Source organism: Salimicrobium album, from assembly GCF_900107115.1.
Lineage (GTDB): Bacteria > Bacillota > Bacilli > Bacillales > Halobacillaceae > Salimicrobium > Salimicrobium album.
Genome location: NZ_FNOS01000004.1, coordinates 171,134 through 228,804, shown reverse-complemented (window position 1 = coordinate 228,804; position 57,671 = coordinate 171,134). Strand labels below are relative to the sequence as shown.

General features: G+C 50.6%; 57 protein-coding genes, 1 tRNA gene and 1 other RNA gene (2 of these 59 running past the window's edge). 11 read left to right on the top strand and 48 right to left on the bottom strand.

Annotated features, from left to right (window positions below):
* Positions 1–93, bottom strand: the 5' portion of a protein-coding gene (gene ilvD, locus BLU03_RS09105) for a dihydroxy-acid dehydratase (protein ID WP_093107325.1). Its footprint begins 1,602 nt before the window's first position; 93 of the gene's 1,695 nt are visible here — the first part of the coding sequence; it begins with the start codon at positions 91–93; its stop codon lies beyond the left edge, outside the window.
* Positions 94–297: 204 nt separating this feature from the next.
* On the opposite strand from ilvD, the gene murB reads away from it, so the two are divergent.
* Entirely contained in the window at positions 298–1,212 is a 915-nt protein-coding gene (gene murB, locus BLU03_RS09100; RefSeq protein WP_093107323.1) for a UDP-N-acetylmuramate dehydrogenase, read from the top strand.
* 188 nt (positions 1,213–1,400) lie between these two features.
* Here murB and ssrA read toward each other — a convergent pair.
* Positions 1,401–1,763, bottom strand: a transfer-messenger RNA (tmRNA) gene (gene ssrA, locus BLU03_RS09095).
* A gap of 46 nt (positions 1,764–1,809) precedes the next feature.
* Positions 1,810–2,280, bottom strand: a complete 471-nt coding sequence (gene smpB, locus BLU03_RS09090) for an SsrA-binding protein SmpB (RefSeq protein ID WP_008587166.1) — start codon at positions 2,278–2,280, stop codon at positions 1,810–1,812.
* Positions 2,281–2,405: 125 nt separating this feature from the next.
* Between smpB and BLU03_RS09085 the strand changes: the two genes are divergently transcribed.
* On the top strand, positions 2,406–3,242 hold the full coding sequence (locus BLU03_RS09085) for a GNAT family N-acetyltransferase (RefSeq protein WP_008587164.1): 837 nt from the start codon (positions 2,406–2,408) through the stop codon (positions 3,240–3,242).
* Positions 3,243–3,373: 131 nt separating this feature from the next.
* On the opposite strand, the gene rnr is transcribed toward BLU03_RS09085, so the two are convergent.
* The 3 genes from rnr to secG form a co-directional block, all read right to left on the bottom strand.
* Positions 3,374–5,632, bottom strand: coding sequence for a ribonuclease R (gene rnr, locus BLU03_RS09080; RefSeq protein ID WP_008587162.1), 2,259 nt, complete (start codon positions 5,630–5,632; stop codon positions 3,374–3,376).
* A gap of 42 nt (positions 5,633–5,674) precedes the next feature.
* Positions 5,675–6,421, bottom strand: a complete 747-nt coding sequence (locus tag BLU03_RS09075; RefSeq protein ID WP_076570933.1) for an alpha/beta hydrolase — start codon at positions 6,419–6,421, stop codon at positions 5,675–5,677.
* A 165-nt stretch (positions 6,422–6,586) separates the two neighbouring features.
* Positions 6,587–6,820, bottom strand: a complete 234-nt coding sequence (gene secG, locus BLU03_RS09070) for a preprotein translocase subunit SecG (RefSeq protein WP_008587158.1) — start codon at positions 6,818–6,820, stop codon at positions 6,587–6,589.
* 207 nt (positions 6,821–7,027) lie between these two features.
* On the opposite strand from secG, the gene BLU03_RS09065 reads away from it, so the two are divergent.
* The 6 genes from BLU03_RS09065 to ytzI are packed head-to-tail and all read left to right on the top strand — an operon-like array spanning position 7,028 to position 12,817.
* Positions 7,028–7,774, top strand: coding sequence for a DeoR/GlpR family DNA-binding transcription regulator (locus tag BLU03_RS09065; RefSeq protein WP_093107321.1), 747 nt, complete (start codon positions 7,028–7,030; stop codon positions 7,772–7,774).
* Positions 7,771–8,694: a 1-phosphofructokinase gene (gene pfkB, locus BLU03_RS09060; protein WP_076570929.1), complete on the top strand. Its 924-nt coding sequence runs from the start codon at positions 7,771–7,773 to the stop codon at positions 8,692–8,694. The genes BLU03_RS09065 and pfkB overlap by 4 nt, the downstream gene beginning before the upstream one ends.
* Positions 8,691–10,586: a PTS fructose transporter subunit IIABC gene (locus tag BLU03_RS09055; RefSeq protein ID WP_093107319.1), complete on the top strand. Its 1,896-nt coding sequence runs from the start codon at positions 8,691–8,693 to the stop codon at positions 10,584–10,586. Before pfkB ends, BLU03_RS09055 begins: the two co-directional genes overlap by 4 nt.
* Before the next feature lie 52 nt (positions 10,587–10,638).
* Positions 10,639–10,905, top strand: a complete 267-nt coding sequence (locus tag BLU03_RS09050; RefSeq protein WP_076570925.1) for a phosphocarrier protein HPr — start codon at positions 10,639–10,641, stop codon at positions 10,903–10,905.
* Positions 10,906–10,909: 4 nt separating this feature from the next.
* Entirely contained in the window at positions 10,910–12,628 is a 1,719-nt protein-coding gene (ptsP, locus tag BLU03_RS09045; protein WP_093107316.1) for a phosphoenolpyruvate--protein phosphotransferase, read from the top strand.
* A 36-nt stretch (positions 12,629–12,664) separates the two neighbouring features.
* Positions 12,665–12,817 (top strand): YtzI protein, encoded by a 153-nt coding sequence (ytzI, locus tag BLU03_RS09040; RefSeq protein ID WP_008587145.1) that lies wholly within the window; start codon positions 12,665–12,667, stop codon positions 12,815–12,817.
* A gap of 62 nt (positions 12,818–12,879) precedes the next feature.
* Here ytzI and BLU03_RS09035 read toward each other — a convergent pair whose 3' ends face one another.
* The 10 genes from BLU03_RS09035 to BLU03_RS08990 all read right to left on the bottom strand — a co-directional run bounded on the left by BLU03_RS09035 (position 12,880) and on the right by BLU03_RS08990 (position 21,558).
* Entirely contained in the window at positions 12,880–13,464 is a 585-nt protein-coding gene (locus tag BLU03_RS09035; protein ID WP_076570923.1) for a YdcF family protein, read from the bottom strand.
* A gap of 164 nt (positions 13,465–13,628) precedes the next feature.
* Positions 13,629–14,915, bottom strand: a complete 1,287-nt coding sequence (gene eno / locus BLU03_RS09030; RefSeq protein ID WP_093107314.1) for a phosphopyruvate hydratase — start codon at positions 14,913–14,915, stop codon at positions 13,629–13,631.
* A 31-nt stretch (positions 14,916–14,946) separates the two neighbouring features.
* The gene (gpmI, locus tag BLU03_RS09025) at positions 14,947–16,485 is read right to left on the bottom strand and encodes a 2,3-bisphosphoglycerate-independent phosphoglycerate mutase (protein ID WP_093107312.1); all 1,539 of its coding nucleotides are present in this window, start codon (positions 16,483–16,485) and stop codon (positions 14,947–14,949) included.
* Positions 16,478–17,239, bottom strand: coding sequence for a triose-phosphate isomerase (tpiA, locus tag BLU03_RS09020; RefSeq protein ID WP_093107310.1), 762 nt, complete (start codon positions 17,237–17,239; stop codon positions 16,478–16,480). Before tpiA ends, gpmI begins: the two co-directional genes overlap by 8 nt.
* Positions 17,240–17,257: 18 nt before the next feature.
* Positions 17,258–18,439, bottom strand: a complete 1,182-nt coding sequence (locus BLU03_RS09015; RefSeq protein WP_076570915.1) for a phosphoglycerate kinase — start codon at positions 18,437–18,439, stop codon at positions 17,258–17,260.
* Positions 18,440–18,574: 135 nt separating this feature from the next.
* Positions 18,575–19,582, bottom strand: coding sequence for a type I glyceraldehyde-3-phosphate dehydrogenase (gene gap, locus BLU03_RS09010; protein WP_093107308.1), 1,008 nt, complete (start codon positions 19,580–19,582; stop codon positions 18,575–18,577).
* 35 nt (positions 19,583–19,617) lie between these two features.
* Positions 19,618–20,646 (bottom strand): sugar-binding transcriptional regulator, encoded by a 1,029-nt coding sequence (locus BLU03_RS09005; RefSeq protein WP_093107306.1) that lies wholly within the window; start codon positions 20,644–20,646, stop codon positions 19,618–19,620.
* Between the two features lie 132 nt (positions 20,647–20,778).
* Entirely contained in the window at positions 20,779–21,018 is a 240-nt protein-coding gene (locus tag BLU03_RS09000) for a glutaredoxin family protein (RefSeq protein WP_159435674.1), read from the bottom strand.
* A gap of 69 nt (positions 21,019–21,087) precedes the next feature.
* On the bottom strand, positions 21,088–21,312 hold the full coding sequence (locus BLU03_RS08995) for a hypothetical protein (protein ID WP_093107304.1): 225 nt from the start codon (positions 21,310–21,312) through the stop codon (positions 21,088–21,090).
* Between the two features lie 172 nt (positions 21,313–21,484).
* Positions 21,485–21,558, bottom strand: a tRNA-Arg gene (locus BLU03_RS08990).
* 189 nt (positions 21,559–21,747) lie between these two features.
* Here BLU03_RS08990 and clpP point away from each other — a divergent pair.
* The gene (gene clpP / locus BLU03_RS08985) at positions 21,748–22,326 is read left to right on the top strand and encodes an ATP-dependent Clp endopeptidase proteolytic subunit ClpP (RefSeq protein ID WP_008587122.1); all 579 of its coding nucleotides are present in this window, start codon (positions 21,748–21,750) and stop codon (positions 22,324–22,326) included.
* A gap of 429 nt (positions 22,327–22,755) precedes the next feature.
* Here clpP and BLU03_RS08975 read toward each other — a convergent pair whose 3' ends face one another.
* From BLU03_RS08975 to BLU03_RS08835, 29 genes are all read right to left on the bottom strand, one after another.
* The gene (locus BLU03_RS08975; RefSeq protein ID WP_008587120.1) at positions 22,756–23,010 is read right to left on the bottom strand and encodes an HPr family phosphocarrier protein; all 255 of its coding nucleotides are present in this window, start codon (positions 23,008–23,010) and stop codon (positions 22,756–22,758) included.
* A gap of 123 nt (positions 23,011–23,133) precedes the next feature.
* A complete protein-coding gene (gene whiA / locus BLU03_RS08970; protein WP_093107300.1) occupies positions 23,134–24,093 on the bottom strand; it encodes a DNA-binding protein WhiA in 960 nt (319 codons plus the stop codon).
* Positions 24,094–24,108: 15 nt separating this feature from the next.
* Positions 24,109–25,074: a gluconeogenesis factor YvcK family protein gene (locus BLU03_RS08965; RefSeq protein WP_093107298.1), complete on the bottom strand. Its 966-nt coding sequence runs from the start codon at positions 25,072–25,074 to the stop codon at positions 24,109–24,111.
* Positions 25,074–25,961, bottom strand: a complete 888-nt coding sequence (rapZ, locus tag BLU03_RS08960; protein ID WP_093107296.1) for an RNase adapter RapZ — start codon at positions 25,959–25,961, stop codon at positions 25,074–25,076. Before rapZ ends, BLU03_RS08965 begins: the two co-directional genes overlap by 1 nt.
* 167 nt (positions 25,962–26,128) lie before the next feature.
* On the bottom strand, positions 26,129–27,082 hold the full coding sequence (gene trxB, locus BLU03_RS08955; RefSeq protein WP_093107294.1) for a thioredoxin-disulfide reductase: 954 nt from the start codon (positions 27,080–27,082) through the stop codon (positions 26,129–26,131).
* 72 nt (positions 27,083–27,154) lie between these two features.
* Positions 27,155–28,153 carry a tetratricopeptide repeat protein gene (locus BLU03_RS08950; RefSeq protein WP_093107292.1) on the bottom strand — a complete coding sequence of 333 codons (999 nt, stop codon included), beginning with the start codon at positions 28,151–28,153 and terminating at the stop codon, positions 27,155–27,157.
* A 113-nt stretch (positions 28,154–28,266) separates the two neighbouring features.
* Complete coding sequence (hisIE, locus tag BLU03_RS08945) at positions 28,267–28,881, bottom strand: bifunctional phosphoribosyl-AMP cyclohydrolase/phosphoribosyl-ATP diphosphatase HisIE (RefSeq protein WP_093107290.1); 615 nt, start codon at positions 28,879–28,881, stop codon at positions 28,267–28,269.
* A complete protein-coding gene (gene hisF / locus BLU03_RS08940; RefSeq protein WP_076570901.1) occupies positions 28,878–29,636 on the bottom strand; it encodes an imidazole glycerol phosphate synthase subunit HisF in 759 nt (252 codons plus the stop codon). The genes hisIE and hisF overlap by 4 nt, the downstream gene beginning before the upstream one ends.
* A complete protein-coding gene (gene hisA / locus BLU03_RS08935; protein WP_093107288.1) occupies positions 29,636–30,358 on the bottom strand; it encodes a 1-(5-phosphoribosyl)-5-[(5-phosphoribosylamino)methylideneamino]imidazole-4-carboxamide isomerase in 723 nt (240 codons plus the stop codon). The genes hisF and hisA overlap by 1 nt, the downstream gene beginning before the upstream one ends.
* Before the next feature lie 32 nt (positions 30,359–30,390).
* Positions 30,391–31,035 (bottom strand): imidazole glycerol phosphate synthase subunit HisH, encoded by a 645-nt coding sequence (gene hisH / locus BLU03_RS08930; protein WP_008587101.1) that lies wholly within the window; start codon positions 31,033–31,035, stop codon positions 30,391–30,393.
* Positions 31,032–31,622 carry an imidazoleglycerol-phosphate dehydratase HisB gene (hisB, locus tag BLU03_RS08925; RefSeq protein WP_076570895.1) on the bottom strand — a complete coding sequence of 197 codons (591 nt, stop codon included), beginning with the start codon at positions 31,620–31,622 and terminating at the stop codon, positions 31,032–31,034. Before hisB ends, hisH begins: the two co-directional genes overlap by 4 nt.
* Complete coding sequence (gene hisD / locus BLU03_RS08920) at positions 31,615–32,892, bottom strand: histidinol dehydrogenase (RefSeq protein WP_008587097.1); 1,278 nt, start codon at positions 32,890–32,892, stop codon at positions 31,615–31,617. Before hisD ends, hisB begins: the two co-directional genes overlap by 8 nt.
* Positions 32,889–33,524 carry an ATP phosphoribosyltransferase gene (gene hisG / locus BLU03_RS08915; RefSeq protein WP_008587095.1) on the bottom strand — a complete coding sequence of 212 codons (636 nt, stop codon included), beginning with the start codon at positions 33,522–33,524 and terminating at the stop codon, positions 32,889–32,891. The genes hisD and hisG overlap by 4 nt, the downstream gene beginning before the upstream one ends.
* Positions 33,524–34,705 (bottom strand): ATP phosphoribosyltransferase regulatory subunit, encoded by a 1,182-nt coding sequence (locus BLU03_RS08910; protein WP_076570893.1) that lies wholly within the window; start codon positions 34,703–34,705, stop codon positions 33,524–33,526. Before BLU03_RS08910 ends, hisG begins: the two co-directional genes overlap by 1 nt.
* Positions 34,706–34,778: 73 nt before the next feature.
* The gene (locus BLU03_RS08905) at positions 34,779–35,591 is read right to left on the bottom strand and encodes a hypothetical protein (RefSeq protein ID WP_008587091.1); all 813 of its coding nucleotides are present in this window, start codon (positions 35,589–35,591) and stop codon (positions 34,779–34,781) included.
* Positions 35,592–35,703: 112 nt separating this feature from the next.
* Complete coding sequence (locus BLU03_RS08900) at positions 35,704–37,368, bottom strand: glycerol-3-phosphate dehydrogenase/oxidase (RefSeq protein ID WP_093107286.1); 1,665 nt, start codon at positions 37,366–37,368, stop codon at positions 35,704–35,706.
* Between the two features lie 219 nt (positions 37,369–37,587).
* The gene (locus tag BLU03_RS08895) at positions 37,588–38,133 is read right to left on the bottom strand and encodes a glycerol-3-phosphate responsive antiterminator (RefSeq protein WP_008587087.1); all 546 of its coding nucleotides are present in this window, start codon (positions 38,131–38,133) and stop codon (positions 37,588–37,590) included.
* Positions 38,126–38,620 carry an acyltransferase gene (locus tag BLU03_RS08890; protein ID WP_076570887.1) on the bottom strand — a complete coding sequence of 165 codons (495 nt, stop codon included), beginning with the start codon at positions 38,618–38,620 and terminating at the stop codon, positions 38,126–38,128. The genes BLU03_RS08895 and BLU03_RS08890 overlap by 8 nt, the downstream gene beginning before the upstream one ends.
* Positions 38,621–38,623: 3 nt before the next feature.
* Positions 38,624–39,574: a nucleoside recognition domain-containing protein gene (locus BLU03_RS08885; protein ID WP_093107284.1), complete on the bottom strand. Its 951-nt coding sequence runs from the start codon at positions 39,572–39,574 to the stop codon at positions 38,624–38,626.
* A 10-nt stretch (positions 39,575–39,584) separates the two neighbouring features.
* A complete protein-coding gene (lgt, locus tag BLU03_RS08880; RefSeq protein ID WP_008587081.1) occupies positions 39,585–40,421 on the bottom strand; it encodes a prolipoprotein diacylglyceryl transferase in 837 nt (278 codons plus the stop codon).
* A 12-nt stretch (positions 40,422–40,433) separates the two neighbouring features.
* Complete coding sequence (hprK, locus tag BLU03_RS08875; RefSeq protein ID WP_093107282.1) at positions 40,434–41,393, bottom strand: HPr(Ser) kinase/phosphatase; 960 nt, start codon at positions 41,391–41,393, stop codon at positions 40,434–40,436.
* Between the two features lie 126 nt (positions 41,394–41,519).
* Positions 41,520–41,669 carry a hypothetical protein gene (locus BLU03_RS13695; RefSeq protein WP_159435673.1) on the bottom strand — a complete coding sequence of 50 codons (150 nt, stop codon included), beginning with the start codon at positions 41,667–41,669 and terminating at the stop codon, positions 41,520–41,522.
* 40 nt (positions 41,670–41,709) lie between these two features.
* Positions 41,710–42,057, bottom strand: a complete 348-nt coding sequence (locus BLU03_RS08870) for a phage holin family protein (protein WP_093107280.1) — start codon at positions 42,055–42,057, stop codon at positions 41,710–41,712.
* Between the two features lie 19 nt (positions 42,058–42,076).
* The gene (locus BLU03_RS08865) at positions 42,077–43,066 is read right to left on the bottom strand and encodes a DUF4097 family beta strand repeat-containing protein (protein WP_093107278.1); all 990 of its coding nucleotides are present in this window, start codon (positions 43,064–43,066) and stop codon (positions 42,077–42,079) included.
* Positions 43,067–43,094: 28 nt separating this feature from the next.
* Entirely contained in the window at positions 43,095–43,733 is a 639-nt protein-coding gene (gene bshB2, locus BLU03_RS08860; protein WP_008587073.1) for a bacillithiol biosynthesis deacetylase BshB2, read from the bottom strand.
* Positions 43,726–44,097, bottom strand: a complete 372-nt coding sequence (locus BLU03_RS08855) for a YojF family protein (RefSeq protein WP_076570880.1) — start codon at positions 44,095–44,097, stop codon at positions 43,726–43,728. The genes bshB2 and BLU03_RS08855 overlap by 8 nt, the downstream gene beginning before the upstream one ends.
* 4 nt (positions 44,098–44,101) lie before the next feature.
* A complete protein-coding gene (gene uvrA / locus BLU03_RS08850; RefSeq protein WP_093107276.1) occupies positions 44,102–46,963 on the bottom strand; it encodes an excinuclease ABC subunit UvrA in 2,862 nt (953 codons plus the stop codon).
* Between the two features lie 7 nt (positions 46,964–46,970).
* Positions 46,971–48,950, bottom strand: coding sequence for an excinuclease ABC subunit UvrB (gene uvrB / locus BLU03_RS08845; protein ID WP_093107274.1), 1,980 nt, complete (start codon positions 48,948–48,950; stop codon positions 46,971–46,973).
* A gap of 335 nt (positions 48,951–49,285) precedes the next feature.
* Entirely contained in the window at positions 49,286–50,869 is a 1,584-nt protein-coding gene (locus tag BLU03_RS08835; protein WP_093107270.1) for a peptide chain release factor 3, read from the bottom strand.
* Between the two features lie 270 nt (positions 50,870–51,139).
* Between BLU03_RS08835 and BLU03_RS08830 the strand changes: the two genes are divergently transcribed.
* Together BLU03_RS08830 and BLU03_RS13775 are read left to right on the top strand one after the other, a co-directional pair.
* Positions 51,140–53,263, top strand: a complete 2,124-nt coding sequence (locus BLU03_RS08830) for an SNF2 helicase associated domain-containing protein (RefSeq protein ID WP_245698787.1) — start codon at positions 51,140–51,142, stop codon at positions 53,261–53,263.
* Positions 53,160–54,296, top strand: coding sequence for a DEAD/DEAH box helicase (locus BLU03_RS13775; RefSeq protein WP_245698799.1), 1,137 nt, complete (start codon positions 53,160–53,162; stop codon positions 54,294–54,296). The genes BLU03_RS08830 and BLU03_RS13775 overlap by 104 nt, the downstream gene beginning before the upstream one ends.
* A gap of 60 nt (positions 54,297–54,356) precedes the next feature.
* On the opposite strand, the gene BLU03_RS08825 is transcribed toward BLU03_RS13775, so the two are convergent.
* The 3 genes from BLU03_RS08825 to BLU03_RS08815 all read right to left on the bottom strand — a co-directional run.
* Positions 54,357–55,244: a COX15/CtaA family protein gene (locus tag BLU03_RS08825; protein WP_008587058.1), complete on the bottom strand. Its 888-nt coding sequence runs from the start codon at positions 55,242–55,244 to the stop codon at positions 54,357–54,359.
* Positions 55,245–55,427: 183 nt separating this feature from the next.
* Positions 55,428–56,273 carry an ABC transporter ATP-binding protein gene (locus tag BLU03_RS08820; RefSeq protein WP_093107268.1) on the bottom strand — a complete coding sequence of 282 codons (846 nt, stop codon included), beginning with the start codon at positions 56,271–56,273 and terminating at the stop codon, positions 55,428–55,430.
* Between the two features lie 199 nt (positions 56,274–56,472).
* On the bottom strand, positions 56,473–57,671 hold the 3' portion of the coding sequence (locus BLU03_RS08815) for a S41 family peptidase (protein WP_076570864.1). The gene runs 298 nt beyond the window's last position; only the last 1,199 of its 1,497 coding nucleotides appear in the window; its start codon lies beyond the right edge, outside the window; the stop codon is at positions 56,473–56,475.

Genomic DNA, 57,671 nt, shown 5'->3' with positions numbered 1-57,671 from the left:
CCCTACGGCCCGAAGCATCGCCCGGTTTGCCACTCTATTCTCATCATCACTGATTACTTTACTTCTTATCCGCAAATCTTTGCTTTCATCCATCGTCCAGCACCCTTTCAGAAATAAGTTTACCATGATGATACTAGCAAACAGGTATTTTAGCAATGAATATTCTGAATAGAGGAAACTTTCCCATATACCTCTGGTTATCCCGTTCGACAAAATAAGGACTTTCTCTCTTTCCATAAAAGGCAGATTGTTATACACTTGCTTAAGACCAGACTATCGATGAGGAAGTGTACTTGTATGGAAAAGAACGAAATCTACAACGGACTGATAAATATCGTTAAATCCGAATATGTAAAAATGGACGAACCATTGAAAAATCACCTGTATACCCAGCTTGGCGGAAAGGCGGATTACCTCGTAATGCCGACGACCTTCGAAGAGGTTCAGAAAGTCGTCAGGTTCACTAATCGCGCCGGCATCAAACACACGCTGCTCGGAAACGGATCGAACCTGATCATCAAAGACGGCGGAATCCGCGGCTTAGTGATGAATCTGAAGTATCTGAACGATATCAGCAGTGAAGGAGAGACCGTCGTAGCCCAGAGCGGAGCAAGAATCATCGACGTCTCCCGTCACGCTCTGAACGAGAGCCTGTCGGGTCTCGAGTTCGCCTGCGGCATCCCGGGGACGGTCGGAGGTGCCCTGTATATGAACGCAGGTGCCTACGGCGGGGAAATCAAGGATGTGCTCGATTACGCCTACGTCGTGGATAAACACGGGGAACTGGTGAAACGGAATGCCAAAGAGCTCGGTTTCGACTACCGTACGAGCAATATTCCCGAGAACGGGGACATCGTTGTGGAAGCCACTTTCGATTTGACCCCGGCAAAATACGAAGATGTGAAAGCTACCGTGGATGACCTCACTTACAGGCGGGAATCCAAACAGCCGCTCGAATACCCGTCCTGCGGCAGCGTATTCAAACGTCCGCCGGGACATTTCGCCGGAAAACTCATCCAGGACAGCAAGCTTCAGGGTACGAACATCGGCGGTGCAGAAGTGTCCACGAAGCATGCCGGCTTCATCGTCAATAAAGACAATGCGACGACAGCCGATTATATCGCCGTGATCGAACACGTGCAGAAGACCGTCAAGGAGAATTTCGGCGTGGATCTCGAGCGGGAAGTAAGAGTCATCGGAGAAGATAAATAATAGTAATAAAGTAAAAGCCTGGAGGTTCCTTCCTCCAGGCTTTTTCGTATTCAGGGACGGGTGAGTATCTGGGAGTGATTCATTCCGATTCCCGCTTCTGTTGCCGATGTCCCGCATTTAAGTTTACATAATTATATTTCGGGTAACAAATAATATTTTTGCAATAAAAAACCACCAATAATATGTATTGGTGGAGACGGCGGGAGTCGAACCCGCGTCCGGAGATATCGGCACTCGGGCATCTACAAGCTTAGTCGATATATTCTGATTCGCGAACTGCTCAGCCTATCGACCGGCTTATCGCAGACGCTAATCTGATTAGTCTCTTCGTTTCTCCTCAGATGGTGGAGAAACGCGTAGCCTGCTTCAGTTTGAGACCCTTGCACCGGCACACAGGCGATGCCGGGAAGGATCGCTCAAGCCAGCTTACGCTGCTAGAGCTAGGTTGTCTTCAGATTCGCCAGTTATATTTAGGCAAATGACGTTGTCGAGTCGTCGCCTCGACCTGCAGCCCGAGTTCGAACTATCCCCGTCGAATCCGTAACGTCCCCGTTACAGTAATTGCTGCATTTACTTAAATTATTATACCATATTTCACTACTTTTGCAAACTGTCCTTGATCGCCCGGTCCATTTCCCGTTTCACCTGTTTCTGTTTCAGCGCTTCCCGCTTGTCGTACTTTTTCTTACCGCGGGCGAGACCGATGAGAACTTTGGCTACCCCGTTTTTAATGTAGACTTTCAAAGGTACAATCGAATACCCTTTCTGCTGTGTCTGCCCGATCAGTTTGTCGATCTCTTTCCGGTGCAGCAGCAGTTTACGTGCCCGTGTGGGGTCATGATTGTAAATATTTCCTTGTTCATAGGGAGAAATATGCATGTTGTGGATATACATTTCTCCGTGTCTGTTCACGCGGGCGAAGCTGTCTTTCAGGTTGATCCGGCCGTTACGGATCGATTTGATTTCCGTCCCCTGCAGGACGATGCCCGCTTCGAACGTTTCCTCTATAAAATAATCGTGCCTTGCTTTTTTGTTCTGGGCAATCGCCCGTCCATCTCCTCTTGGCATCCTGACCACTCCTTCTTTCTCTGGTATTCATTCTATCAAATTCCCTGTGCTAATGAAAAAGATATTTGATTAGACAGCACAAATAAGCATGTGAGATAGTATTAACTGATAAGGAGGAAGAGACAATGACTTCAACCCTGAAACTGCTGACCCAAAGCGATAAATCGATGTTTATGTCCATGGATAACGGAATAAAGGATGATTACATAGCCCGTATTTTTGACCGTCTCGTCACCTCTGATTCTCACACTTTATACGGTCTTTTCTATCAGGGAAAGCTCGTCTCGACGGCGGGCTATAGCCTGTTCGCGGAAGGGACTTATGCAATGCTCGGGCGTTTCCGCAGCGACCGGAGGTACCGGGACCGCGGGTTCGTAACCGAAATTCTCCATCACGTCGTCGCCGAACTTGAAAATAATCCGGCTATCCGCTGGATCGGAGCGAACACGGAAACGAAGAACCTGCGCGCCCGGCGCGTCCTTGAAAAAATAGGGATGACCCCTTCCGAACCCCTACAATATAACGTAGTGCCGAGAGCGGAACTGGAGAAGCTTCCAGAAGCCGCACACGGATGGTCGGAAATCAGCCCGGTTTCCGAAAAAATGCGGTGGGTCCGCGCTCTCCACCCATCCGACCGTTTATTTCCGTTTGAATGTTACTACCCTTTTCCGCTTTCCGGAAATCTGCTTCGGGAATTCCCGCTGCAGAAAGCCCGTATGTTTCTGTCACCCGATGAGCAGCGGTTTCTTCTTATGAAGGAGGATGTAAAAGGAGAAACATACACCAACGTTATATACCCCTTTGCTGATGCCGGAAGCGACCGGGGTGTGCTGAATCTCGTAAAGAAGGAGATACAGAACAATCCCGGACACTACGGTGCCTGGTTCAATCAGCAGTACAGCGACACTCCTCTCCCTTATCCCGTCGAATCAAAAGGTGAATGGGTGCTGTACAGAAAGTAGTCAGATACTCTTTTTGGCAATGCAGAAGAAAAACACGACGGTTCCTGCGGAAACAGCACGAGCCGGGGGGCCAATTGACCAGACCCCCGCCAGACCGTGCCCGCGGAAAACGGCGTGTTTTTTTCATGTGCCTACTTTTTCTTTTTAGGAACTCCTTTATTTCTGTAAAATGGCTTGTTCCCTTTTTGTTTCTTTTTCTTCTTGGCGCTGGCCTTGATCTGTTTCGGCTGTTCCCGGCGCTGCTTCTTATCACTTTTCGGCTTCATACCTACGATTTCGAAGTCGATGACTTTTTCATCGAGATTGACGTTGACGACTTTCACTTTCACTTCGTCCCCGATCCGGTACATATTCGCCGTACGTTCACCGATGAGGGCATACTGTTTCTCCATGAAGTTGTAGTAGTCATCCGTCAGCGTACTGACGTGTACCAGTCCTTCCACCGTATTAGGCAGTTCCACGAACATACCGAAGCTCGTGACGGAACTGATGATTCCTTCATACTCTTCATCGATTTTATCCTGCATATACTCCGCTTTCTTCAGATCATCCGTTTCACGTTCCGCGTCGACGGATGCACGTTCTTTCTCCGAAGAATGACGGGCAATCTCAGGCATGTGATCTTTCCAGTACTTCGTCGTTTCCTGGCTCAGATCTTTCTGAATGATATACGTACGAATCAGACGGTGCACGATCAGGTCCGGGTACCGGCGGATCGGTGATGTGAAGTGTGTGTAAAAGTTCGTCGCCAGCCCGAAGTGCCCGACGTTCGAAGGATCATACTTCGCCTGCTGCATCGAACGGAGCATCAGTTTCGAAATGATGAGGTCTTCCTGGGTCCCTTTCACTTCTTCAAGCACTTTCTGAAGCGCCTGCGGGTGTACATCATCGGACGTCCCTTTCACCGAATATCCGAGGTTTGCAACGAACTCGAAAAAGTTCTGCAGTTTAGCGGAATCCGGATCCTGGTGGATACGGTAAATCGCCGGAACATCAAGCCAGTGGAAATGCTCGGCTACCGTTTCGTTGGCCGCGAGCATAAACTCTTCGATGAGTTTCTCCCCGACCGATCTCTCGCGTAGCTGTACGTCTTTTGCTTTTCCTTCTTCGTCCACGATGACGCCCGCTTCTTTGAAATCAAAATCGATGGCACCGCGGTCGAAACGTTTTTCCCGAAGAATCTGCGCTAAGTCTTCCATATCTTTGAACATCGGTACTAATGGTTCATAACGCTTCTTCAGTTCTTCGTCGCCATCGGCGAGAATTCCGTTTACATCCTTATACGTCATCCGCTCGTCCGTTCTGATGACACTTTGGAAAATTTCATGGTTCACGACTTCCCCGTCCTCGTTTATCTCCATTTCACAGGAGAGCGTCAGGCGATCCACCTGAGGATTGAGGGAACAGATACCGTTCGACAGACGGTGCGGAATCATCGGAATGACGCGATCGACGAGGTAGACGGACGTAGCTCTCTCCGCTGCCTCCTTATCAATCGGCGATTCCTGATCGACATAGTAGGAAACGTCCGCAATGTAGACGCCGAGCTTATAGTTACCGTTATCGAGTTTCTTCACCTGGACGGCATCATCGAGGTCTTTCGCATCGGCACCGTCGATGGTCACAATCTGCTCGGAACGGAGGTCGCGACGATTTTCTATTTCTGATTCATTTATCTCATCCGGCGTATCTGTTGCCTGCTGAATCACTTCTTCCGGAAAATCTACCTGGATTCCGTGCTTATGGATAATGGAAATGATGTCGATTCCCGGATCGTTTTTATGTCCGAGAATCTCTGTGATTTCCCCTTCGGCGCTCATGCGGCCTTCAGGGAATTTCGTGATTTCGACAATCACTTTATGTCCATCAGCCGCTCCATTCTCTTTTCCTTTCGGGATGAAGATATCGTTCGGTACCCGTTTATCATCAGCGATGACGAAACCGAAGTTGCCGTTCGCATCATAGGTACCGACAAGTCTCGCCTGGGCGCGTTCAAGAATCCTTATGACGGTTCCTTCCGGGCGCTGCCCGTCGTCCCGCCGTTTTTCGACGCGTACGAGAACCTTATCATTATTCATCGCACTGTTCAGGTCGGAATGATGAAGATAGACGTCGTCCTTATCTTCCTCCTCCGGAAGCAAAAAGGCGAATCCTTTCGCATTCATCTGTATCCGGCCTTTAATAAGATTCATCTTCTCCGGAAGACCGAAGCGGTTCTTTCTCGTACGGACGAGATCTCCTTCTTCCTCAAGTGCATTCAGTTCATTCATTAATTCTTTCAGGTCTTCACTTCCGGTGAGACCTAATTCTTCTTCCAGTTCATTGACAGACAAAGGGCGTGAAGCCGATTCTCTGAAATGATCAAGTATTTTTTTTCTTTCTACAGACATAATAGTCCTCCTATTCATTATTCGGACATGTCTTCTATTCGCTTATGACCAGTCCAATGAATTAAGAAAATCCAGTACGTCCTGCTGAAGTTCGTCTTTTTCCTTATCCACTGTAATGAAGTGACCGGAGTTTTCGTACCATTTGATATCTTTGTGATCGGATTCCACCGTCTCATAGATATATGGAGCGCTCTCCGTGTTGATCATCTCATCCTTCGAAGCCTGGACCACAAAGAGGGGAGTATAAATCTCGTCCACATGGTCGTGTACTTCGTTGATGAACTGTCCTAATTGAGTGAACATGTCCTTTGATTGTTCTTCTAATTCATTCATTTCTTTCTTAATGGTTGCTTCGTCTTTTTCTTCGAGTTGTTTATATTGTTTCGCTTTGAACCTGAATCCCTGCTTAAGCTGTTCTTCGTTATCGAAAAACATCGGGGCACACATCGGTATAATACCCTGAATCTTCTCGCAGTATGCGAGTTTCAATCCTAAAACTCCACCGAGGGACAGACCCGCCACAGCTATCTTTTCATATCCCAGGTCCCGCAGGTGCTGAAGACCGTTCTGTACGTCTTCCCACCACTGGTCCGGAGTCGCATCGCTCAGTGCTTCCAGTTCCTTGCCGTGCCCCCGGTATATAGGGGCATGAGTCGTATATCCGTTCTTTTCGAGAAACCTTCCCATCATGCGTACATCTGTTGAATTACCTGTAAAGCCGTGCAGCAGCAGCACAGCACGATCTCCTCCACCTTCGAATGTAAATGGCTCAGGCGGTTTTATTTTCATAACTTCCTCTCTCCCTTTTTCTTTGCTGTTGATGTACTACCCATATTCAGCTGACAGAAACATTCATTTGCTGCCAGCAATCTGAAACGCTCCCCCCGCGTCCCGGGGGAAACCGTGCCGCAATAAAAAACGAAAAAGCCACGCTCAAGGCGCGGCTTACGAACATTATCCTATAAGATACCCGGAAATAAATGCCAGCACGAAGAACAGGACACCGGTGACGATAGTGGCACGGTGTAGAACTTTATCTATTCCTCTTGCCTTCTGCTTACCGAAAACCTGCTCGGCTCCGCCGGAAATCGCTCCCGACAGACCGGCACTCTTACCGGACTGCAACAGCACAAGTGTAATTAAAGCAATTGTATCAATAATAAGTAATGAAACCGTAAGTGTTTGCATAGTTTATTGTTGCACCTCCTGGAACGGACAAATGACTAGAACAAATATAGCATACATCTTTTTTCCCTACAAGGTGTAATTACCGGTGCCGTTTTTTGAATGATATTTGAACATTTTTGAATGAAAATGCGCAAAAACGATTGTTTTTGATTGAATGTTGCAAACGCTTCCCTTATAATGAAGTCATTCACTAAAGGAGGAACGCTTATGCTTACTATGGAGAGGCATCAGCTCATCCTGTCCCTGCTGGCGGAGAAGAAAACCGTCCGTCTCCAGGAACTGAGTGACCGGACAAACGCCTCCGACTCCACGATACGACGAGATCTGGACGCCCTGGAGCAACAGGGCGCTTTAAAGCGGGTGCATGGAGGCGCATCTTCTCTTTCAGCTTCCAGGGAAGAAGCGCCGATGAGTGAAAAAACCGCCCAGTATCACGAACAGAAAAAAATAATAGCTTCCCTTGCTGCGGGAACAATAAGCAAAAAAGAAACTATTTTTCTGGACGCCGGATCGACGACGACCCTGATGATCCCTTATCTGGACTCTTCTGTCACCGTCGTCACGAATGGTCCGGAGCACCTTCCCCATCTGGCGGAACGCGGCATAACCACCTACGTCATAGGAGGATTCGTCAAGCCGGGAACCAGGGCCATCGTCGGCGCCAATGCTGTAGAAAACCTGAAACAGTACCGGTTCGACCGCTGCTTTCTCGGAGTCAACGGGATTACGGAAGAAGACGGGCTCACGACACCCGATCCGGAAGAAGCAGCCATTAAGAAAAAAGTGCTCCATCAGTCTATGAACAGATACGTCCTTGCTGATCATTCCAAGTTCGGAGAAAGGACTTTCATAACTTTCGCCGGAGCGGAAGACGCCATACTGGTGACCGACTCTTCCGGACCTGTCGTGACGGCAATGCAGAATAACAAAGACATAGAGGTGATGCTTCCATGATTTACACACTGACACTCAACCCTTCCATCGACTACATTATGCACGTGGACAAATTACAGCCGGGCGGACTGACGCGTTCTACAGCAACGGCTTATTACCCCGGCGGAAAAGGAATCAACGTTTCCCGGGTGCTCTCGAATCTGTCCGTCCCCTCGACGGCGCTCGGCTTCATCGGAGGGTTCACCGGGGAGTTCATCAGAACCTCCCTCAAAGAAAAGGGAGTAAAAGAAGCTTTTATAGAAACAGACGAACCGACGAGAATCAACGTGAAACTGAAAGACGGAAGGGAATCGGAAATAAACGGCCCGGGACCTGAACTTTCGGACTCGCTCAAAGGGCGGCTGCTGGAACAGCTCCATACGCTCACCCCGGAGGACGTTCTACTAATTGCAGGCAGCGTCCCCTCTTCTCTCCCCGAGGATTTCTACCGGGAAATAGCGGAGAACCTGAAAGATAAAGGGGTACCGATGGCCGTGGATACCTCGGGACGCGCACTGAAAGACCTTTTATCCTATCATCCCTACCTTATCAAGCCGAACAGGCAGGAGCTTGAGGAACTGTTCGGGGAAACGATGGAAGATAATCGGACCGTCGCCCGCTACGCGGAAAAACTGGTGGAAGAAGGCTGCCGGAATGTTCTCATCTCCCTCGGCGGTGACGGAGCCGTATATGCGAATCATGAAGGTATCTGGTTCGCAGAAGCACCAGAAGGCCCGGTCGTCAACACTGTGGGAGCGGGTGATTCCATGGTTGCCGGATTCCTGGCTGCGAAAGAAGTTTATCTCACAGACGAAGAGGCTTTCAAAAAGAGCATAGCCTGCGGAAGTGCCACAGCGTTCGGAGAAGATTTGTGTACGAAAGAAGAAGCAGAAGCCCTGTACGATTCCATTCACATATATAAGGAAGGAGAGAGACGATGAAAATTACAGACCTTTTGAAAAAAGACACGATGCTGCTCTCAACAGACGCCTCCGATAAAAAAGGAATTCTGGACGAACTGACGGCGAAGCTTGAGACCGCCGGTCGTCTGAAAGACCGGGACAGATTCCGCGAAGCTATTCAGGCGAGAGAAGACCAGAGTACAACAGGAGTGGGAGACGGGATCGCCATCCCCCACGCAAAGTCAGAAGCCGTAAAGACACCGGCCATCGCTTTCGCCCGTTCCCGCGAAGGAATCGAATACGAATCACTCGACAGGCAGCCGGCTCACCTGTTCTTTATGATAGCAGCGACGGACAGTGCCGATAACACTCACCTGAATGCTCTATCACGTCTTTCTTCCTTTCTGATGGATACAAATTTCCGGGAAAACCTTATGAAAGCCGAATCCGAAGAGGAAGTCATGGAAATTATCAATACGAAGGAACGGGAAGAAGACGAAGAAGACGAAGAAGATGAAGAAGCGACGGAGACCTCCGGGAACCTGATTCTTGCCGTAACCGCCTGTCCGACAGGAATTGCCCATACGTACATGGCGGCAGATAAGCTGAAGGATACAGCCGGGCAGAGAAATATTCCGATCAAGGTACAGACGAACGGCTCAAGCGGAGTGAAGAACCGTCTTACTCCGGATGATATTGAACGTGCTGATGCCATTATCGTCGCGGCAGATACAAAAGTTGATATGAGCGGTTTTGACGGGAAACATGTCATCGAAGTACCGGTGGCAAAAGCTATCCACGAACCGGACAAACTGCTGGACCGGGCTCTTCAGAAGGATGCTCCTGTTCATCACTCCGACGGCAAAAAAGAAGACGGAGAAGATTCCAAAGGACGATCCGGCATTTACAAACATCTGATGAACGGTGTGTCCAACATGCTTCCTTTCGTCGTAGGCGGAGGTATTCTCATAGCTTTCTCCTTTTTCTTCGGTATCAACGCCGCAGACCCGGAAAGTGATCAGTACAATAGGCTTGCAGAAATGCTTGATACCGTCGGCGGTAACGCCTTCTTCTTCCTCGTCCCGATTCTCGCCGGCTTCATCGCATCAAGCATCGCCGACCGTCCCGGTTTCGCACCAGGGGTTGTCGGGGGTTATATAGCAGTGTCGTCCGGTGCTGCGGATGGCGGTTCCGGCTTCCTCGGCGGTCTGATCGCCGGTTTCCTGGCAGGTTACCTTACGCTCGGCATTAAAAAAAGCCTGGAAGGTCTTCCTGCCTGGCTGGACGGATTGAAGACGGTTCTGTTCTACCCGGTACTTGCCATTTTCGGTACAGGAATGATCATGCTTCTGATCAACCCGCCACTCACCAGTGTGTACACCGGTCTCTTAAGCTGGCTTGAGGGACTGAGCGGTGCCAACGTCGCCATACTCGGCATCATTGTAGGCGGTATGATGTCCGTTGATATGGGCGGACCCGTTAACAAAGCAGCGTATACGTTCGGCCTTGCCACTCTTGATGCCGGCAACTATTCGATTATTGCAGCAGCGATGGCCGGGGGTATGGTGCCTCCGCTCAGCCTGGCGCTTGCCAGCACATTTTTCAAAAATAAATTTACGAAAGAAGAGCGGGAGGCCGGCAAAACGGCCTACGCTCTCGGGGCCTGCTTCATCACGGAAGGCGCCATTCCTTTCGCAGCTGCGGACCCGGCCCGGGTGATTCCTTCGGCGGTCGTCGGATCAGCAGCGGCCGGAGCGCTCACCATGCTCTTCGGTATCGGTCTCACCGCTCCCCACGGAGGTATTTTCGTCATCGGTCTCGTCGAAGGAGGGTTCACCGAAGCAGCCCTTTACATCCTTGCCATCGCGGCCGGTTCGATAATTTCGGCAATTATGCTCGGATTCTTGAAAAAGGATGTACGAAAGGCTTAAAATAGTGTAGTTAGAACAAGTATATATTTTCACTTTTGAGGAGGAAACTATCATGGTAGAAAAAACATTCAAAGTCACATCCGCTGACGGTGTGCATGCACGTCCGGCGACAGTACTTGTACAGAACGCAGGGAAATACGAATCAGACATCAATCTTCACTATAAAGAGAAATCAGTGAACCTGAAGTCCATCATGGGAATCATGAGTCTCGGTATCCCGGCCGGAGCAGAAATCAAAATTACAGCAGAAGGTGACGATGAGCAGGAAGCAGTCGATCATCTGACGCAGACTATGCAAAATGAAGGCTTGGGGGAGTAACGAAATGACACAACTTCAGGGTATAGCAGCTTCCGGCGGTATTGCGATTGCAAAAGCATACCGTCTGGAGGCGCCTGACCTATCCTATGACAAAACGACGGTGGATGAGCCTGCCGAAGAAATCACACGTCTCCACGACGCTCTGGAGGTTTCCAAGTCGGAACTGGAAAAAATTAAAGAACACACGAGGAAGTCCCTCGGAGATGAACACGCAGAAATCTTCTCCGCTCACCTTCTCGTACTCAGCGACCCTGAAATGATCCAGCCCATGGAAGATAAAATCAGAACGGAAAGCGTCAATGCGGAAGCGGCTCTCGATGAAACGGCCAATATGTTCATCGACATGTTCAAAAACATGGACAACGAATACATGAAAGAACGTGCTGCGGACATCCATGACGTTACTAAGCGCGTGCTCGCCCACCTTCTGGACGCCGAGTTTCCGGACCCTGCTCTTATCGATGAGCAGGTCGTCATTGTGGCAGAAGATCTTACACCTTCCGATACCGCTCAACTGAACAAAGAGTTCGTCCAGGGCTTCACTACCGATATCGGGGGCCGCACGTCCCACTCGGCCATTATGGCGAGATCTCTCGAAATTCCGGCAGTCGTCGGTACGAAAGAGATTACGAAACAGGCGGACAAAGGTGTGACTGTCATTGTAGATGGCCTGAGCGGTGACGTAATCGTCGACCCTACTGATGAGCAGATCGAATCGTACAAACAGAAGCGTTCGGAATTTGAAGAGAAAAAACAGGAGTGGGCAAAACTGAAAGATGAGACCACCGTCTCAAGCGATAACGAGCACGTGGAACTGGCTGCCAATATCGGTACGCCGGATGATGTTTCGGGTGTCCTTGAAAACGGAGGCGAAGGAATCGGACTGTACCGGACCGAGTTCCTCTACATGGGCAAAAATCAGCTTCCGACAGAAGATGAGCAGTTTGATGCTTACAGTTCCGTACTGAAGCAGATGGAAGACAAGCCTGTCGTAGTGCGTACACTCGACATCGGGGGAGATAAAGAGCTCGACTACCTCGACCTTCCTGATGAAATGAACCCGTTCCTCGGCTTCCGTGCTATCCGGCTCTGCCTTGAGCGTGACGACATTTTCCGTACTCAGCTCCGGGCACTGCTGCGGGCGAGCGTACACGGAAACCTGAAGATCATGTTCCCGATGATTGCAACGCTCGACGAATTCCGCGAGGCGAAAGCTATTCTGACCGAAGAGAAAGAATACCTCATCCGGGAAGGGAAAGAAGTTGCGGACAACATTGAGGTCGGTATCATGGTGGAAATCCCTGCGACAGCCGTAATGGCCAAGCAGTTCGCCAAAGAGGTCGACTTTTTCAGTATCGGTACGAATGACCTTATTCAGTACACGATGGCTGCCGACCGGATGAATGAGCGCGTTTCCTACCTGTATCAGCCTTATAACCCGGCTATCCTCAATCTCGTAAACAACGTCATTGAAGCTGCCCACGCAGAAGGAAAATGGGCCGGCATGTGCGGTGAGATGGCAGGGGATGAAATCGCCATTCCGATTCTTCTCGGTCTTGGACTTGATGAATTCAGCATGAGTTCCTCTTCCATCCTTCCGGCAAGAACTCAAATCCTCGGGCTTTCCAAAGCGGAAATGAGTTCTTTCAAAGACGAACTTCTATCCATGAATACGTCTGAAGACGTGGTCGCTTTCGTGAAAGAGAAAGCAGGTCTTGAATAGGCTGTTTTCGGAAGAAGAAGTAAAGGAGGACTGTTGATGACCTTCACAATCGTAATGCTGGTATCAATTGCTATCATCGTCGGTGTGGCCGCAGCGTTCGGCACGGTCATTTCCAAAGGATATGACTACAAACACACGATTGATGCTCATCCGGAACAGGATGGAGATTCTTCTTCACAAAAAAACTGAACCCTTACAGGTTCAGCTGAAGCTGCCGGGAATTCCGGCAGCTTTATTTTATTGTCTCCGGCTCATGCAGGGGTCACCCAGCTGCCGACTTCATACCACATATAGTGGAGCCATTCCTCGAAAAAGAATGGAAGCTTCGTCTCCAGTGATTGATACGCGGAATATTCCGTCGGCACCCCCTCAGCGTCGATTCCCATATCCGTTGCCATAGCCGTAGCTCGTTTTAAGTGGAACCGGTCACTGACTAGATAAAAGCTGCCAATCGATTTCTCCTCAAGAAGTTTCTTTGATTCAGAGAGATTCTCTTTCGTCTCAAGTGAACTTTCTTCCAGTAATATATCTTCCTCCGGAACTCCTGCTTCCATAGCACTCCCTTTGCCTACTTCCGCTTCGGAAAATTCCGCTTTTTCGCTCTTACCCCCGGTAAAAATCAGATAATCTACCTTCCCTTCCTCGTACAGCTCGATTGCTTCACGGATCCTTCCTTCAAACACCGGACTCGGTTTTCCGCCCCACTGCGCCGCTCCAAGGACGATGGCTGCATCTACCTTTTTCTCTCCTTCTACACCGTATGTCCACACCTGCCAGGCGCTGACAGCTGCAAACACGAGGGCTATCATTATTAACAATTGGATGATTCTTTTCATAGTTTTTCTCCTTCGCTGTACGTTCGTCCTCTCATAATACTACGTGGGGAGGTAATTGCAAAAGATAAAGATACTTCCGCAGAAGAAAGCTAAAAATAAAACCTCCGGGGTGCACACCCCGAAGGCCTTCAGACTCCCAAAAACCGGGAGCCGGTCATTCCGTATTATTTATTCAGGTTGTAGAAAGCTGTCTTTCCTGCATATTTGGCTGTATCAAGCAGCTGATCCTCGATGCGCAGAAGCTGGTTGTACTTCGCAACGCGGTCCGTACGGGACGGTGCCCCTGTTTTAATCTGACCGGCGTTTGTGGCAACTGCGATATCAGCGATCGTTGCATCTTCCGTCTCTCCGGAACGGTGGGAGATGACTGCAGTATAGCCGGCACGTTTCGCCATTTCAATAGCGTCGAACGTTTCCGTCATCGTACCGATCTGGTTCACTTTGATAAGGATGGAGTTTCCTACACCCTGCTCGATGGCACGGGAGAGTTTTTCTGTGTTGGTAACGAACAGATCATCCCCGACCAGCTGTACTTTGTCACCGATACGGTCCGTAAGCAGCTTCGTTCCTTCCCAATCGTTTTCGTCCAGGCCGTCTTCAATGGAAACGATCGGATATTTGCCGATCAGTTCTTCATACCAGTCGACCATTTCTTCAGAAGTCCGCGTTACGCCTTCCCCTTTCAGGCTGTACGTACCGTCTTCATAAATTTCGGAAGCCGCCACGTCCATAGCAAGCTGCACTTCTTCGTCCGGCTTATATCCTGCCTCTTCGATCGCTTCGATGATCGTGGAGAGGGCTTCTTCGTTGGATTTCAGGTTCGGAGCGAATCCGCCTTCGTCCCCGACGCCAGTATTATACCCTTTGTTCTTAAGAACTTTCTTAAGCGCGTGGAAAATTTCAGCACCCATGCGGAGACCTTCCTTGAATGTAGGAGCACCTACAGGCATGATCATGAATTCCTGGATGTCTACGTTGTTGTCCGCATGCTCTCCACCGTTAAGAATGTTCATCATCGGTGTCGGAAGCGTGTGAGCGAAGAATCCGCCGAGATACTTGTACAACGGCAGTTCGGAATACTCTGCGCCTGCCCGGGCGACTGCCATGGAAACACCCAGGATGGCGTTTGCACCCAGATTCCCTTTGTTGTCGGATCCGTCGATTTCTCTCATAAGGTTATCGATGATAACCTGCTGGGTTACGTCGATGCCGAGCAGCTTCGGAGCTATCTTTTCGTTTACGTTTTCAACGGCGTTCTGAACGCCTTTGCCGAGGTAACGGTTTTTATCGCCGTCACGTAGTTCTACTGCTTCATATTCTCCGGTGGAAGCGCCACTTGGAACAAGAGCTGTGCCGAACGCTCCGGATTCCGTGTACACTTCCACTTCCACTGTCGGGTTCCCGCGGGAATCCAGTACTTCGCGTGCATAAACATCAGTAATATATGGCATGAAAATCTCTCCTTCAGTCATTGTAGTTTAGTTATTTCTTAATGATCGAGTTTCCGGTCATATCTTCCGGTTTTTCGACATTCAGCAGATCGAGAAGAGTCGGGGCAAGGTCGCCGAGAATTCCGTCTTCTGTAAGCTCTGCTCCTTCTTTCGTTACGATGACCGGTACCGGGTTTTTCGTATGGGCGGTCATCGGGTCCCCTTCGGTCGTCGTCACTTCATCAGAGTTCCCGTGATCGGCAGTGATGATGGCCGATCCGCCTTTATCGATGATTTTATCGACAATTTTACCGAGACACTCGTCCACCGCTTCTATCGCTTTCACCGTCGGTTCGAGCTTACCGGAGTGACCGACCATGTCCGGGTTGGCGAAGTTAAGAATGATTGCATTGTGTTTCTCTTCATCCAGGTCCTTAAGCAACGCGTCCGTCACTTCATAGGCGCTCATTTCCGGTTTCATGTCATATGTCGCTACATCCGGGGAATTGATGAGAATCCGGTCTTCCCCTTCGAACTTCTCTTCACGGCCTCCGCTCATAAAGAATGTGACGTGAGGATACTTTTCCGTTTCGGCGATGCGCAGCTGAGTCATATTATTCTTCTCAAGAACTTCACCGATTGTATTTTTCAATTCGTTAGGCGGGAAGATAACTTTATCTGTGTCCACCGTTTCACTATACTCCGTCATCGAAACGAAATAGACGTCTTTCGGTGCATCACCGCGGTCGAAGTATTCGAAATCGTCGTTCGCAAAAGCCTGGGACAGCTGGATCGCACGGTCCGGACGGAAGTTCGCATATACAATGGAATCTTCGCTTTCCACTTGAGCAATCGGCGTACCGTTCTCATCCGTCATTACGATTGGCAGCACGAATTCATCGTGTATATCCTCTTCGTAGGACTTTTCCACTGCTTCGATGGTATCTGCAGCCTGTTTTCCTTCACCGTGTGCTATTGCGTCATAAGCTTTTTTCACACGGTCCCAGCGTTTATCCCGGTCCATTGCGTAATAGCGTCCGGAGACCGTAGCTATTTTTCCTGTACCGAGCTCTTTCAGGTTTTCTTCTGTATCCTTCAGGTATTTCTTCGCGGACTGGGGACCGACGTCACGGCCGTCCAGGAAAGCATGAAGATATACGTCTTCAAGTCCTTCCTTTGCCGCAAGTTCGATAACGGCCATAATATGACTGTTATGACTGTGGATACCGCCGTCCGAGAGAAGTCCGAACACGTGCAGCGATTTATCGTTGTCCTTGGCATGACGGACAGCTCCGAGAAGCGTTTCATTCTCAAAGAAGTCCCCTTCCCTTATCGCCATGTTTATACGGGTCAGACTCTGATAAACCACTCTCCCGGCTCCGATGTTCAAATGTCCCACTTCCGAGTTCCCCATCTGTCCTTCCGGAAGACCGACCGCTTCTCCGCAGGCGGTCAGCTGAGAATGAGGGAAGCGGCTCCAGTAACGGTCGAAATTCGGGGTATTCGCCGCTTTTACGGCGTTTCCGTATTCCTCGTCACGCAGTCCGTAACCATCCAGAATGATCAGTGCTGCTAAAGGCTGTTTACTCATGTTTACCTGCCTCCACAAGTTTCAGGAAGGAATCGGCTTCAAGACTTGCGCCTCCTACAAGAGCTCCGTCAATATCCGACTGAGAAAGCAGTTCATCCACGTTTGCAGGCTTTACACTTCCTCCGTACTGGATGCGGACTGCTTCTGCAGCTTCGTCACCGGAGAGCTTGCCGACTACTTTACGGATATGAGTGCACACTTCATTCGCCTGCTCGCTCGATGCAGTACGGCCGGTACCGATGGCCCAGATAGGTTCATAAGCGATGATCAGCTGTTTCACCTGGTCATCTGTAAGCCCTTCGACAGCTTTCGTAATCTGACTCTCGATATGGTTCATCGTCTCATCCGATTCACGCTGTTCGAGAGACTCTCCTACACAGACGATCGGAGTGAGGTCATGGTCGAAAGCCGCATGGACTTTTTTGTTCACCGTTTCATCTGTTTCACCGAAAACGTCACGACGTTCCGAGTGTCCGAGCACGACGTACGTTACTCCGAGTTCTTTCAGCATTACCGGGCTGACTTCCCCTGTGAATGCACCGTTTTCCTCAAAGTACATGTTCTGTGCACCTATTTCGACATCCGAGTCTTTCGTCTCTTCCACAAGTTTCTGAAGAAAAGGGAACGGTGCACAAACGACGGACTCCACGTTTTCCTTCGAAGGCACTTTTCCTTTGACTTCATTAATGAAAGATTCCGCTTCTTTGTGCGTTTTGTTCATTTTCCAGTTTCCTGCGATTACCTGCTTACGCATATTCATCACCTCTTCAGATTATTTATCGTTCAGAACCGTTACTCCCGGAAGTTCTTTCCCTTCCATGAATTCAAGAGAAGCGCCTCCGCCTGTGGACACGTGATCCATATCACTGGCATAGCCGAACGTTTCGACTGCCGCTGCGGAATCTCCGCCGCCGATCACTGTATATCCTTCTGTGCCGGCAAGGGCTTCTGCAACAGCTTTTGTACCGCCGGCGAACGTATCCATTTCAAAAACGCCCATCGGCCCGTTCCAGATAATGAGTTTCGAATCCTTGACGAGACCTGCATAGTTTTCCCGGGTTTTCGGCCCGATATCGAGAGCTTCCCAATCTTCCGGAATTTCTTCGATACTTACTTCTTTCGTATTCGCATCCTCACTGAAATCATCCGCAACGATGACGTCTTCGGGCATAACGAAATTCACATTATTCTCTTTCGCTTTCTCCATGTACTGTTTGGCAAGATCGATTTTATCTTCCTCGAGAAGCGACTTGCCGACTTCATATCCCTGTGCCTTCACGAACGTGTAGGCGAGTCCGCCTCCGATGATGAGGTTATCGACTTTGTCGAGAAGGTTATCGATGACACCGATCTTATCTTTAACTTTAGCACCACCGATAATAGCTGTAAACGGACGTTCCGGGTCGGCGAGGGCATTCCCGAGCACTTCCAGTTCCTTCTGCATGAGGAAACCGGCTACTGCCGGGATGTACTCGGCCACCCCTGCTGTCGACGCATGGGCACGGTGAGCCGCTCCGAAAGCATCATTGACGTAAAGGTCAGCCATGTCGGCGAAATGCCTGGCAAGTTCCGGGTCGTTCTTCTCCTCCCCGGGGTCAAACCGCACGTTCTCAAGCAGAAGGACTTTTCCACGCTCCATTTCGGAAATCGCTTTTGTCACTTCCTGACCGTACACTTCATCCGACTTCAATACTTCCGCACCAAGCAGATCACTGAGACGCTCCGCTACCGGATCCAGCCTCAACTCATCATGGGCTTCTCCTTTCGGCCGTCCCAGGTGGCTTGCCAGAATAACTTTCGCACCGTTGCCTGTGAGATGCTGGATTGTCGGCAGGGCCGCTTTGATTCTCGTATCATCCGTCACTTCTTTGTCCTTCATGGGCACGTTGAAGTCCACACGGCAGAAAACCGTCTTACCATCCACTTCTATATCGCTGATCGTCTGTTTATTCATCTTCCGAGAACCTCCTTTGATCTGTCTGGTATGTATATTTCCACTAAAGATATCAGTGGAAACACATTAATTTTTTCTTCAGCAAATGAAGAAAAGGAGGAGGATACAGGACCTCCTCCTTTTAGTGATTAAAGCTTAGATTCCTTGTTTTTTAAGGTAAGCAGCAAGGTCTACACAACGGCTGGAATAACCGAACTCGTTGTCGTACCAGGATACGACTTTCACCATGTTGCCTTCAAGGCTCAATGTGGAAAGGGCATCGATTACGGAAGAGTTCGTATTACCGTTATAGTCGGAAGATACAAGCGGCTCTTCACTGTACCCCATGATACCTTTAAGTTCGCCTTCAGAAGCTTCTTTAAGTGCATTGTTCACTTCATCTACAGTTACGTCTTTGTCAAGTTCCGCCACGAAGTCAACGATGGATACGTTTTGTGTCGGAACACGCATAGCCATACCGCTCAGCTTGCCTTCAAGTTCAGGAAGAACTTTTGTAACAGCCTGAGCTGCGCCTGTAGTTGTAGGAATGATGTTCTGAGCTGCGGCACGGGCACGACGATAGTCTTTGTGCGGCAGGTCAAGGATCTGCTGATCGTTCGTGTAAGAGTGAACTGTAGTCATCATACCGCGCTTAACTCCGAATTTGTCATGGAGTACTTTCGCATATGGGGCCAGGCAGTTCGTAGTGCAGGATGCATTGGAAATAACATGGTGGCTGTCCTGATCATAGTCACCTTCGTTGACACCCATAACTACTGTAAGGTCTTCACCTTTGGCAGGTGCGGAGATGATCACTTTCTTAGCTCCTGCATCAATGTGTTTCTTGGCATCATCGCGCTGTGTGAAGCGTCCGGTCGATTCGATGACCACTTCTACGCCCAGATCGTCCCAGCCGAGCTGAGCCGGATCTTTTTCGGATTTTACGATGATTTCTTTACCGCCTACTACAAGGTTCTCACCGTTGACTTCAACTTCTTCTTCAAGCGTACCGTGAACGGTATCATACTGAAGAAGGTGAGCCAGCATATTCGCATCTGTAAGGTCGTTTACAGCTACTACTTCCACTTCATCGTTTTTCAGTGCAGCACGGAATACGTTACGTCCGATACGTCCAAAACCGTTAATACCAACTTTTACTGTCATGCTGAATTCCTCCTTAGAATATTACATTTGATTATTTAAAGGGATGCATCCCTCATCAACTCTTTCGCGGCGCCTTCGTCGGTGATGAGAACGCTGCTCTTGCCGGGCTGGAAGTAAGAAGAGATGGCATCCGCTTTGGAACTGCCGCCTGCGACGGCAATCACCTCTCTGTCTCCTTCCAGGTCCTCGAGCTGAAGACCCACCGTTCTCACCTTATGCACTACTTCACCCGACTGGCTGAAGTAGTACCCGAACGCTTCCCCTACCGCCTGCCTTTCTTTGATTACGGCAAGCTGGTCATCGGGTGTCTTTCTCCGATTAGCCATCGTAAGTGCATCTCCGAGACCGTGGATGACGATGTCGGAAGAGCGGATGATACCGAGGACATCCTTGACGGAAGGTTCCTCGATAATGTTCAGATACGATTCTTCACTGATCGGATCCGGCACATAAAGCAGACGGTAGTTCCCCATCGCTTTTTTGGCCATTTCCACACAAATCGTATTCGCCTGATGTTCCACCCGTTCTCCGAGGCCTCCCCGCGCCGGAACGAAGAGCCAGTCTTCCATTCCGGCCGAAGGGGTCATTCTCGAAGCCACGGAGGCCATCGTCGTCCCCCCGGTCACTGCAAGCGTCTGACCGGGTCCCGCAATAGACTGCAGGTACGTGACACACGCTTTTCCCATTTCCTCTTTCACCCACTCGGACTCGTCGCTGTCGCCGGGTACGACGATGACAGACTCCAGTTTTAGCTTTTCCCTTAAACGGTCTTCTAAAACCTTCACCCCTGAAACTTCCCTCATGTAAGGGGCCATGTTCTCAAGCAGGGACTTACCTTCCCCGGTAAGCAACAGCCCCCGCGTAGTCACCTCCACCATTCCGCCGTTTTGCAGAAAGGTGACTTCGGAGCGTATGCTGCGCTCCTTGAGATTCAGGTTATCCGCAAGCGTCCTGCGTCCGATCGGTTCCATAAGTGAAACGTAATGGAGAAGCCGATATCTGTTCTGAATAATCTCCAGAACATCCGGATAAAGTTTCTTCTGTAATTCTATCCATTCTTTCATAAACATTGCTCCTTCAGTTTAAAAAGAAGATCGGGGCAATAACGTCCCACTACATCATTTTGTGTCCCGCTAGGAGCAAAAAAATATTTCCTTCACAAACTATACTACCAACTGCTGTTGAAAAGTGCAAGTTTAATACTTCTGCAAGCGCTCTCTTACAGCATTTTCGCTCAACTGCGGAAAAATGAGTTCCTCGCCATTCACATGTACGACCGGAATCTGGAGGGCGTACTTTTCATGAAGATCATCGTCCTCCTCTATATCCTTTTCCCGAAATTCAAAAGAATAATCATAAGCGAGCAGATCTATCCAGACTTTCACTTCTTCGCAAAGCGGACAGTTATTTCTTGAAAACAGAGTGATTTCGTTCATCTCCATCCCACCTTCACTTCCTCTTCATCTTACCACTGAAGGAAAAGTTTTTCACTTAAAAAGAAGCAGCTAGGAAGCATGCTTCTTTCCATCGTAATAACCGCTGTCTATTTTTCTTTCTTTCGATTGAAGGAACGTGATCAGTTCTTTTTCCACCGTCCATCCGGGAGCCCGTTCTATCAGTTCATGATTAAAAGAAATTCTGCTCTGTGTCTTCATATCGAACAGATGTATTCTCCGGCTCTCCATCAACTGTTCCGTCCATAAAATCGTAAAGCGGATAACTTTTGCCATAGCAGTACCTCCCTGGTCCAAAGCGATTCAGCCGGATGCCTGCACGACTTTTAAGTCGAACAGTTCCGGCTGTCTGACCTTTTCTGAATGAAGAACACCAATGATTTCACTGCTTATATTGTAACAAAAAAGCCCTCCAAATGATATTGGAGAGCTTTCCGGTATATACAAGTGCGCCCGAGAGGACTTGAACCCCCGACCTATAGAACCGGAATCTATCGCTCTATCCAGCTGAGCTACGGGCGCATATCGACACAAAAACCATTATAAAGGGTATGTCTTCAGAACGCAAGTCCTCTTCAAATGTTTATTTCATCCGGGTTAGGGAAACAATATTCGTGGACATGGAAGTAAATTGTTTGACCTTCATTGACCATAAAGGTATGATGAACATACAAAATCATTCATTGAGAATGTAATGAGGAGGAATACATTATGAATCTAGTACCAACAGTAATTGAACAGACGAACCGCGGGGAACGGGCTTATGATATTTATTCCCGGCTGTTAAAAGACCGGATTATCATGCTCGGCAGTCCGATCGATGATAACGTATCGAACTCGATCGTAGCCCAGCTTCTATTCCTGGCTGCGGACGATCCCGATAAAGACATCTCCCTGTACATCAACTCTCCGGGCGGTTCCATCACTGCCGGTATGGCTATCTTTGATACGATGCAGTTCATTAAACCGGACGTTTCCACTATCTGCACAGGTATGGCAGCTTCCATGGGTGCTTTCCTGCTTAACGCCGGTACGGAAGGCAAGCGCTACGCACTTCCGAACAGTGAAGTAATGATCCACCAGCCACTCGGCGGTACTCAGGGTCAGGCTTCCGACATCGAAATCCATGCCAACAGAATCATCAGAATGAGAGAGAAACTGAACAAGATTCTCTCCGAGCGTACCGGTCAGCCTTATGAAGTTATTCAGCGCGACACGGACCGTGACAACTTCATGGATGCTCACGAAGCAGTAGACTATGGTCTGATCGACAAAGTAATGGAGAACTAATTTCACTATTACAACTCTATATTGAAAAACACTTTAAAAGCGGGCAGTATGGATCTTTTCCATACCGCCCGCTTTTTTTATTTGGTGCACCTCTTTCCTTCCCTTCACTTGCTGCCGAGGGAGGTGAAGGTAATGATTATCACGTAATCGTGACGTTCAGCACGATTTTTCCCCTCCGAAGGTCACGAAAACCGCTTTTTCCTTCCTTTCGGAGAGAACGAAGCGGGCTGAAGGGCAGGATAATGAAACTCCCGGTGCCTGAAACCATGACCGGGCAGTACAGACTCTCTTCTCTGAATGCATAAAACACCAAAAAACCGGACGTCACGGACCGTCCGGTTTCATGTATGCTATTCAGTTTTGATACAGACTTCTTTTACCTCTCCCCCGCAGTCTTTTCTCTGTATGTATATTTTTTCAACTGTGCATTTATGCCTCTTTTACAAATTCCTCGAGCTTCGTCATGGCTTCTTCTTCATCATGGCCGTCCGTAACAAGCACTACTTCTTCGTCACCTGCGACAGCCAGACTCATCAGTCCCATTATACTTTTGGCATTTACCCGCTTTTCGTTCTTTTCAATGAAGACGTCCGAGCTGAAACGATTCGCCAGCTGGACGAACTGGGCGGCAGGTCTCGCCTGCAGTCCCGTGGATAATTCGACTTTCACCTTTTTTTCTATCACCGGTCATCCTCCTTCTTATAATCTATTTTGAAAGCGCATACAGTCTGTTCGAAAAAAACGTCCCCGGGGAAAGGGTGACGTTTCCAGTGGTTCTCATTATAGCACGAAAACCGTTTTAATACATCAGGTCCTCCCCGAAGTCCGGGAGACTTCCCCTCGTCTTACTTTTTCAGCGAATTCATCGATTTTTTTCAGACGGTGATTGATTCCGGATTTACTGATCTTGCCGCCCGGAACCAGTTCACCGAGTTCCTTGAGCGAGACGTCCTGATGCTCGAGACGCACCCGTGCCAGATCTCTCAGCTTCGGCGGCATCGCGTCAAGACCTACTGTTTTATTGATGAAACGGATATTTTCCACCTGACGGAAGGCAGCTCCGATCGTTTTGTTGAGGTTGGCCGTTTCACAATTGACGAGACGGTTCACCGAGTTTCTCATATCACGGACAATTCTTACGTCTTCAAACTTGAAAAGCGCCTGGTGAGCGCCAATATTACTGATAAATTCGGTAATTTTCTCCGCTTCCTTCAAATAAGTGATGAAACCGTTTCTCCTCTCGAGCGTACGGGCGTGAAGGTCGAACGTGTTCATCATTTTGCACAGTTCTTCGTTGTGATACTCATCCGACGAATTCATTTCCAGATGATAGGAAGACGTTTCAGGGTTATTGACGGACCCTCCGGCAAGGAAAGCCCCGCGCAGATAAGCCCTTTTTCCTTTCGTCGTACCGGAATACTTAGCGGGAATCTTTTTATTGACGAAAAGAGGTCCCTCCAGTATTTCCAGTTCCTTCAGTATTACTTCGGCATTCTCTTTCATCCGGACGATGTAGACGTTGTTTTTCTTCAGACGCATCTTCTTACGTACGAGCAGTTCGGCCGGGTAAGGAAACAGCTGCTTCATCAGCGTATAAATACGGCGGGCGATCGCTGCGTTTTCCGTCTGTACGTCCAGCAGATACTGTTTGTTTCTGAGCGAAAAAGTGCCGTTCATCCTTACAAGGGCTGCAAGTTCCGCTTCATTGGCTTCGAGGTCTTCTTTCATATTCGTAAGTTCTTTCTTTATTTCAGAGGCGAAGGACATCGTCATCCCTCCTTTCTAAACGCTGCGGTCGTTTATCATGTTGTACAGCAATTTGGACAGCTTCTCAGGGTCGTGACGGATCACCTGTTTTGTTCTGTCAATGATGTCTTCTTCGATAATCCTTATATTCATCGATCGCAGGCGGTCGAGGTCGTAGCTGACCGGCTGTGCGTTCTCTTTTGCGTAAAGTTCACGCATCTCGGAGCGGATCGGCTTATTGTGCACAATAATCGAATCCACCACGTCGTCCCCGATGTGATCATGGATCGCCTGCAGATGATCGGCGGCTGTGTAGTGGGAAGTCTCCCCTTCCTGGGTCATTACGTTACACACATACGTTACAGTCGCTTTTGTTTCGCGGAGCGCCTCTTTCACTTCGGGGATGATCAGATTCGGGAGTATACTTGTGTAAAGGCTTCCCGGCGAAATGACGATCAGTTCGGAATCCATGATAGCATCAATGGCTTCCGGCAGAGGTTCGGCCGGCGTCGGACTCAGGAACAGATGTTTGATCCGTTTGTTCGCCTCCGGTATCTTCGACTCCCCGGAAACGATCGTTCCATCATCCATTTCGGCATGGAGGTTCATCGAGTACTTGGATACGGGATAAATATTCCCTTTCACGTTAAGGACGCGGGAGAGCTGTTTGATACCATCATAAAAATCACCCGTCATATTAGTCAGTGCGACGAGAAGAAGATTCCCCATCGAGTGGCCGGACAGGCCGTTCCCATCAGGAAATCTGTGCTGGAAAAGATCGAGCAGAATCGGCTCCGCTTCCGATAAAGCGGCAATTACGTTCCTGATGTCCCCCGGAGCAGGGATTTCCATCTCCGAGCGTATCTTTCCGGAGCTTCCACCATCATCAGCGATTGTCACCAGAGCAGACAGAGAAATAGGCTGCTTTTTCAGGCCTCTGAGAAGAACGGGCATCCCCGTTCCTCCCCCGACGACGAGCACTTTGTTCTCCGGCTGTCCCATCAGGAAAGTTCCTTTCTCTTTTCGATGTCCCTGTGCGTCACTTTCGTAAGGAAATCCTCTCCGAAATGCTGAGCCAGAAATTCGGCAATTGCAACAGACCGGTGCTGTCCTCCCGTACATCCGATCGCCACGACAATCTGGGATTTCCCTTCTTTACGGTAGCGGGGAAGCATGAAAGCGAGCAGATCCTTCAGTTTATCGAGGAACTGTTTCGTTTCGGCCCATTTGAACACATACTGCACCACTTCATCGTCAAGGCCGGTTTTCGGCCGCATCGTTTCCACGTAATGGGGATTCGGAAGAAATCGCACGTCGAACATAAGATCCGCATCAATCGGTACACCATGTTTAAAACCGAAAGACACCATCTGTACGGAGAACACCTGCTGTTCTTTCTCTTTAAACGTCTGGAGTATATCTTCGCGCAGCGCCTTCGGTTTCAGGTCCGTCGTATTGAATATGGTCTGCGCTCTTCCTCTCAGCTCATCCAGCATTTCCCTTTCTTTTTTAATGCCTTCAAGCGGCAGTCCCTTCGGTTCGAGCGGATGGCTCCTTCTCGTTTCTTTATAACGCGACACCAGTTCCTGATCTTCGGCATCAAGGAAAAGTATATGATCCTCGACCCACTCTTCCTGGCTCAGAGCATCAAGCGACTCGATCAGCGAGTCGAAAAATTCTCTTCCGCGAAGGTCCATGACGAGAGCGACGTTCTGGATATTGTTACTCGGGTCCTTCATCAGTTCCAGAAATTTCGGAAGAAGAGCCGGAGGCAGGTTGTCCACACAGAAGTAGCCGAGATCTTCAAAACTCTGAACAGCCACCGTCTTTCCGGCACCTGACATACCGGTAATAATGACAAGTTTCGCTTTATATGCTTGCGGATCCATACTTTTCCCCCTTATCGGTACGTTGCTTTTCATTCTTCCTCATTATACTACGTTTTCGCAACTTGATACAAAAAAGCGCAGGTGATAAACACCTGCGCCATAAAGATATACCTTAAAAAAGAGGCGGCAGCCCGGCGGGAGAACCATCCCTCCCGACCGTGCGTTTCTCAGGAACCCACTTTTTCAAGTTCTTCCATCAGGTTCTCGATATAGTTTTGCGCAGACTGGGCGGCAATACTGCCATCTCCTGTAGCTGTCACAATCTGACGGAGCTCTTTATCACGGATATCCCCGGCAGCAAAAACACCCGGTACCTTCGTCTCCATTCTTTCATCCGTCTCGACGTACCCTTCCTCATTCGTAACACCGAGGTTAAGGAATGGAGTATTGAGCGGGATGAGACCGATATAGACGAATGTTCCGTCCGTTTTCATCTCGTACTCTCTTTCTTCATTCTTATCATAGAGAGTGACGCTGCCCACTTTACCGTTCACATCGTTGATGGAACTGACAGTCGTATCCCAGATAAAGTCGATTTTATCGTTGTCGAAAGCCCGGTCCTGAAGAATCTTCTGAGCCCGGAGTTCGTCACGACGGTGAATGATGGTAACTTTGCTGGCGAAGCGTGTAAGATAAACACCCTCCTCCACAGCAGAGTCGCCGCCGCCGACAACAACGATTTCCTTATCGCGGAAAAAGGCGCCGTCACATACGGCACAATAGGATACGCCGCGGCCTCCGAGCTCTTTTTCTCCGGAAACGCCGAGTTCTTTGTATTCGGCACCGGTAGCGAGAATGATAGAGCGCGCTTTATATTCTTTCTTTCCGGCTACTATCGTCTTGTACTCCTTGCCATCGATGATTTCTTTGATATCTCCGTAGGCGTATTCGGCACCGAATTTCTTCGCGTGGCCGAACATTTTATTGGATAGGTCCGGCCCGAGAATGCTTTCGTAGCCCGGATAGTTTTCTATATCTTCCGTATTCGCCATCTGACCGCCCGGAATTCCGCGTTCAATGATCAGTGTGCTCATGTTTGCCCGTGAAGTATAAACAGCCGATGTCAGTCCCGCCGGCCCTGCACCGATAATAATAACGTCATAAATGTTCTCCTCATTCATGGTTATTCACTCCTTTGTCTTTCAATCTTTCATCATCATAGTAAATTTGTCACAGTCCGTCTATTTATTTGCTTATCCGATGATCCACGGACCTTCCGTTTCCGTCAGGACAGGGAATCGGGCTCGTCCCTTCTTCCACAGTTCTTCCGCTTTATGAGGATCTCCGGTATGGAAAGAGGCGATGCTGTACCATTTCATGTACTGATACCGGTTTTTCACAGCTTTCTTACCGAGCTTCCGGAACCGTTCCGCCGCTTCCGTATATTCCCCAGCTCTCGTAAGAGCCGTCGCTACGGCCAGCTGCTGTTCCTCATGCATCGGGAAGACGTTTTTCAACTGGTGAATGTGGTGTTTCACGAGTTCGAACTGATTCATCTCCACGTAAAACGTTACCAGGTTGATATGACAATGGATATCCTCCGGCGACTCTTCGGCCCAGTCCCGTTCCATCTCCACCGCGGCTTCCTGTTTCCCGGTATGGAAAAGCGCGTAAGCATACTGATGCTTCGTCAGCGGAAAGGAAGGGAACAGTTCCATCATTTCATCGAGAAGCGCAAGGGCTTCCTGCCACTCGTGATGTTCAAGGTGGTAATGGACCGTTTCCTGGTAGACGAGAAGCTCGTCCTCTTCATCAAATTGAAATTCCTCGCGTTCTTCCGGTTCAAGCGAATCGATCATTTCCTTAAGCTGTTCCGCGGCTTCGCGGAACTCCCCGTCCTCGTCTTTCTTCATATACGTGTCGAGGTGCCTGCTGGCATCCTGAAAAAGCCCGAGATGAGCGTAGTTGTTCGCCATGAGATAATAACAGTCCGGATAGGCGTCCCCTTTATCGCGGAGGACGTCTGTCAACAGCTGGTTCGCTGCATGATAAGAACCAACTTCCGTATAGACGACGGAAAGTTGGCATTTATACAATGGTTCGTTTTCATTTATTTCTATCGCTTTCCGCAACCAGCGCACCGCCCGGTCGAAATACCGGTTCTGAAAAGCCTGTACTCCGTGGCTGAAATAAAAACTGCTGGTCGGGACAAAGGGAATGACTTTACTTTCTTCCTCTACCATCGTCGTCATAAATTGCCTCCTGTTTTTCGTTCCGTATCAAAAATACTACCAATTATGCAGTATATCATAAAACGGAGCGAGTGGTGAGAGGTTTTTTCATTTAAGACAAAAGGACGCGTGAATCAGTTACTGTGGCGCTCCTCGAGGACAGCAAGAACGTCATCCAGAGGGACGTTTCTGTCTGTCAGAAGCATCAATAGGTGGAAGAGCAGATCGGCCGATTCAAGAGCCAGTTCTTCGCGGTCATCATTCTTCGCGGCGATTATGACTTCCCCGGCTTCTTCCCCGATTTTCTTTGCAATCCGGTCGACTCCTTCCTGGAACAGTTTCGACGTATACGACCCTTCCGGAAGTTCCGCTTTTCTTTTAGCGAGAAGTTCTCCGAGTTCTGTCAGCATCCGGTAACGGTCCGATTCCTCCGTATGCAGAGCGTCCTTGAAGCAGCTGTAACTGCCGGTATGACAGGCCGGTCCTGCCGGTGTGACCTGCACGAGCACAGCGTCCTGGTCACAGTCATAAGTAATAGCTTCCACCTTCTGGGTATTCCCGGACGTTTCCCCTTTGTGCCACAGCTCCTGCCGCGACCGGCTGTAAAAAACCGTCTCTTTTCTCTGCAGCGTCTGTTTCAGTGCCTCTTCGTTCATATAGGCGAGTGTCAGCACTGTTTTGGAACGGGCATCCTGGACAATGGCCGGGACCAGCCCTTTTTCATCGAATACGACATCTTCTGTTTTCACCGTACTTCCACTCCTTTATTTCTCAGATAGTCTTTCACATTTTCAATCGACGTTTCTTTGTAATGGAAAATAGAGGCTGCAAGGGCGGCATCAGCGTCCACTTCCGTGAACACTTCATGGAAATGTTCTTTGTTTCCGGCGCCTCCGGAGGCTATAACAGGAATCGTCACTATGTCCTGAACGGCTTTCAGCATTGCAAGATCGAAGCCCGTCTTTTCACCGTCCTGGTCCATGGAGGTGAGAAGAATCTCTCCCGCTCCGAGACGCTCCGCTTCCTCGGCCCATGCCGTGACCGTCCGTTCAGTCCGGTGACGGCCGCCCGCAGTGTAGACGAACCATTCACGCTTTTCTTCATCCCAGTTTCCGTCAATGGCGACGACGATACACTGGGACCCGAAATAATCCGCACCTTCTCTTATGAGAGCCGGCCTTTTTACGGCCGCCGAGTTGACAGCTACTTTATCCGCCCCGTTCCGCAATGTTTCCCGCATATCTGCGATAGTCCGGATTCCGCCGCCGACGGTGAACGGAATGAGAAGTTCGGAGGCTACTTCCCTCACCACATTGATCATCGTTTTCTGTCCTTCGTGCGTTGCTGAAATATCGAGAAAAACGAGCTCGTCCGCGCCGGCTTCGTCATACATCTTCGCCAGTTCCACCGGATCACCCGCATCACGGATGTCGACGAACTGTATACCTTTTACGACTCTTCCCTCTTTGACATCGAGACAGGGGATGATGCGCTTTGCGAGCATTACACTTCCTCCTTCAGCGCTTCCGTAAGCGTGAAGCGTCCGGTATAAAGAGCCTTACCGATAATCGTACCGCTGATATTTTTGTGATGCTTCAGCTCCCGTATATCCGCAAGCCCCTGAATGCCGCCCGAGGCGATTACTTCGGCGCCCGTCTCTTTAGCGAGTGCCGCGATTTCCTCCGTATTCGGGCCGGAGAGCATGCCGTCACGCGCAATGTCTGTATAGATGAAAGTCGCAGCGCCCGCTTTCTGTAACTCCCGGCCAATGTCCGCCGCCCTGATCTCCGAGGTTTCAAGCCAGCCTTCCGTCGCGACGTACCCGTCTTTTGCATCAAGTCCGATGACGATGCGGGAGCCGTACGTACGGAGAAGTTCTTTCGTCAGCTCCGGATTTTTCACGGCAAGCGAGCCGATGATGACCCGGTCCACGCCGGCATCAAGATAAAAGGCTGCGTCTTCCATGGAACGGATACCGCCGCCGACCTGAATCCGGCTGTCCAGCTCTTCTGCTGCACGGATAACGTCCCGGGCATTTTTCCTCGATCCTTCTTTCGCGCCGTCCAGATCAACCATATGTATCCAGGAAGCCCCTTTTTCCGAAAAATCGCGGGCGACGTCGAACGGGCTGTCGCCATATATCGTTTCCCTGCTGAAATCTCCCTGCTCGAGACGTACGCATTTGCCGTTGCGCATATCAATCGCAGGATAAATGGTAAAACTCATATTTCCACCTGCTCTCCCTGTATAATTACTGCTTACCTGCGGGTGACGTGCCGGTTCTCCACTTTGCTGCAGAAGTTATCAAGCAGCTGAATTCCGGCCCTGCCGCTTTTCTCCGGATGAAACTGACTGGCCACGACATTCCCGCGCCCGATGATGGCCGGGACCTCCCGGTGGTAATCGGCGGTTGCCAGCAGAACGTCTTCGTCCTCCGTCTCCACTACGTAGGAGTGAACGAAATAGACGTATTCCTCCCCGACGTTTTCAAGTACAAAGTGGCCGGGATGATGAAGTGTCAGCCGGTTCCACCCCATATGAGGAACCTTATACTTCATCCCTGCATCCGTTACACCCCGGAAACGCTTGATCGTTCCTTCGAAAACTCCCAGTCCTTCCGTAAAGCCGCCTTCTTCACTGCTTTCGAACAGCAGCTGCATACCGAGACAGATCCCGTAAAACGGTACGCCCCGATCGATCTTTTCTAAGATGAACTGGCGGAAGCCGTGCTCTCCGAGAGCTTTCATCGCATCCGGAAAAGCACCGACACCCGGCAGTATAAGACCGTCGGCATGCTCCAGCTGCTCCGGCCTGTCTCCTATGCTGTACTCCACATCCAGGCGTTCCAATGCTTTTGATACGCTGAAAAGATTTCCCATTCCGTAATCGATGATTCCGATCATGACAGACTTCCTTTCGTACTCGGCACTCCTTTGACCCGTGGGTCGACCCGGGTCGCTTCGTCGAGGGCCCGGCCGAGCGCCTTGAACATAGCCTCGACGATGTGGTGGGAATTATGACCGTGGTGGACGATGATGTGTAAGTTCATTCTCGCTTCCAGAGCCAGTTTCCAGAAAAATTCGTGAACATTTTCCGTATCGAACGTCCCGATTTTCTGAGAAGGGATGTCCGCATGCCACTCGAGATGAGGCCGGTCCGACATATCGACGGCTACCGTGACGAGTGCTTCGTCCATCGGAAGCATCATCGATCCGTACCGCTTCATACCGTACTTATCACCGATAGCCTGATGCAGTGCCTGGCCGAGGCAGATGCCTATATCTTCCGTAAGGTGATGATCATCCACTTCCACATCCCCCTTACCGGTGAGTGTCATATTGAACAGTCCGTGTTTCGTGAACAGCTCCAGCATATGGGAAAGAAAAGGTACCTGCACGTTCAGGTCCGCTTCGCCCTCTCCGTCCACCTCAAGCTTCAGGTCGATCTCCGTCTCTCTCGTCTTTCTCGTTACGCTCCCCGATCTAGTCATCAAACCGCTCCTTTCTTTTCTCCACCGCCCGGGCGTGCCCTTCGAGATCCTCGAGCCGGGCAAAACTTGCAATTTTATCGACATTCCTGTGCCACGCAGCTGCGCTGTAGGAGATGACACTCGATTTCTTCATGAAGTCATGTACGTTCAAGGGACTTGAGAACCGGGCCGTGCCGCTCGTCGGCAGGACATGGTTGGGGCCTGCAAAATAGTCGCCGACAGGTTCCGAACTGTACGGACCGAGGAAAATAGCCCCGGCATGCCTGATGGCGCCGAGCTGTTCGTAAGGGTTCTCCGTCATCACTTCCAGATGCTCGGGAGCGAACTCATTCACCGTGTCCACGGCCTCTGTCATCGTGTCCACGACGACTGTGCCGCCAAAAAAGTTGATGCTCGCTTCTGCGATATTCTTTCTCGGGAGCTGTTTCAGCTGCTCTTTCACTTCTCTGTCCAGGTCATCCGCCAGCTGACGCGACGTAGTGATGCATACCGCAGAAGATCTTTCATCATGCTCCGCCTGCGACAGCAGATCCGCCGCGACTTCTCCTGCACGGGCCGTGTGATCACAGAGCACGGCTATTTCGCTCGGTCCGGCGATCATATCGATGTCCACATCTCCGAACACCTGCTTTTTGGCAAGGGCGACGAACATATTACCTGGTCCGGTTATTTTATCCACGGCAGGGATGGTTTCTGTACCATAGGCAAGAGCGGCAATCGCCTGTGCTCCCCCTATTTTGTATATTTCTGTTACCCCGAGAATCTGGGCCGTCGCAAGTACTCCGATCGGCACCCGGCCGTTCGTCCCCGGCGGAGTAACCATGGCTATGCGTTCCACGCCGGCTACCTGCGCCGGAATGATGTTCATCATGACCGAAGACGGGTAAGCTGCGGTTCCTCCCGGCACGTAGACACCGGCTTTGTCGATTGGGGTGTATTTCTGACCAAGCATCGAACCGTCTTGGGATGTATCAAACCACGAAGAAGGCAGCTGTTTCTCATGAAAACGGCGAATGTTCCCGGCCGCTTCCTGAATAATGTCCAGGTATTTACCGCTCAACGATTCGTAAGCGTCACTTATCTCCTCGCGCGTCACCCGGAAATCGGATAAGGAAATACCGTCGAATTTCTCCGTGTATTCCTTTACAGCCGCATCCCCCCGTCTGCGTACGCCACTCACGATGTCATTGACTTTCCCCTGGATGTCCGACGTGTCCTCCTGGCGCGACGTCTTCCATTTTTTGATGTCTTCTCTCGTCAGTCTTCTCATGAATTCACTCCTACCTGTTCGCCCATCTTCTCAATCAGCGGGTCGATCCGCTCACTTTTCGTCCGGTAGCTCACCGGATTCACGATAAGACGGGAAGTGATTTCGGTGATTTTTTCATATTCCACGAGCCCATTTTCCTTCAGGGTGCGGCCGGTGGAAACGATGTCGACGATCCGGTCGCTGAGACCGATCAGGGGTGCGAGTTCGATCGATCCGTTCAGAGGGATGATTTCGATCTGCTCCCCCTGCTCCCGGTAATAGTCGGATGCGACTTTCGGATATTTCGTGGCGATTTTCGGCGCAATCCGGCTGAGCGGCTGGTCCGGCAGCCCGGCCACCGCAATGTAGCAGGGACTTATTTTAAGATCAAGCACTTCGTAGACGTCCCGGTCCTGTTCAAGAAGAACGTCTTTGCCGGCGATTCCGATATCGGCCGCTCCGTACTCCACGTAAGTTACGACGTCCATCGGTTTAGCCATCATTACGTTGATATTCTGCTCCGGAAATTCAAGAATCAGTTTCCTTGATTCTTCCGCCCCGGCGCCTATATCATACCCTGCCTGCTGCATCAGCCCGGCTGCCTCTTCGAATATGCGGCCTTTCGGCATAGCGATTGTCAACGGTTTCGTCATCACCTGTCGCCCCCTTCCTTATACATTTCTCTCACTGTTTTGAATTTCAGAGAAAATTTCTCCACATCCGCGACCTGGTCGATATGCTGGATAACCACCTGGTCTCCCTGTTGCCGCAGACGTGCCGCTTCCTGAAGTCCTGCTTTGAATGTAGCATCATCGACAAGCAGGCATAGCGGGCCTTTCTTCGTATCCGATGCCCCGTCCAGCGCTTCGACAAGTCGTTCCACGTGTACGGCGAAACCGGTCGCGGAAGCATTCAGTTCAAACGACGGCAGCAGAGTATCGTATCTTCCGCCGTTGCAGAGAAGAGCGCCGACGTTCGGAGCGTACCCTTCGAACAGAATACCCGTGTAGTAATCCATGTGACTGATCAGATTCAGGTCGAACTGTACGAATGATGCCACGTCATACTCCTGAAGCGTCCGGTAGAGCTGTTTAAGGTCGTTCATCGCCTTCAGACCCGCCTGGCCTTTAGACAGGGCTCTGGCCTCTTCGAACACTCCCTCTCCGCCGCGGAGTCGAAGCAGAGCGTTCAGATTATCTTTCGCTTCCTGCGATACTCCGAGCGACCGGACATATTTTTCGTATCCGACGTAGTTTTTACGATGCAGATAGGAAAGCAGCGCAGCTACCGCGTCCTGATCCCCGGGAAGCAGTTCTTCAAAAAGAGAACGGACGTAACCGATGTGACCGACAGTGATCACGAATTCCTCGAGCCCCGTCTGTTTCAGGGAATCGATTAAAAGAGCAATCACCTCGGCATCCCCGTACGAAGAATGATCGCCGATCAGTTCTGTCCCGACCTGTTCAAACTGAGCGGGTTTGCCCGCTTCCGACTGCTGGGCACGGAATACGGAACCGTCGTAGGCGAGTCTGAGCGGAAACCCTTCTTTTTTCAGTTGGGATGCGGCTACCCGTGCAATCGGCGCCGTCATATCCGGACGCAGTACGAGCGTATGTCCCTGCTGATCCAGAAGCTTGAACAGGTGCGTATCATGAGTCGCGCTCATCTTCCCGACAGTTTCGTGATACTCCACGAGAGGTGTATCCATGAACTGATAACCGTGCGATTCGATGACCTGTGCCATATTTTTTCTGACGTGTTCTTTTTTATTGTGGAAAAAAGGAAGCGTATCGCGCATTCCCAGGGGTTTTTCAAACATGAGTTTCTTCGTCATCGTGCCCGTCCTCCCGTTCATCCTTTAGTATGCTAACATGCTAACAAAATAAAGATATAGCGTCAATCCATAGTTACTGTTCCGTGTGCGACAGGAAAAAAATGAATAAGAGCAGCGTATAAGGAATGTTTTCCGTCGTCTCCCATTCGATCACAGAACCGTTCATCCGCTGCAGTTTATCCGGAGCACCTACAGGTATCGCCCCGTTTTTCAGCGTAAGAAGCGTACGGTCCCGGCTGTCTTTTACGTAATATTTTCCGATATAAGGATCTCCCGAGGTGTAGTAGAGTGTTTCATCTTTCTTCTGATAGGAGAACACCATCTGTTTACTCTCTTTATCTTTCTTTGCTTTCATCAATCCGACGTATGTATCTTCGTGTCCCTTAACGTAAGCTTTCGAACGAAGGGAAAACCCTTTCTTTTCCAGTTCGTACAGGACTTCCCCTTCTTCTTTCACCTGGTACACCCGTGGTAAAGGAAAATTGGCCGATGCCGGGGACAGCAACAGCAGTTCAGCCACCCGGCCCATCGATGTCTTTTTGTCCGTAATGTCCCCCATGGCGTTTCCATCCATATCAAAAAAACGGGCGTCTCTGCCTGCCCCGGTTCCGAGGTACATCGTTCTCGGAACTTCAGGGAATGCTACGGGGTCGCGCGTCATCTTCAGTTCAGCCGCCCCGTCGACTTTTGTGAGATCCTTCCATCCGGCCTGAAAGAAATAAAGACCGACACCGAGAGCGGGAATTCCGTAGATCAACATCAACCCTGTCCCTCCTTTACCGATGAGAAAAAACATGAGTATACCGGCTCCGGCCAGCATGAGAGCGATTCCGCTCAGACACTGATTTCTTCCCTCTTTTTTAATAAGACTTTCCACCGAATCCATTCCCTCATCCCCTTTCTTCTCTCATTATAGAGAAAATTCCGGCAAAAAGCTAAGACTCTTCCGGCATAAAAAAACCTGCAGAAGATACAATATCCCTGCAGGTTCATTCCTGTTATCGTGCATATTCCACCGGCGTCACCGCTTCTATAAGCAGCTGTTCCAGTTCTTCTTTATATTCGTTCGTCTGTTCCTCTGTCCATTCAAGTTCTTTCGCCATGTAGCGGATTACGTTATCTTTGTGCTCGCGCACGAAGTTGATGTTGAAGAATAGGGCGCCGGTACGGCGGATGAAGAAATCCACCGGTTTGTACGTCTGCTCTTCTTTCAGAGCGTAGATAAGCTGAGTGAATACGACCGGATCGATCTCCTCTTCTCCTGCTTTCACTTTGTTCTCTTCATATAGAGCGTAAAGTTTGTCCACGTTGGCACCGTAGAAACTTACAAGTCTCTCCGCTTCTTCTTTTTCAAGGCCGAGTTTCACACCCTCGATCACTTTTTCGTATTGGAATTTCTCGAAACCTTCAGAACCTCCGACTTCCCCGCCGGAAACCGGAATGTGGACAGTATCGGTATCTCCGAAGTAGACACCGTAGTCTTTCGCCAGCTGATCACGGATAAGATCTACGGCATCTTCCGCCATCTTACGGTATCCGGTCAATTTACCGCCGGCCATGGAAATAAGTCCGGAATCGGAAACGAAAATTTCGTCTTTTCTTGAAATCTCGGAAGGGTCTTTCCCTTCTTCATAAATCAGTGGACGAAGACCGGCCCAGCTGGATTCCACATCGTCTTTTGTTACGTTTACGTGAGGGAACATGCTCTTCAGCGCCCGCAGAAGATAATCCCGGTCCTCAACCGTCATCGTCGGATGGGCGATATCCCCTTCGTATACTGTATCGGTCGTTCCGATATAGGCTTTGCCGTCCCGCGGTATAGCGAAAATCATCCGGCCGTCCGGGCTGTCGAAATAAATCGCCTGGTGGAGCGGGAACGTGCTCTGATCGAAAACGAGGTGGATCCCTTTCGTCAGTCTCAGCGATTTCCCTTTCTTCGATCCGTCTTTTTCACGCAGCGTATCGACCCACGGGCCTCCGGCGTTGATGATTTTCTTCGCTTTTACCTGATACGTATCACCGGTGATCGTATCTTCCACGACGGCTCCGGTCACTTTGCCGTTTTCGTAGATGAAATCGGTCACTTTCGCATAGTTCGCAGCCGTAGCTCCGAATTCTTCCGCTTTTTTCATAACGTCCAGCGTCAGACGGGCATCGTCCGTCTTATATTCGACGTAGAAACCTGCACCTTTCAGGTTCTCACCGTTTACAAGCGGTTCTCTCTCCATCGCTTCTTCAGGAGAGAACATGCGGCGGCGCTCCGCCTTTTTCACGCCTGCAAGAAAATCATAGACCATCAGTCCAAGGTTCGTGGAATACGGACCGAAGTTACCTTCTTTGTAAAATGGAAGCATCATCCACTCGGGAGTTGTCACGTGAGGGCCGTTTTCATAAACGATTTCACGTTCTTTCCCTACTTCCGCCACCATTTTCACTTCGAACTGCTTCAGGTAACGCAGTCCCCCGTGGACAAGTTTCGTTGAACGGGAAGATGTACCCGCTGCATAATCCTGCATTTCAACCAGAGCCGTGTTCATACCGCGGCTCGAAGCATCAAGAGCGATACCGGCTCCGGTGATACCTCCTCCGATCACTAATACATCCCACTGTTCTTCTGTAAGTTTACGGAACTGTTCTTTACGTTCATAACTGGAAAAACTCATGTAATTATACCCCTTTCCTTCGCTATCATTGTCTGATACGTGTATTCCCTAATAAACCGGAAGTTATGCAGAGGAGCAGAAAAGGAATTTTTTCTCCCCACAAAAAAAGAGACCACAGACAACTTTACGCCGGGCGTAAAGTTCTGCGGTCTCTCCTGCACTCCGACCATTTATTAACTTACGTTCATTGTAGCAGATGTTTCTCCGAAAAAGCAACCGTTATGCAAAACGCCAGAGTTCAGGCTGGGAGGTTGAGACCGAGACGGCTCCTGCGCTCAGTGCTTCATCCACTTCCCCCGCCGTACGTATAAGTCCCCCTGCAATGATGGGAATCTCAAGCTCCTGCTTTATTTCGGCGATCATCCCCGGGAGGATGCCCGGGAGGAGCTCGATGTAGTCAGGGTCCGTCTTCAGCACCTGTCTTTTATTCTGGACGAGGGCCTGGCTGTCAATCAGAAACAGCCGCTGCACCGACGTAATCCCATACCGTTTCGCCTGCTGGATGACACCGGATCTTGTGGAAATGATTCCGTCCGGGCGGATTTCCCGGCCCAGGTACTCCATTCCGTATTCGTCCGTCTTCAGTCCCTGAACGAGATCGGCATGGATAAATACGGTTTTACCCTTTTTCTTCGCTTCCCGGACCATACTTTTCAACAGCCCGATTCTCGTCTCCAGAAATACCATGTATTCCGTATCCGATTCGAGCAGAGTTTCAAAATCCTTCATGCGGCGTACTGCCGGCAGTACCTGTTGTTCAATCATGAACTTCTCCTTTCCCGAGCGGTCTCAGAGGATTTCCGCCCATGACGCTTCCGGGCGCCACATCTTTATGAACGAGCGACCCGGCGCCGATTACGGCTCCGTCACCGATGGCCACTCCCGGGAGTATCGTACAGTTGGCCCCGATCATGACATCCGAACCGATGACCACTTCCCCGAGCCGGTACTCCTTCGTCAAATACTCATGCGTAAGGATCGTCGTATTATAGCCGACGATTGAGTTTGCGCCGAGAGTTATTTTTTCCGGAAACATCACATCCGGCATAGCCTTCAGTGCAAACGCCGTCCTGTTCCCCACTTCCATCCCGAGAAAACGGCGGTACATCCAGTTTTTCCAGGGGATGAAAGGAGTGTAGCGGGCCATTTGCAGTACGATGAAATTTCGCGCAACTTTCGAAAAAGGCACGGTCTGATAAAGCTGCCACAGCGAATTCGCTCCGGTTACCACATATCTGTCTGTACGGCGCATAGCTTACCCTCCCTGATAGGAATGAGGTGTGGCCTCTTTCTTATCCAGTTTCCAGTTCCACACCAGTCCGACAGCCGCCGTAAGTATGATGGCTGTCGCCAGACGTATAGCCAGCAGCGGCCATACGGGAATGCCGAGCGGAATGAATACAAGGGTATCTTCCACTACGGCGTGACAGGAGACGAGAAAGATCATTGTGAGGTACATGTCTTTTTTGGAAACTCCGTCTTCTTTCACCGCCTGGATCATTACGCCCGCTCCATACGCAAGACCGATCGTAAGTCCTGCCGTAACCGTTGTGGACGTGTTCGGTTTCATACCGAGCACTTTCATGAATGGGGCCATCCAGGAGGAGAACGTGCCGATCCAGCCGAGTTCGCGCAAGTACTGCATCACGATCATCAGCGGCAGAACGATCAGCGCCAGCTGAACGATCCCCATTACTGCAGTCGTCACTCCGTGCCAGGCGATCTCAAGAGCCCCGGACGGGTCCGTCCCTCCGGAAGTTGCGAATCCGTAAGAAGCCAGTTGCGCTCCCCCCTGCCAGAAAACGTTTATAATCCAGGCGGAGAACAGAGCAAGCCCGACCCGCAGGCCGACTACGAACCACCAGCTCACTCCCACTTTTTTGGCGACGGCCGACTCCAGAATCAGATTATGCGAAAACGACAGCATAATCGCCATGATGAATACTTCTTTCACCGTAAATTCGAAAGAAATGATCGCTGCTATCCCCGCGTATAAATTCAGGAAATTACCGATGACAAGCGGCACGGCAGCTTCCGCCGAAAGCCCGATCGCGCTGAGGAGCGGTGCTATTTTATCCATGAGCCACGGGAACACGGGCGTATACTGCACAATAGTCATGAGGAGGGTAATCGGGAAGATGATCTTCCCGAGGGCCCACGTCAGAACGAGGCCCTGTTTCAGCCCCCTTTTAAAAATTTCCTGCATCATTATCGCCTCACTGTCTCACTTTTTTTCCGTTATAATGCCGGTCCGCCTGTTTCGTTCTGCGTCTGTACCAGATCAACAGTACCGCACCGACGATCAGGACGATGGAGATGACCTGGGCCGTGCGCAGCTGGCCGACGATATACAGACTGTCCGTCCGCATCGCTTCAATGAAGAAGCGGCCGAACGAATACCAGATGACGTAACTTAAGAATACTTCTCCGCGGCGGGGGTTCACTTTCCTTGCGAGAAGGAGAAGCAGTACGAAACCCGTAATATTCCATAAGGATTCATACAAAAATGTCGGGTGGTACAATGTGCCGTCGATGCACATCTGCTGGTTGATGAAACCGGGAAGATATTGCATCACGTTCTGATAAAAACTTTCGGAAACCGGGCCGCCGTGCGCTTCCTGGTTCATGAAGTTCCCCCACCGGCCGATGGCCTGACCGAGTATCAGACTCGGTGCGGCGATATCCGCCATCATCCAGAACGATAATTTACGCACTTTCGTATACACGATGGCCGTCAGCACCGATCCGATCAGCGCTCCGTGAATGGCGATGCCGCCTTCCCAGACAGCAAAGACTTTCCAGAACGGCTGGCCGGCATATCGGTCCCACTCAAAAATAACGTAATAAATACGGGCGGAGAGAATCGCAATCGGAATCGCATAAATCAAAAGATCCACCATGTAATCTTTTTTCAGACCGAGCCGTTCCGATTCATAAGTCGCAAGCCACAGTCCAAGCAGGGCCCCGGTCGCTATAATCAGCCCGTACCAGTAAATGTTGAGAACTCCCAGCTCCAGAAATATGGGGTCGAGAGGGTCTGTCGTACACGTCATACTTCTTCCTCCTTAATCTTCGGAACGGTCTTCGGGGGAAGGCGGCTGATCTTCCCCGGTTTCTATAACGTTTGTAAGCCGCTCGGAAAATTCCTCCGCAGCGTTGATTCCCATGCGCTTCAGCCGGAGGTTCATGGCGGCCACTTCGATGATGACGGCCAGATTACGTCCCGGGCGGACAGGAATCGTCGACTTCGGAAGTTCAACATCCATGATGCGCATCGTTTCCTCATCGAGTCCGACGCGGTCATACTGTTTCTCTTCATTCCACAGTTCCAGGTTGATGACCATCGTAATACGCTTGTGACTCCGTACCGAACCCGCCCCGAACAGAGTCATCACGTTGATGATTCCAAGGCCGCGTATTTCAAGCAGATGTTCGATGAGAGGCGGACTGTTCCCGATCAGCGTATCGTAATCTTCCTGTCTGATCTCCACGCTGTCGTCCGCTACAAGCCGGTGGCCGCGCTTGACGAGTTCAAGAGCGGTTTCACTCTTCCCGACTCCGCTGTTCCCTGTAATCAGCACGCCGATTCCGTACAGATCGACGAGCACGCCGTGGATAGCCGTAAACGGAGCGAACTTCGTCTCCAGAAAATTCGTCAGCCTGCTTATGACCCGCGTCGTTTTGTAAGGAGAGCTCATCAAGGGCACTCCGCCTGCTTCGGCAGCATCCACGAGTTCCTGCGGGACGTCGAGTCCGCGCGTAACGACGATGCCCGGTGTTACATCGGTACAAAGATTATCCATCCGTTCCCGCAGCTGTTCCTGCGTGAGCTCGTTCAAATAGGAAACTTCCGTTTTTCCGAGTACCTGCAGACGTTCTTTCGGATAAAATTTAAAATATCCTGTCATCTCCACGCCAGGTCTTGAAATATCGCTCGTATGTATTTCCCTGTGTACTCCCGAGTCCCCGGTCAGTAACTCTAATTCAAATCTGTCCAGCAGCTCCTGGGTTATTACTTTCGCCACGCTATCGCCCCCTAAATCAATTATCGCTGCTTTTCATTGTAGCATGACTGGGCAGAAAAGCGGAAGATGATGTTCATCGGCCGGTTTGTACTTTTCGTGAACGGGTCCGCCTCCTTTTCGTTACCTTCACCGCTCTGTATTCCGGTTGAATGTAACCTTTCCGGCGTTATCGTTCCCTTCGGCCGTGCATTTTCCTGCTGAAGGGCACGATTTCCGCTTTTTCGTTACCTTCAGACACGGACTGTCAGCCTGAACGTCACGAAACTCTCTCCGCACTAAAAAAACCTCCTCCGCTGCGCGCGGAGAAGGCTTATCATTACAGATCCTGTATCAATTTATTAAGCACCAGGTTCACAATGGAGATAAGGACGGCTGCCAGAATGGCGACGCCGAAACTTCCGATCTCGAACAGTCCTCCGAGAAGGGCGTCTGTGAGCATGAGCGTAATAGCGTTGATGACGAACAGGAAGACACCGAGAGAAAGCACGGTAATCGGCAGCGTCAGCACGACGAGTATCGGCCGGATGATGGCGTTCAGAATCGAAAGGATAAGAGCCGCGAACAGGGCTCCCGTAAATCCATCGACCTGAATCGAATCAAACAGCACACTCACAACGAGCAGAGCGACTGCGTTAACGATTACGTGCAGCAGCGCATTCTTCATCATCTGTCCCCCTCTCTTTCTAGTATACGGTTACGGAGCCGGACTTGGCGTCGGCGTCCACGTAGTACACCGTTTCATAATCTTCCCTGGCCGTGAATTTAAGTTCTTTCGTCAGCCAGTCGTTCTTATCGGAAAGCAGTTTGTAGTTGTCCAGTTTGCAGCTCAGTTTCCCGAAAGCCGAAGCAAGATTTCCTTCGATACGTTTCTCTTCCGGAAGCTGAACGTTGATGGAGCCGGTGGACGTTTTGAAAAATCCGCGTTCGGCACGGTGGTCCTGCCCGGATACATTGATTCCTCCCGAGACCGTCGACAGATCGAGTTTGACGAAAGAACCGCTCGCGGCTACTTTGCCGTTGATTGTTCTGGCATCACACCGGGAGAAGGAACAGTTCTGAAAGTCAACGCTTCCGTTGCCTGTCTCCACGTTGGCTTTCTCTCCGTGGACTTCCGACAGCGTAACAGCTCCGTTGGTCGTTTTCGTCTCCACCTGTTCCGCACGCAGAGCCGAAAGATCGACCCGGCCATTGAATACCTTCGTCTTCACGAAAGCGTAAGCACGGTCCGGGACATACAACGTCGCGGATACTTTGATCTTGTTCGAAGGGCTCGACAGTCTGAGCAGATCGGCGGACGTGTCCAGACGCACTTCCTCCCGGAAACGCTGCTTCGCCTCTTCTTCGGAAGAACTCTGATACATCTTCACTTCATATTCCGCTTTCACTGTATCTTTTTCGTGCGTGAGGATCCGGACGGAACCGTTGTTGATATGAATGTCCATATCCTCAAACGAGGTGGCGTCCACTTCCGTCACTTCCCCGAAATCGATCGTATTGCCGAAGCTTAAATCGAAATCGCCCTTTTTGACACGGTCCACGGCATCGCCGAGAAAACTTTTCCACGTGTAGGTTTTATCAGGCTCGTTCACGGATTCCAGAAGTCTGGCTCCTTCCTCCGCACTGATGTCTCCCTGTTCGATCATCTTAAGTATTTTCATCCGTTCTTCTGACATCTCTACTCCTCCTTTTCGGCACCAGGTATCACCGGAGCTGATCTCCCGTGTAAAAACGTTCTGTTTTCATCCGTTCGAGCTGGTCTTCCCTGTTCAACAGATCGACCATACCGTCCGCCTGGGAAAGGTGCGTACGGATCGCTTTCCATTTCGTGTCCCAGTAGTTGCTGATGTCCCGGGCGATAGCCGGTTCCCCGAGGTCTTTCTCCGAATCGTTCGAGATGGCGTGCAGCCAGAGCTCCGGCGGCTCTTCCATTTCTTTCACCGCTTCCACCGCCGCCCGTCCGAGAGCATCGTGATCCGGATGGACCGCATATCCCGGATAATGGGTCAGAACGAGGTCCGGCTTCTCTTCTTCAAGTTTCGTCCGGAGGTGTGTCACCATTTCTTCCAGCGGTTCAAATTCGATCGTTTTATCTCTGTAGCCGAGGTGGACGACGTCAATGCCAAGCACCGATACCGCTTCCTCGAGCTCCCTCTTCCTGTGGATGGACAACGTTTCACGATTGGCGAACACCGGGTTCCCCATGTTACGTCCCATCTCCCCGAGCGTTCCGCACCAGTAAGTGACGTGCGCCCCTTCTTCCACAAGAGAGGCTATCGTCCCGCCGGCACCGAACGTTTCATCATCGGGGTGAGGAAAAATGACGATGACCCGTTTACTCATGATAATCGGCCTCGTGGGCAAACGGCGTTTCGCTGATTTCAAGGGCTACCATGAGTCGCCCCTGTTCGTCATGTCCGGCCATCAGCAGACGGTTCTGTTCATCTACCTCGTAATCCGTGAGTCCTTCGGCATATACCCAGCCGAGTTCAAGCTTCAGACCGACGCGGTAGCCGCCGCCGGTGCTGATTATTTTTCCGTGTTCATACGTAACGTTCGCATTGCGGATGAATGCACCGACGTTGTGTGCCTGGGCATTGAAGTGACTCGCATACGCCCCGTTCGTCGTTTCCAGATGTACATACACCGGCGTACCGGCGAATTTGTCAATTTCTTTCTGTGCTTCTTCTTTTACAATCGGTTCCATGTCGTCAGCCTCCCTCTTGCATACGTTCTTCCATGCGTTTACGATCTCTTTCAAGGATCGGTTTCAAAAACTTACCCGTGTAGGATGCGGATTCTTCCGCCACCGCTTCCGGCGTACCGGTGGCGATGATTTTCCCGCCTCCGTCTCCGCCTTCCGGGCCAAGATCGATGATGTGATCCGCTTCCTTGATCACATCGAGATTATGCTCGATGATCACTACCGAATCACCATTGTCTACGAGCCGCTGGATCACCTGCAGAAGTCTTGAAATGTCATCGACGTGCAGACCGGTCGTCGGCTCGTCCAGAATGTAGAACGACTTCCCGGTGGAACGGCGGTGCAGTTCACTCGCCAGCTTCACGCGCTGGGCTTCCCCACCGGAGAGAGTAGTTGCGGGCTGCCCGAGCCTTACGTACCCGAGTCCCACGTCTTCCACTGTCTGCAGTTTCCGCTTGATTTTCGGAAGATTGGAGAAGAAGTCGAGCGCTTCACTGATCGTCATCTCCAACACATCCGCTATATTTTTACCCTTGTATTTCACTTCCAGTGTCTCTCTATTATAACGTTTTCCGTCGCACACTTCACACGGGACGTATACGTCCGGAAGGAAATGCATTTCGATTTTGATGATACCATCTCCGCGACAGGCTTCACAGCGGCCACCTTTTACGTTGAAACTGAACCTTCCTTTTTTATAGCCGCGGATTTTCGCTTCGTTCGTATCTGCGAAAATATCACGGATATTATCGAAGACTCCCGTATAAGTCGCAGGGTTGGATCTCGGCGTCCGGCCGATCGGCGCCTGATTGATCTCGATCACTTTCTCCAGCTGATCGATTCCTTCTATCGCTCCGTGCGCCCCGGGCTTCTGTTTTCCGTTATGAAGCTTCATGGACAGCGACTTGTACAGTATTTCATTGATGAGCGTACTTTTTCCGGAACCGGATACGCCCGTCACTGCGGTGAAAACCCCGAGCGGCACTTCGGCGTCCACTTTTTTCAGGTTGTTTTCCTCCGCCTCTTTCACTTTGAGGGTCCGGCCGTCCGGTTTTCTCCGTTTCAGCGGGAGAGGGATGAACCGATTCCCGGCAAGGTACTGCCCGGTCAGCGACTTCTTGCTCTTCATCACCTGTTTCGGAGTACCCATGGCGACAATCTGGCCGCCGTTCTCTCCGGCTCCGGGCCCGATGTCGACGATGTAGTCTGCTTCGAGCATCGTGTCTTCGTCGTGCTCGACCACTATGAGCGTGTTATCGAGGTCACGCATACGCTTCAGCGTCTGGATCAGACGGTTGTTGTCCCGCTGATGCAGACCGATGGACGGTTCATCGAGAACGTACAGTACGCCCGTCAGTGCCGATCCAATCTGGGTGGCAAGTCGTATCCGCTGAGCTTCTCCGCCCGAAAGCGTACCGGCAGAGCGGGACAGTGTCAGGTAATCGAGACCTACGTTTGCAAGGAAGCTCAACCGTTCACTGATCTCTTTCAAAATCATGGTGGCAATCGTTCTTTCTTTCTCGGTGAGCGGCACATCCGCAAAGAAACTGTTCGCTTCCGTTACGGAGAAATCCGTCACCTGACCGATATGTTTGCCGTTCACTTTAACGGAAAGAGCTTCCCTGCCGAGACGGTATCCGTTACATTTCGGGCACGGTTTCTGCGCCATATACTCTTCCATCTGTTCACGGATGAAGTCGGATGAAGTCTCCCGGTAACGGCGCGAAACGTTCGGAATGACGCCTTCATAGTATATATCGTTATCCCGCACTTTTCCGAAGTCGTTCTCGTAGCGGAAGTGTACCGTCTCTTCCCCGCTTCCGTAAAGAAGACGCTCCAGCTGCTGTTTCGGAATATCTTTCACCGGTATATCCATATCGATTCCGTAGTGGGCGCATACGCTTTTCAGCAGCTGCGGATAGTACTGGGAGCTCGTCGGCTGCCAGGCGGCAATCGCACCCTCATTCAGGGAAAGGTCCCAGTTCGGGATGACGAGATCTATATCCACTTCAAGCTGCACGCCGAGCCCGTCACATCGGTCACAGGCCCCAAACGGACTGTTGAAGGAAAATTTCCGCGGTTCCAGTTCACTTACGGAGAATCCGCAGATTGGACAGGCATGGTGCTCACTGAAACTCACTTCTTCCTGACCGACTACGTCGACGGTGACGTGTCCGCCCCCGAGTTCAAGTGCCGTTTCCAGGGAGTCGGCGATCCGTCCTTCCGCTCCTTCTTTTACGACTACACGGTCTACTACAACATCGATGGAATGTTTTTTGTTCTTTTCAAGTTCGATATCTTCGGAGACCTCTCTCATTTCCCCGTCGATCCGGAGACGTACGTAACCTTCCTTACGCAGTCGCTCGAGCGTCTTCTTATGCTCTCCCTTGCGTCCCGATACAATCGGCGCGAGCAGTTGCATCTTCGTCCGCTCCTCGTAGGAGGTGAGCTGATCGACCATCTGCTGGATCGTCTGGGAATCGATCTCTATGCCGTGGTTCGGACACACCGGTCGGCCGATACGGGCGTAAAGCAGGCGGAGATAGTCATAAATCTCCGTCACTGTTCCGACCGTGGACCGCGGGTTTTTACTCGTCGTTTTCTGGTCGATGGAAATCGCCGGGGACAGTCCTTCGATCGAGTCCACATCCGGCTTGTCCATCTGACCGAGAAACTGTCTCGCATAAGCGCTCAACGATTCCACGTAGCGCCGCTGCCCTTCCGCATAGATCGTTTCGAACGCGAGAGACGATTTACCGGAGCCGGACAGTCCCGTCATCACTACCATTTTGTTCTTCGGAATGTCGATATCCACGCCTTTTAAGTTGTGGGCTCTTGCTCCTTTGATGCTTATATATTTGCTTGGCATGTACAAGTCATCCTCCCGCTTTTAGTTCAAGCAGTATATCCCGCAGCTCGGCGGCCCGTTCGAAATCGAGGTCCCTTGCTGCCTGCTTCATTTCTGTTTCCATGTTGTCGATGAATTCCTGGCGTTCCTGCTTCGTCATTTCGGACGGTTTCTTATCGAACAGAGGACTTTCTTCTTCCTCTGCTTCACTTGTAGCCTGAATGACATCACGGATCGCTTTGTTGATCGTCGTCGGTGTGATGCCGTGTTCTTCGTTGTAAGCGATCTGTCTTTCACGTCGCCGCTCCGTTTCGTCCATGGCAATCCGCATGGAATCGGTGATTTTGTCCGCATACATAATAACGGTACCATCGTCGTTCCTCGCAGCCCGTCCTATCGTTTGGATGAGCGAGCGCTGAGAACGGAGGAAGCCTTCTTTATCGGCATCAAGGATGGTCACGAGCGAGACTTCGGGTATGTCGATCCCTTCCCGCAGCAGGTTGATCCCTACGAGAACATCGTATTTCCCGAGCCGCAGATCGCGGATGATTTCGATACGCTCAAGCGTCTTGATCTCCGAGTGCAGATAAGCCACTTTAATACCGATTTCCTTAAGATAAGCGGTCAGATCCTCCGACATTTTCTTCGTAAGCGTCGTGACGAGGACCCGCTCGTTTTTATCCTGCCGCTTGTAAACTTCTCCGATCAAATCGTCGATCTGTCCGTGGATCGGCCGCACTTCGATTTTCGGATCGAGCAGGCCGGTAGGACGGATGATCTGTTCAGTGACTTTATCCGTATGTTCCATTTCATATGGTCCCGGCGTAGCCGAAAGATAAGTGATTTCGTTTACGTGTTTTTCGAACTCCTCGAACATAAGCGGGCGGTTATCAAGCGCGGACGGCAGACGGAACCCGTGATCGACGAGCACCTGCTTTCTCGCTTTATCCCCGTTGAACATTCCGCGTATCTGCGGGATGGTCACGTGGGACTCATCCACCATAATGAGGGAATCCTCCGGAAAATAGTCGAGCAGCGTATACGGAGTCGCTCCTTTTTCCCGGAACGTCAGGTGTCTCGAGTAGTTCTCGATACCCGAACAGAAGCCCATCTCCCGCATCATCTCCAGGTCGTAATTCGTCCGCTGCTCCAGACGCTGCGCCTCAAGAAGCTTATCTTCTTCGCGGAAAACCTTCAGCTGTTCTTCCAGCTCTTTTTCTATATTTTCAATAGCCTTTTTCATCTTCTCTTCTCTCGTTACGAAGTGCGATGCCGGGAAAATAGCGACGTGTTCCCGGTCACCGATTACGTCACCGGTGAGTACGTCGACTTCCCGGATCCGGTCGATCTCGTCTCCGAAAAACTCGATCCGGATCGCGTGCTCCTCTCTAGAGGCCGGAATGATCTCAACGGAATCTCCGCGCACACGAAAAGTACCGCGCTGAAAATCTATATCATTGCGCGCATACTGGATGTCGACGAGATTCCGCAGCAGTTCGTCCCGGTCTTTCTCCATTCCCATACGGAGGGAGAGGACCATACTTTTGTACTCTTCCGGGGAACCGAGACCATAGATGCAGGAGACACTGGATACGATAATGACATCGTCCCGTTCGAACAGGGCAGACGTCGCCGAGTGTCTGAGTTTATCTATTTCATCATTGATGTTCGCGTCTTTTTCGATGAAGGTGTCGGTCTGGGGAACATAGGCTTCCGGCTGGTAATAGTCGTAGTAACTGACGAAGTACTCGACAGCATTGTTCGGAAAAAATTCCTTGAACTCACTGTAGAGCTGCCCGGCCAACGTCTTGTTGTGGGCGATGATGAGAGTCGGTTTCTTCACTTCCTGAATGACGTTTGACATAGTGAACGTCTTCCCGGTACCCGTGGCACCGAGGAGCGTGTGGTGTTTTTTATTACTGTTGATTCTTTCCACCAGTTCCTGGATCGCCTTTGGCTGATCACCTTCCGGGGAAAAATCCGAATGCAGTTCAAATGTATGTTCCACGAAGAAAAACCTCCGTTCTTATCTTTTCCTCTATAGTTTACCACAATAGTTTATCATTCTAACCTCCTGCGAACAAACATTCGTTACCGGAGGGCGGGAAGAAGAAGATGCGCCCTGTTTATGAAGGGATTTACGCCGAATCGTTACCTTCGGAGGAGGAATCGCCGGGTGAAGGTAACGAAAAGACGAGAATCCTTCCCTTCATCCTGAACTTTTGCCCGCGAACGTCACGATTCCGGGCTAATCGTTACCTTCGGAAGCGGAAATCCCCTCCCATCGTAACGAAAACCCTCACGGAATCCCGGCACAAAAAAACAGACGACCCTTAGGGCCGTCTATTCGTTCGTCTGCGTATACTGATTGACTTCAAACAGGTCGATAAGGTCCATATCCGGGTGCTTATCTACGAACCAGCGCAGCGAGAAGTCGTTTTTGAACAGGGCGACTTTGTTGCCTTCCCGGTCCTCGACAAGCATGTTCCTGTCATCGAAGAGAGAAGTGTCCACCTGGTCTTCCTTCAGCCAGCGCGGTATCCGCTCCCCGTAAGGAGTGAGTTCAATATCGACGTTGTACTCATGCTTCATCCGGTATTCAAAAACTTCAAACTGAAGTTCCCCGACCGCTCCAATGATATAGTCTTCGAAGTACGGACGTTTGAATAGCTGAATGGCGCCTTCCTGTACGAGCTGTTCGATTCCTTTGTAGAACTGTTTCGACTTCATGACGTTTTTGGCCGTTACTTTTTTGAACTGCTCCGGCGGGAACTGAGGAAGTTCGTCGTATTCGAACGTCTCTTTCCCGGTAAGCAGTGTATCCCCGATCCGGTATACGTTCGGGTCGTAGATGCCGATGATGTCCCCGGCGTATCCTTCTTCCACCGTATTACTGGAGGAAGCGACAAACTGCTGGGACTGGGCCAGTTTGAATGCTTTCCCGGTCCGGCCGAGAGTGACGCTCATGCCCCGCTCGAACTTGCCGGAACAGACCCGGACGAAAGCGACGCGGTCGCGGTGTTTCGGGTTCATATTGGCCTGGATTTTGAAAATGAATCCGGAGAATTCTTCGTTCTCAGGAGAAACCAGCCCCTTCGTCGACTTCCGCGGCGTCGGAGCCGGTGCCATATCGATGAAAGTGTCGAAGAAGGTTTTCACGCCGAACGGTGCAAGAGCGCTCCCGAAGAACACGGGGGTCTGTTCTCCTCTCAGAACTTTCTCGATTTCAAACGTATCCCCTGCTTCATCAACGAGAGACAGCTCATCTTCCGCTTCCTTATACGTCGGATTTTCCGTAAGTTCCGGGTGCTGATCGAGCTCGCTGTACGGGATGTACTCTTCCCGCTCGTCTCCCGAAAAGCGGACGAACTGCTCGTTGTGACGGTCGAACACCCCTTCGAATCTCTTACCCATCCCGACGGGCCACGTCATCGGATAAGTTTCGATTTCCAGTTCCGTCTCGATTTCCTCCAGAAGGTCGAACGGCTCCCGTCCTTCGCGATCCAGTTTGTTCATGAATGTAAAAATCGGAATACCTCTCATCCGGCATACTTTGAACAGCTTCAGCGTCTGAGCTTCGATTCCCTTCGTCGCATCGATGATCATAACGACAGCGTCCACCGCCGTCAGCGTCCGGTAGGTGTCTTCACTGAAATCTTCGTGGCCGGGAGTGTCGAGAATGTTTACCTGGTAACCCCGGTACGGGAAATTCATGACACTCGAGGTCACGGAGATTCCACGCTGTTTCTCTATTTCCATCCAGTCGGATGTCGCAAATTTTCCTGATTTCTTCCCTTTTACAGTACCTGCGGAACGGATCATGTTTCCGAACAGCAGCATTTTCTCGGTCATCGTCGTCTTTCCGGCGTCCGGGTGCGATATTATCGCAAACGTCCGCCGCTTTCCGACCTCTTCCTGTATTGACATTTCTAATTCCTCCACTCTGATCATTCCCTCAACAAAAAGTAGCACACAACCGCTTCAAAATCAATCCGTGCAGCCGGCTCCGGCGCTTCCTGTCTCATTCTCCATCGTTCATTTCTTTAAAGTATAGCACAACAAAAAACGAAAATAATTGTTATAATAGGAAAAGTGGATAAAACCGCCCCGGGTTTTTCGGAGGCGGAGATCATCAGGACCATGCTTAAATACACGCGATACATGAATGAAAATATTGAAACAGTTAGGATGCCGGCAATGCAAGCTACTTTACTACAACCGAACAAAATTAAACAGCTCACCGGAGAAGCGTTTTTTGAACGCGGGAAAACGTACTTCGAACGTGGAAAAGTATATGGACTTTCCTACAATGAAGCCATCCAGTCGTGGCGGGCGGTAGTAACGGGCACGGACGATTACGAGGTGCGGGTCTTCTTTTATGATGAGGACGATTTCGACAGCACCTGTGAATGCAAAGCTTACGAAACGTACTTTACTTGTAAGCATATAGCGGCCGTACTTCTGGCTATTCGGGAAGAGATGATGCAGAAGCTCTCACCTGCGCTCGCCCGGGATACCTCGTCCCCGAAACCCGTTTCCTATTCGGGACCGCTGACCGAAGTTTTCCGCCGGGAGACCGTTCTTCCGGAAGAAAAGACGACGCTCATGTTCCACTACTATCTCCACGTGTCCAGCCGGGCTCTGTCCCTGGAACTGAAGATGGGGGAGTATCAGCCCTACGTCATGAAAGATATAAGAAACTGCGTCACCCACGTTACGGAAGAGAAGGAACTGCCCGTAACGAAGAAATTCACGTACAACCCGGCTGTTCATCAGCTCTTTGCAACCGATGCGGCCATTCTCGACCTTCTTTCCGTCATAATAGGAGAAGAACGGTTTTTCGATCAGTTTTCTCTTCCCCGGGAAAAGAGGTATTTACCCATACCTCCCGCTCATGCCCACCGGCTTCTTGAATTGCTGGCGGAGTCACATACGAAGATAGTGGAACAGAAGGCGGGTCCCGGTCCTCTTCAATACAGGGAGCTACCGGAACTGTCCTTCCACGTAAACCGGAGGCAGGAAGATTTCGTTCTGTCGTTCCGGGAACTGGAGAACTACCGGCACCTGTCCGATTACCGGCTGATGTATGAAGGACATACGATTTATGCCCTTACGAAAGAGCAGCACGACGTAATCCGCAAATGGAAAGAGGCCATCCCTTTCTCTGCCTCCAGGCCCCAGGTGATTCCGGCGGAAGATATGGAGGGCATCGTTTCCCACGTACTGCCGGTACTCGAGGAAGCCGGGGACGTGCACTACAGCGAAACGGCGAAACAGTCGATCATCAAAAAAGATGTAAGAAGCATCGTATCCATCGATCAGCGCGACTGGCTGCTTACCATCGACGTCGAGTTTCTTTACGGCGATCACGGTATCGACCCTTTCCGTCCCTCTTCCGACCATCAGGCGATCGTAAAAAGGGATTTTCAGAAAGAAGACGAAATCATGCAGCTTATCGAGCAGGCGGACTTCAAGTTTGACGGTTCTTTCGTCTATATCGACGACGAAGAAAAAATCGATACTTTCTTAAGGGAGACTCTCCCCCGTCTTCAGGAACAGGCCGAAGTGTACTTATCGTCACGGCTGAAACATCTGCTGCAGTCGGCTCCTGTGCTGAAACCGACGATCGATATAAACGAATCGACGGACTGGCTCGATATCTCTTTTGCAATCGACGGGATCGATGACGAAGATATTACGAACGTCATGCAGGCGGCTATGGAAAAACAGAAGTATTTCCGGCTGAAAGACGGCACTCTTCTCTCCCTGCAGAACGAGTCGTTCGACCGGTTCCGGGAATTCGCCGACGAACTCGACGTCCATTCTCTCGACGGTTCGACGATCTCCGTCTCGCAGATGCGAAGCATGCAGGTGGATGAGGTGCTGGAACTGAGCGAGGAGGAGCGGCAAAAGAGATTCCAGACGCTCATCACTCACCTGAGGAATCCCGAAACGAGCCGTCACCCGCTCCCTTCCGGCCTTGATGCGGAACTGCGTCCTTACCAGATCACCGGCTTCCGCTGGATGAAGACGCTCGCCGATTATTCTCTCGGGGGAATACTGGCGGATGATATGGGGCTTGGTAAAACGATTCAGACGATCACTTTCCTTCTGTCGGAACTCGAAGATAAAGGGAACGTGGGACGATCACTCATCGTCGCCCCCCGCTTCACTCGTCTTCAACTGGAAGAAGGAAATCGAAACGTTCGCGCCCGGCCTGAAAGCCGAAGTCATTTCCGGCTCCCGGGAGGAAAGGGAACAGATACGGGAGGAGTCGGAGGCGGATATTTGGGTCACTTCCTACCCGCTGCTCCGCCGTGACGCGGAGGCGTACGAAACGGACCAGTTCCATGCTTTCATTCTGGATGAGGCCCAGGCCATCAAAAATGAAGCGACGAAGGTATCAAAAGCGACGAGGCTGATCCATGCGAAGCACCGTTTTGCTTTGAGCGGCACGCCGATCGAGAACGCTCTGACCGAACTTTGGGCGATTTTCCAGACGCTGATGCCCGGCTTCTACAAAAATAAAAAAGAGTTTCTCAACCTGCCGCACAGTCAGATCTCCCGGATGACCCGGCCATTCATCCTTCGTCGTATGAAAACGGAAGTGCTCGATGACCTCCCGGATAAACTGGAATCGGTCCAGTATTCCGAACTGACGAGAAACCAGAAAGAAGTGTATCTGGCCTATCTCGAAAGAATCCAGAAAGACGTGAAAGACACGATTCAGAACAAAGGACTGCAGAAAGGGAAGATCGAAATACTGGCAGGACTGACGAGACTGCGCCAGATCTGCTGCCACCCTTCTCTGTTTCTCGAAAACTACGAAGGCACTTCCGGCAAACTCGATCAGCTGAAAGAACTACTGGACGAACTGAAACAGAACAATCACCGGGTGCTGCTGTTTTCCCAGTTCTCGAGTATGCTTTCATTGCTGTACGATGAACTCACCTCTCTCGGCTACAACTGCTTTTATCTGGACGGGAGCACGAAATCGGATAAACGTATGGAATATGTGGAACGATTCAATGGAGGAGAAAATGACATTTTTCTCATTTCCCTGAAAGCGGGCGGTACCGGTTTGAATCTTACAGGGGCCGATACGGTCATCCTGTACGACCTGTGGTGGAATCCGGCAGTGGAAGAACAGGCAGCCGGACGTGCCCACCGTATCGGACAGAAGAAAAGTGTACAGGTGATCCGCATGATCTCCGAAGGCACGATTGAAGAAAGAATTTATCAGCTGCAGCAGAAAAAGCGCGATCTCGTTGACCAGATCATCCAGCCCGGAGAATCCATGCTTCAGAGCTTAAGCGAAGAAGATATCCGGGAACTGTTCCAGCTGAAGACGTAAAACATTGAACATAAAAACAGCGGCCCGCCTTTTTAAAGGCGAAGCCGCTGTTTTTATCTGTCAGGCGCGTATTGTCCGCTGGTGAAGCTTGAACCAGTATCCTCCCAGTATGGCACCGCCCACCATCATCGTAAGCGTCGAGAGGATCATATGTATCGAAGAAGCCAGAATGACGTTTCCGGTAACGACGATCACGAGCCCTACCGCTCCGTTCAATAAAATGGTGAGGAAATAAAGCCACGACAGAAATACGTGATATCTGAATTTGGAAGCATAAAAGATGAACCATATCGCACTTACAAGAATGACGACGGTGGCTACCCAGTGAATCGAAAACAGGGCGTCCGCCAGCGTCTCGGACCGGATCAGATATTCTTCCGCTCCGATATCCATCATGACGTTGCTCGCCCGGCTGTGTTTAAAGAAAGCCCCGAATATCACCTGGGCCACGTAAAAAAGGAATCCGAGCAGGAAAGCGCGGTAGCTCATCTTCACAGTACCGGCGTGTTTCTTATCAAGCGATACCTTCTTCTCATGCAGACTGTAACTTAACAGTACGTTGTTCAAAAGGAGCAGCTGACTGAAAGTGACATCGAGAGTCGTGAAGCCCGGCGGTGTACCGAGGAGTACGTTGAATCCACCGATGAGCGACTGGATGATGAGAAGCAGCAGACTCAATACTGCAAACGCGAGCACTGCTCTATTTTTCCTGAAAAAGTATATAGCACCTGCCGCGTTAATAAGCGTGACGACGGTCAGGAGCGGTATGAACAGGCGGTGGGAATATTCCACCAATATGTGAAAATCTGTCAGGTCAGGGATCACTTTTCCATTACAAAAAGGCCACGACGTACCGCAGGCATCGCCTGAATCCGTCGCCACAACCAGATTGCCGAGTATAAGGGAAAGGAACGTTACTCCCACTGTAAATATAGAAAATTTCTTCATCGGTATCCTTCCTTATCTTTAACACTTTCCATAAGCATCCATCTTCATCTTACCACGAAACTGCACACTTAGAAATCTGCCTTTCCACTTAAATTATGAACTTTTATTGAAAAGGTGTACAACGGGGATATATTTTCTCCTGAGGATGCGCATAAAAAAACCCTCCCGTCCAGGAGGGTTCGATTACGTAACGGAATATATGTGCTGTTTCTGTTTCGCTTCTTCCTGCGCCTGTTTGATGAGACAGCGCCCTTTCCCGTGCGGGATGCACATCGGCGTACCGAATAAAGGATCCTCTCTCACATCACACATCATATCGAACACGTTATGCATCATTTCACAGGAAACCACTTCTTCAGGCCTTCCCTGTGTATAGACGGTCTGGTCGCGGACCGCTACGATATGGTCGGCATAACGGCAGGCGAGGTTGATGTCGTGAAGCACCATTACGATCGTTCTGCCATGATCTTTATTCAGATCGAACAGAAGATCGAGCACTTCAATCTGATGGGTCATGTCGAGATACGTCGTCGGCTCATCCAGGAGAAGAGTCTCGGTGTCCTGGGCGAGCGTCATCGCAATCCAGGCACGCTGACGCTGACCGCCGGAAAGGGAGTCGACCGTTCTTTCTTTCAGTTCGACGAGATTGGTATCGACAAGGGCCTTCTCCACCGCCTGTTCATCATCGTTCGACCAGCGTTTCGTGAAAGACTGGTAAGGGTGACGACCCTGTTTGACCAGCTGGTAGACGGTAAGACCTTCCGGAGTGGACGGACTTTGCGGAAGGATGGCCATCTTTTTGGCTACCTCTTTCGTTTTCATCTGGGAAATATCCTTCTGATCGAGTACCACCTGGCCGTCTTTCGGTTTAAGAAGGCGGGCAAGGGAACGTAGAAGCGTAGACTTCCCGCACCCGTTACTTCCGATCAGGACGGTTATTTCACCTTTCGGGATTTCTATATCGAGTGAGTCAATGATGATCGAGTCTCCGTATCCTAATGTGAGGTTGTTCGTTTGTAGTGTATCCATAGGATCTCTCCCTTTATACTCTGTAGGGTTATCGTTTCCAAAGTTATACGACGGGACAAAAATAGTTTCTGTATAAGATTTTACGTGGCAGGTTGTGGATTGTCAATGAATATGAGAATCGTTTTCATTCACCACGTGCGTATTCTCTCTGTAAAAAGACCCGCAGCCGCCCGGGCTGCAGGTCTTATGACTTCCGGTCTCAGGCATCCCGGAAAAGGACGTCGAGCGCTTTCTGCATCTGTCTGTCATTCTCTTCTTTCTGCACTTCTTCGACGACCTGTTTCTCAAGCTCACCGCCCGTTTTTTCATTGACGGCCCCTGTGGCTTCCAGATCATGGTCCTGCTGGAACGCTTTTACGGCAGCTTCCGTACCTTCTCCGTAAGAACCGTCCGTTTCCGTCTTACCGTATCCGAGACCCTTCAGCATCTGCTGAATGTTTTTCACCTTGTCGCCGGAAGACGACGTATCGAGCGTCTTTTCGGCCGTTACGGGATGGGTGTAGAAAAATGCCGGCTGCTTCACTTTTTTCGTAGGCGTCACACCTTCTTCATGGATCCAGTTGCCATCCGGAGTGAGCCATTTGAACATCGTCAGTTTCAACGTACTGCCATCCCCCATCGGCACGGCCTGCTGCACTGTACCTTTACCGAAACTCGTAGTACCGACCACCGGGTGATCGCCGATCTCTTTCATCGCAGCGGCGAGGATTTCGGAGGCGGAGGCACTTCCTTCATCAATCAGCACGGAAATCGGATACTCTTTTCCGGAACTGCGTTCGGAATAGTATTTCGAATTCTCTCCGTCCCTGCTTTCGATCTGAACGATCGGCTTGTCGTCCGGAACGAGCTGCTTCAGCACGTCCTGAACGTCTGTGAATAGTCCGCCGGGATTCCCCCGTACGTCAATGACCAGCCCTTCGATTCCTTCTTCTTCAAGGTCGGTCAAATGTTTCTTGAACTCTTTCGACGTCTCTTCGGAGAAAGACGTTATTTCAAGGACGCCGACTTTCTTTCCGTCTACCTCTTTCGTGTCCTTGTACACGGATTCTTTCGGAATATCATCACGGGTGATCGTTATTTCAATCGGCTCCGGCGCTCCCGGGCGATCGACGGTGAGCGTGACTTCCGTACCTTTCTCCCCGCGTATTTTATTGACCGCCTCCTGAAGATCGAGACCCTTCGTCGAATCTCCGTCTATTTTCAGAACCTGGTCATTCGGCTTCAGCCCCGCTTCCTCGGCGGGAGATCCTTTGATAGGTGCAACGATGGTCACTTTATCGTCCACCATACTCACTTCAGCCCCTATCCCCTGAAATGAGGACTCGATGGACTGGTTGAACTGCTCCATCGTCTCCTGATCCATATACGTACTGTAGGGATCATCCAGTTTATTGATCA

Excerpts from the sequence above, each read along its gene's own strand:
- murB (WP_093107323.1), top strand. The coding sequence starts at position 298 with ATGGAAAAGAACGAAATCTACAACGGACTGATAAATATCGTTAAATCC.
- smpB (WP_008587166.1), bottom strand. The coding sequence starts at position 2,280 with ATGCCAAGAGGAGATGGACGGGCGATTGCCCAGAACAAAAAAGCAAGG.
- BLU03_RS09085 (WP_008587164.1), top strand. The coding sequence starts at position 2,406 with ATGACTTCAACCCTGAAACTGCTGACCCAAAGCGATAAATCGATGTTT.
- rnr (WP_008587162.1), bottom strand. The coding sequence starts at position 5,632 with ATGTCTGTAGAAAGAAAAAAAATACTTGATCATTTCAGAGAATCGGCT.
- BLU03_RS09075 (WP_076570933.1), bottom strand. The coding sequence starts at position 6,421 with ATGAAAATAAAACCGCCTGAGCCATTTACATTCGAAGGTGGAGGAGAT.
- secG (WP_008587158.1), bottom strand. The coding sequence starts at position 6,820 with ATGCAAACACTTACGGTTTCATTACTTATTATTGATACAATTGCTTTA.
- BLU03_RS09065 (WP_093107321.1), top strand. The coding sequence starts at position 7,028 with ATGCTTACTATGGAGAGGCATCAGCTCATCCTGTCCCTGCTGGCGGAG.
- pfkB (WP_076570929.1), top strand. The coding sequence starts at position 7,771 with ATGATTTACACACTGACACTCAACCCTTCCATCGACTACATTATGCAC.
- BLU03_RS09055 (WP_093107319.1), top strand. The coding sequence starts at position 8,691 with ATGAAAATTACAGACCTTTTGAAAAAAGACACGATGCTGCTCTCAACA.
- BLU03_RS09050 (WP_076570925.1), top strand. The coding sequence starts at position 10,639 with ATGGTAGAAAAAACATTCAAAGTCACATCCGCTGACGGTGTGCATGCA.
- ptsP (WP_093107316.1), top strand. The coding sequence starts at position 10,910 with ATGACACAACTTCAGGGTATAGCAGCTTCCGGCGGTATTGCGATTGCA.
- ytzI (WP_008587145.1), top strand. The coding sequence starts at position 12,665 with ATGACCTTCACAATCGTAATGCTGGTATCAATTGCTATCATCGTCGGT.
- BLU03_RS09035 (WP_076570923.1), bottom strand. The coding sequence starts at position 13,464 with ATGAAAAGAATCATCCAATTGTTAATAATGATAGCCCTCGTGTTTGCA.
- eno (WP_093107314.1), bottom strand. The coding sequence starts at position 14,915 with ATGCCATATATTACTGATGTTTATGCACGCGAAGTACTGGATTCCCGC.
- gpmI (WP_093107312.1), bottom strand. The coding sequence starts at position 16,485 with ATGAGTAAACAGCCTTTAGCAGCACTGATCATTCTGGATGGTTACGGA.
- tpiA (WP_093107310.1), bottom strand. The coding sequence starts at position 17,239 with ATGCGTAAGCAGGTAATCGCAGGAAACTGGAAAATGAACAAAACGCAC.
- BLU03_RS09015 (WP_076570915.1), bottom strand. The coding sequence starts at position 18,439 with ATGAATAAACAGACGATCAGCGATATAGAAGTGGATGGTAAGACGGTT.
- gap (WP_093107308.1), bottom strand. The coding sequence starts at position 19,582 with ATGACAGTAAAAGTTGGTATTAACGGTTTTGGACGTATCGGACGTAAC.
- BLU03_RS09005 (WP_093107306.1), bottom strand. The coding sequence starts at position 20,646 with ATGAAAGAATGGATAGAATTACAGAAGAAACTTTATCCGGATGTTCTG.
- BLU03_RS09000 (WP_159435674.1), bottom strand. The coding sequence starts at position 21,018 with ATGAACGAAATCACTCTGTTTTCAAGAAATAACTGTCCGCTTTGCGAA.
- BLU03_RS08995 (WP_093107304.1), bottom strand. The coding sequence starts at position 21,312 with ATGGCAAAAGTTATCCGCTTTACGATTTTATGGACGGAACAGTTGATG.
- clpP (WP_008587122.1), top strand. The coding sequence starts at position 21,748 with ATGAATCTAGTACCAACAGTAATTGAACAGACGAACCGCGGGGAACGG.
- whiA (WP_093107300.1), bottom strand. The coding sequence starts at position 24,093 with ATGTCCTTCGCCTCTGAAATAAAGAAAGAACTTACGAATATGAAAGAA.
- BLU03_RS08965 (WP_093107298.1), bottom strand. The coding sequence starts at position 25,074 with ATGGGACAGCCGGAGAACAAAGTGCTCGTCGTCGGGGGAGGAACGGGG.
- rapZ (WP_093107296.1), bottom strand. The coding sequence starts at position 25,961 with ATGGATCCGCAAGCATATAAAGCGAAACTTGTCATTATTACCGGTATG.
- trxB (WP_093107294.1), bottom strand. The coding sequence starts at position 27,082 with ATGAATGAGGAGAACATTTATGACGTTATTATTATCGGTGCAGGGCCG.
- BLU03_RS08950 (WP_093107292.1), bottom strand. The coding sequence starts at position 28,153 with ATGACGACGATGGTAGAGGAAGAAAGTAAAGTCATTCCCTTTGTCCCG.
- hisF (WP_076570901.1), bottom strand. The coding sequence starts at position 29,636 with ATGCTCGCAAAGCGCATCATCCCCTGTCTCGATGTCAAAGAGGGAAGA.
- hisA (WP_093107288.1), bottom strand. The coding sequence starts at position 30,358 with ATGAGTTTTACCATTTATCCTGCGATTGATATGCGCAACGGCAAATGC.
- hisH (WP_008587101.1), bottom strand. The coding sequence starts at position 31,035 with ATGATCGGAATCATCGATTACGGAATGGGAAATCTTTTCAGCGTATCA.
- hisB (WP_076570895.1), bottom strand. The coding sequence starts at position 31,622 with ATGACTAGATCGGGGAGCGTAACGAGAAAGACGAGAGAGACGGAGATC.
- hisD (WP_008587097.1), bottom strand. The coding sequence starts at position 32,892 with ATGAGAAGACTGACGAGAGAAGACATCAAAAAATGGAAGACGTCGCGC.
- hisG (WP_008587095.1), bottom strand. The coding sequence starts at position 33,524 with ATGACGAAACCGTTGACAATCGCTATGCCGAAAGGCCGCATATTCGAA.
- BLU03_RS08910 (WP_076570893.1), bottom strand. The coding sequence starts at position 34,705 with ATGACGAAGAAACTCATGTTTGAAAAACCCCTGGGAATGCGCGATACG.
- BLU03_RS08905 (WP_008587091.1), bottom strand. The coding sequence starts at position 35,591 with ATGGATTCGGTGGAAAGTCTTATTAAAAAAGAGGGAAGAAATCAGTGT.
- BLU03_RS08900 (WP_093107286.1), bottom strand. The coding sequence starts at position 37,368 with ATGAGTTTTTCCAGTTATGAACGTAAAGAACAGTTCCGTAAACTTACA.
- BLU03_RS08895 (WP_008587087.1), bottom strand. The coding sequence starts at position 38,133 with ATGATTGAACAACAGGTACTGCCGGCAGTACGCCGCATGAAGGATTTT.
- BLU03_RS08890 (WP_076570887.1), bottom strand. The coding sequence starts at position 38,620 with ATGCGCCGTACAGACAGATATGTGGTAACCGGAGCGAATTCGCTGTGG.
- BLU03_RS08885 (WP_093107284.1), bottom strand. The coding sequence starts at position 39,574 with ATGCAGGAAATTTTTAAAAGGGGGCTGAAACAGGGCCTCGTTCTGACG.
- lgt (WP_008587081.1), bottom strand. The coding sequence starts at position 40,421 with ATGACGTGTACGACAGACCCTCTCGACCCCATATTTCTGGAGCTGGGA.
- BLU03_RS08870 (WP_093107280.1), bottom strand. The coding sequence starts at position 42,057 with ATGAAGAATGCGCTGCTGCACGTAATCGTTAACGCAGTCGCTCTGCTC.
- BLU03_RS08865 (WP_093107278.1), bottom strand. The coding sequence starts at position 43,066 with ATGTCAGAAGAACGGATGAAAATACTTAAGATGATCGAACAGGGAGAC.
- bshB2 (WP_008587073.1), bottom strand. The coding sequence starts at position 43,733 with ATGAGTAAACGGGTCATCGTCATTTTTCCTCACCCCGATGATGAAACG.
- BLU03_RS08855 (WP_076570880.1), bottom strand. The coding sequence starts at position 44,097 with ATGGAACCGATTGTAAAAGAAGAAGCACAGAAAGAAATTGACAAATTC.
- uvrA (WP_093107276.1), bottom strand. The coding sequence starts at position 46,963 with ATGCCAAGCAAATATATAAGCATCAAAGGAGCAAGAGCCCACAACTTA.
- BLU03_RS08835 (WP_093107270.1), bottom strand. The coding sequence starts at position 50,869 with ATGTCAATACAGGAAGAGGTCGGAAAGCGGCGGACGTTTGCGATAATA.
- BLU03_RS08830 (WP_245698787.1), top strand. The coding sequence starts at position 51,140 with ATGCAAGCTACTTTACTACAACCGAACAAAATTAAACAGCTCACCGGA.
- BLU03_RS08825 (WP_008587058.1), bottom strand. The coding sequence starts at position 55,244 with ATGAAGAAATTTTCTATATTTACAGTGGGAGTAACGTTCCTTTCCCTT.
- BLU03_RS08820 (WP_093107268.1), bottom strand. The coding sequence starts at position 56,273 with ATGGATACACTACAAACGAACAACCTCACATTAGGATACGGAGACTCG.